The following is a 57,671-nucleotide window of genomic DNA, read 5'->3' as shown; positions in this document are numbered from 1 at the left end:
CAATCCAGACCGGTGATTGGGGTAACGCTGGACAGTGAGGAAGCCGGTGGCTACGCCGATTTCCCCTGGTATGCCCTGCGTCAAAACTACCTGAAAAGTCTGGCAGAGCTGGGCGCAGTGCCGCTGGCTTTGCCGCATCACGCGGAACTGGCGGATGAGTATCTGTCGATGTGCGACGGTATTGTCGTGACCGGCGGCGCGTTTGATGTTCCGCCTGAACTCTTTAATGAGCAACAGACCAGCGATCAGGTGCGTCTGAAACCGGCTCGAACTGAATTTGAAAAAGCCATCGTCAAAGGTGCCATGCAGCGCAATATGCCGCTGCTGGGGATTTGCGGCGGTCAGCAGCTACTTGCCGTGTTAACCGGCGGCACACTCCATCAGCATATCCCCGATGCCCTGCCCGATGCCCTTGAACACAGCACGACCGTCGATACCGAAAACGCAGGCGGCAAAAAGCGCGCACGTCATCCTGTAGAAATTGTTGAAGGTTCGCTGCTCAGCCGCTGCGTCGATCGCGATCATTATGAGGTCAACAGCTCGCATCATCAGGCGGTGAAATCAGTCGGTCCCGGCTGCATTGTGAATGCTTATGCGCCTGACGGGGTGATTGAAGGCATTGAGTGCGAAGAATATGATTTTTGTCTCGGCGTGCAATGGCACCCTGAATATCAGCAACATCAGCAGGATACGCAACTGCTGAAAGCCTTTGTCACCGCTGCGTCGCGCTACCAGCATTCAATGCGCACGGCAGGTAAAGCCATGTCGGAAGCAATGAACGACGCGATTTCCCGCCAGGGGAATGAGCAGGCGTGAACCAGGCTGCGCTGAAAATCAGAACCGATCTGATGTTGCATGATCTGGGCATCGACCCGCAGGTTATTGCACACCGTACGCTGCCCTACTTTGAAGAAGTAAGTGAGCACTTACTGGAGGATACGGAAACCGACGCGGAGACCGGCAAAGTTTACCGGCTGATCTCCCCCGCCGCCGCCGCCTGGCATCAGATGAAACAACAGGCGGCCACCGACGGTGTGGGCATTTATCTGGTTTCCGCTTACCGCAGCCTGGATTATCAGGCCGGATTAATCCGTATCAAACAGCAAGCAGGCATCCCACCGGAAGCGTTCTTCACCTCGCTGGCACCGCCCGGTTGCAGCGAACATCACACCGGTCGTGCGGTGGATATCAATACACCCGGCTGTGACGAAGTGACCGGCGTTTTTGGCGAAACCGATGCTTTTCAGTGGCTGAAAACTCACGCCGCCCGCTTCGGTTTCGTGATGTCCTTTCCGCTGAATAATCCCTGGGGCTTTATTTATGAGCCGTGGCACTGGTGCTGGCATCCGCAACCGAAGTAAGTGATCAGCCTCTCAGTTTCCATAACTAAAATTGTCGTCGAAACATTTATCTGTTAGGCGAATTTTCTGTTTCATTTTTAGCACAAATAAAACACACTATGCCCTCAACAGGAGTCTGCCAGACAGATGCCTGATCCCAACATTTTCTTATAAGTCATAAATTTCAATGCAATCAGATACCGTTTCGCGCAGGACAGCATGGCTCCGCGTTGTGATGATGGCTATTGCCGCGTTCATCTTCAACACCACTGAATTCGTGCCTGTCGGATTACTTTCCGACATCGCCGCCAGTTTCAACATGAAGACGGCTCAGGTCGGGCTGATGCTGACCATCTACGCCTGGGTTGTGGCGCTGATGTCACTGCCGCTGATGCTGCTGACCCGCAATGTTGAGCGAAAACGATTACTGATCGTCATCTTTGTGATATTCATCGCCAGCCATATTCTTTCGGTTGTGGCCTGGGATTTCTGGAGTCTGGTCGCCTCGCGCGTCGGCATCGCCCTGGCCCACGCGATTTTCTGGTCGATTACCGCGTCGCTGGCGATCCGCGTTGCTCCTGCCGGTAAAAAAACGCAGGCACTCAGTATGTTAGCTACCGGCACCGCGCTGGCGATGGTACTGGGCTTACCGCTGGGGCGTCTGATCGGACAATATCTCGGCTGGCGCACCACCTTTATGAGCATCGGCATCGTTGCGCTGCTGACGCTGATTTGCCTGATCAAACTGTTGCCGCCGTTACCCAGCGAACATACCGGTTCACTTAAAAGTGTACCGATGCTGTTCCGTCGTCCGGCGCTGGTCGGCATGTACCTTCTGACTGCGCTGATAGTGACTGCTCACTACACGGCGTACAGCTACATCGAGCCATTTATCCAGACCGTCGCGAATATGGGTGAAAACTTCACCACCTTCCTGCTGCTGATTTTTGGCGGCGCAGGCATCCTCGGCAGCATCGCCTTCAGCGTGCTCGGCAATCGCTTCCCGGCGGCTATGCTCAGCGGCCCGATCTTGCTGGTCACTCTAAGCATGTTGCTGTTATTTGTGGCGGTGATGAATCCTGTCGCCATTTCAGTGCTTTGTGTGATCTGGGGGCTGGCAATGATGATTATCGGCCTGGCGATGCAGGTCCGCGTACTGGCGCTGGCGACCGATGCCACGGACGTTTCGATGGCGCTGCTTTCCGGCATCTATAACATCGGTATTGGTGCGGGCGCGCTGATCGGTAATCAGGTGAGTCTGCATCTGGAAATGAGCAACGTCGGCTACGCCGGCGGGCTGATCGGCTGCATCGCGTTCGTCTGGTGCCTGACAATTTTCAAACGCTATCCGCAACTGAAAGCGACGAACTGATACCGAGACCTGAAAAGAAAAACCGGCACATCTGCCGGTTTTTTTATGTCTGAATATTCAAATAATTAACGCAATAACTTCAGATTCCCTGTCAGGGACTTAATCCATTTTTCCGGCCCGACCAGACCCACGCCATCCAGCACTTCATCGTACAAATCCCGCAGCGGAAATGTCATTTCGTATTGCTCGAACTGATGCATCGTGCGCGCAAATGCCGGGAACGGCACCACGCTGCGCTCACCTGCGGCATCGAGTGCTTTAAACATTAATGCCTTAATATGGTCCGGCGTTGCCTGCAATATGGGCAGCGGAGTCCTGGAGATGGAATCGGTCTTGACGCCCTTCGCATCGGTCAGCGAACTGCCCGCCAGCATCGGAAATTTTGCTGCTAATCCGATGCCAATTACGCCTGCCGTGTTCGCCAGTAATCCCGGTGGAAGTTCGGGATTGAGGATAATTGCCACCCGCAGGTTATCTGCCATTTTGTCCGCCCTTTTCATCATTATTGATGGCAAAAAGGATAGCGTTGAGACACTGAAAGGTGCTTTCTTTTTGCGCGGTAAAATGCCCTAATCTGGTTATCCCTTTCTAATAATCACATTTAAAAGGCAGATTATGTCCGTATCTGAAATGTCACCGGCAGACCTTCGCATTCTTAAACAACTACAGAGTTCAGGCAGAATGACCAATCAGGAGCTGGCGGAAAAAGTGGGCATGGCTGCCTCTCCCTGCTGGCGGCGCATGAAACAGCTGGAGGACAGCGGTGTAATAACCGGTTATCAGGCGAACATCGACCGGAAAAAGATTGGTCTTGGATTGCTGGCTTTTATCCGGGTGAAAATCGACAGCCACAGCGAGGAAGATGCCCGGCGCTTTGAGCAGGAAGTTGGCGCATTGCCTGCGGTTATCGCCTGCTACGCGATTGCCGGTGATACCGATTTTCTGTTGCAGGTGGTGGCGAAAGATCTCGACAGTTTCTCCAGCTTCGCAATGGAAGTGGTGCGGCGATTACCGGGGATTAAAGAGATGCAAACCTCGTTTGTCCTGCGGGAAGTGAAACCGCTGAATATGTTGCCGCTTGAGGGGATGTGAGGACATTCGTGGGTATGGCCAAATGCTGAACGAGATTGAATAAAGCATCTCTTAACCAACATGACAATGTAGATAGTTATGCGATAAAATTTACATAAATATGCAAAATCCCTTTTACCTGACCCCGGTTTTGCGTTATCAATATAGGCATTGAAACCTTTAGCAGACAGACCTAATTAATACAGGATTTAATCGATGACAACTATTCTCAAGCACCTTCCTATTAATCAGCGTGTGGGTATCGCTTTCTCCGGCGGTCTGGACACCAGCGCAGCGCTGCTGTGGATGCAGAAAAAAGGGGCCATCCCTTATGCGTACACGGCCAACCTGGGTCAGCCTGATGAAGAAGATTACGATGCCATTCCGCGTAAAGCGATGGAATACGGTGCAGAGAAAGCCCGCCTGATTGATTGCCGTAAACAACTGGTAGCCGAAGGCATTGCCGCCATTCAATGTGGCGCATTCCACAACACTACCGCAGGTGTAACTTATTTCAACACCACCCCGCTGGGTCGTGCTGTGACCGGCACCATGCTGGTTGCTGCGATGAAAGAAGACGGCGTGAATATCTGGGGTGACGGCAGCACGTACAAAGGTAACGATATCGAGCGTTTCTATCGGTACGGCCTGCTGACCAATGCTGAACTGAAGATTTATAAACCGTGGCTGGATACCGACTTTATCGATGAACTCGGCGGCCGTCATGAGATGTCCGAATTCATGATTCAGTCCGGTTTCGATTACAAAATGTCGACCGAGAAAGCCTACTCCACCGACTCCAACATGCTGGGCGCGACGCACGAAGCCAAAGATCTGGAATTCCTCGATTCCGGCGTCAAAATCGTTAATCCGATTATGGGCGTGAAATTCTGGGATGAGAACGTGGTCGTGAAAGCGGAAGAAGTGGTTGTCCGTTTTGAACGCGGTTATCCGGTTGCACTGAACGGCGTGACTTTTGACGACAGCGTTGAGCTGATGATGGAGGCCAACCGCATCGGTGGCCGTCATGGTTTGGGTATGAGCGACCAGATTGAAAACCGTATTATCGAAGCCAAAAGCCGTGGCATCTACGAAGCTCCGGGAATGGCGCTGCTACACATCGCTTACGAGCGTCTGCTGACCGGTATTCATAACGAAGACACCATCGAGCAATACCATGCGAATGGCCGCGTGCTGGGTCGTCTGCTGTATCAGGGCCGTTGGTTCGATCCACAAGCTCTGATGCTGCGTGACTCGGCTCAGCGTTGGGTCGCCAGCGAAATCACCGGTGAAGTGACGCTGGAACTGCGTCGCGGCAACGACTACACCATCATGAACACGGTGTCTGAGAACCTGACTTACAAACCAGAGCGTCTGACCATGGAAAAAGGCGATTCTGTGTTCTCACCAGATGACCGTATTGGTCAGCTGACCATGCGTAACCTGGATATCACCGATACCCGCGAGAAACTGCAAAACTACGTTGAGACAGGCTTACTCACCTCTTCTGCTTCTACCGGTTTACCGCAGGTGGATAACAACAATCTGCCGCGCGGATTGCAGGTGAAGAATAAGTAATTGCTGTTGGTTTAAACGAGCGGGCGGGATGACCATCATTACTGATGCCCGCCCGCTCAATAATTTGCACCTAATGATTTCGTGTACGGCGTTCAATTAACTGATGTGTTTTCGGGTCGTAATAACGGCTCGGCCAGATCACCGCAGGATGCACGCCAATAGCCTGACCAATCAGTATTTCCCCTTTCGGCCACGGACGTGAAAGCGCGTTCGATAGCGTCGAAGAACTTAGCCCTGCCGCACGTGATACCGCCGCCAATGTCGTGCCCTTCTTGCGTAACGCCGCAATAATATCTGCCTGATGCCAGTCTTGATTATTCATGAGTTTGTGCTCCTGTGGTCAGGATCACAGGGGAATGGGGGAAAGGTAAATAGATTGCGAACTGATGTAGATTCATTGAGAACTCCATTCTGAACTGATAGTTGCGCACAATAAAACTGTGCTGTTTTCCAGTAGATTTCGAGTTCTCACGCCCGGCTGCGGATTTTGCCGCAGCGACGCGACTATAGCGTAAAGCGCGTGACTAAACCAAGTGGCTAAGAACGAAATTGAGGTGATGATTCCAGATAAATTTAATGGTTTGCAAGGAGTTGCAGGGATTGCAGGTGTGCTCCTCCCCCTGCGAAGGGAGGCCGGGAGGGGGTTTAGCAAACCCTAAAACAGTGGATGTTTCCGCATTGCGATCTGACCTTAATACCCCACCCCAACCCTCCCCTTAGCAGGGTATGCAGCTGATTTGCATCGTTTTTAAACTTTTGAGTTCAAAATTTAGACATGCAGAAACGACGTACAGGAAATACGAATAATCGGGATTGGGTAGTGAATTTTTTGGGGTATTGAACAGATTTGAGGAAGAAGCTTTTGGAGCGGGTGAAGGGAATCGAACCCTCGTATGCAGCTTGGGAAGCTGCCGTTCTACCATTGAACTACACCCGCATCGGTGTGCGACTGGCATTATAACCGGTTACGACGGCGGAGCAAGGCGTGATTGCGGATAAGCGCTGGAGTTTTAAGCAGTTAGCATATGACGTGATCTGCAACATGAAAAAGGGCGCCGGAGCGCCCTTTTGTTGTTTCTGAGAAACTTATTTCTGTGTCTGCGGACGCATTGCCGGGAACAGGATCACGTCGCGGATGGTGTGGCTGTTGGTGAACAGCATAACCATACGGTCGATACCAATGCCCAGACCGGCAGTCGGTGGCAGGCCGTGTTCCAGCGCTGTCACGTAGTCTTCGTCGTAGAACATCGCTTCGTCGTCGCCAGCATCTTTCGCAGAAACCTGGTCAGCAAAGCGCTGTGCCTGATCTTCTGCATCGTTCAGCTCAGAGAAGCCGTTACCGATTTCACGGCCGCCGATGAAGAATTCGAAACGGTCAGTGATTTCCGGGTTCTCGTCATTACGGCGCGCCAGCGGAGAAACTTCTGCCGGGTACTCGGTAATGAAGGTTGGCTGGATCAGCTGTGCTTCAGCGGTTTCTTCGAAGATTTCGGTCACGATACGGCCCAGACCCCAACTCTTCTCGATTTTGATGCCGATAGATTCTGCGATAGCGGTCGCTTTAGCCAGATCGTCGAGATCAGCAACGTTGGTTTCAGGACGGTATTTGCAGATCGCTTCACGCATAGTCAGCTTGGCGAACGGCTTGCCGAAATCGAAAGTCTGGTCGCCGTACTGCACAACGCTGCTGCCCAGCACGGATTCAGTCAGCGTGCGGAACAGGGTTTCAGTCAGAACGATCAGGTCTTTGTAATCCGCGTACGCCATGTAGAGTTCCATCATGGTGAACTCTGGGTTGTGACGCGGAGAAACGCCTTCGTTACGGAAATTACGGTTGATTTCGAATACGCGATCGAAACCACCGACAACCAGACGCTTCAGATACAGTTCCGGCGCGATACGCAGGTACATGTCGATGTCGAGGGCATTGTGGTGGGTGATGAACGGACGTGCCGCTGCGCCACCAGGGATCACCTGCATCATCGGGGTTTCGACTTCAATGAAGCCGTTTTCCACCATGAAGCTGCGGATGCCAGACATGATCTGAGAACGGATTTTGAAGGTCTTACGGGAATCTTCGTTAGCGATCAGGTCGAGATAACGCTGACGGTAACGCGCTTCCTGATCCTGCAAGCCATGGAATTTATCCGGCAACGGACGCAGTGCTTTGGTCAGCAGACGCAGTTCAGAACAATGGATCGACAGTTCGCCGGTCTTGGTTTTGAACAGTTTACCGGTCGCGCCCAGAATATCGCCCAGATCCCATTTCTTGAATTGCTCGTTGTAGATGCCTTCAGCGAGGTCATCACGCGCAACGTAAAGCTGGATACGGCCACCGACATCTTGCAGGGTCACGAAAGAGGCCTTGCCCATGATACGGCGGGTCATCATACGGCCACCGACGGTGACTTCGATGTTTAATGCTTCCAGTTCTTCGTTGGTCTTTTCGCCATATTTCGCATGCAATTCATCAGAGATGCTGTCACGACGGAAATCGTTAGGGAAAGCGATACCGGATTCGCGCAGTAAAGCCAGCTTCTCACGACGAGATTTCAGCTCGTTGTTAAGATCTGGTACGTTTTCTGCGCTTTGCGCTGCTGGTTGTTGCTCAGACATTTTGGTTCCTCATAACCCGGCTTTCAAACTTGCCTCAATGAATTTATCCAGGTCGCCATCCAGTACGGCCTGCGTATTTCGCGTTTCGACGCCCGTGCGTAAATCTTTGATACGGGAATCGTCCAGCACGTAAGAACGAATCTGGCTGCCCCAGCCGATGTCAGACTTGTTGTCTTCCAGCTGCTGTTTGTCCGCATTTTTCTTTTGCATCTCATACTCATAAAGCTTCGCACGCATCTGCTTCATGGCCTGATCTTTGTTTTTATGCTGGGAGCGGTCGTTCTGACACTGAGTCACAATGTTGGTCGGAAGGTGGGTAATACGTACCGCAGATTCCGTTTTGTTGACGTGCTGACCACCTGCACCGGACGCGCGGTATACGTCGATACGCAGGTCGGCAGGGTTAATTTCGATTTCGATATCGTCATCCACTTCCGGATACACAAACGCGGAACTGAAAGACGTATGACGACGGCCACCGGAGTCGAACGGGCTCTTACGCACCAGGCGATGAACGCCGGTTTCTGTACGCAGCCAGCCGAACGCGTAATCACCGATGATCTTGATGGTCGCGGATTTAAGCCCTGCCACTTCACCGTCAGATTCTTCGATAACTTCAGTTTTGAAACCTTTGGCTTCTGCCCAGCGCAAATACATACGCAGCAGCATACTCGCCCAGTCCTGCGCTTCCGTACCACCGGAACCCGCCTGGATATCGAGGTAGCAGCTGGCATTGTCGTATTCGCCGGAGAACATGCGGCGGAATTCCAGCTGTTCCAGTTTGGCGGTCAGTACATCGAGTTCGGCGACTGTTTCGTTGAACGTGTCTTCATCGTCGGCTTCAACAGCCAGTTCCAGCAGGCCGGTCACATCTTCCGCGCCCTGCAATAACTCATCGATGGTTTCAACAATAGCTTCCAGAGAGGAACGTTCTTTGCCCAGCGCCTGTGCGCGTTCTGGCTCGTTCCAGACGTCCGGCTGTTCAAGCTCGGCGTTTACTTCTTCGAGGCGTTCTTTCTTGGCATCATAGTCAAAGATACCCCCGAAGAACGACTGTCCGCTCGGACAGGTCCTGAATGCGGTTCTTAACCGGATTAATTTCAAACATGATTTTTCGCGTCTTACGTTAGATTCGGAGTTGGCCCAATGCCATTCGAACCGCCGATTCTAACGGAATTAGCGGTCTTTTTATAGCAAGGAGCCGTTTTTTTGCAGGGTTTATTGCGGGTGAAAATCGCTTATTTCGGCCATAAATGTTCGATGATCAACTGAACGCTACGATTTCCCCGAAATTCATTGATATCCAGCCGGTACGCCAGCTGCACTTCGCGGATACTGCTGTCCGGCCAGAAGGTCGGATCGATATTAAAGGCGATACCGTCGAGCAGAGGACCTCCGCCAATGGGCTCAATCATCAGTTTGAGATGACGTTCTTTCAGCAGTTTCTGTTGCAGAATGCGGAACGTACCGTCAAACGTCGGTTCCGGGAACGCCTGCCCCCACGGGCCGCCATCACGCAGCATTTCAGCCGTATCAATCGTCAGTTCACGGGCCGACAGCTCACCATCCGACCACACCACACCTTCCAGATGCGAAGGATCCAGCCATTCGCCGACGAGTTCGGCGAACTTGTCGCGGAACTCGTCGAACTTGCTTTTTTCCAGCGACAAACCGGCAGCCATCGCATGTCCGCCAAATTTCATCATCAGACCGGGATTAAGCGTATCGAGACGTTCCAGCGCATCGCGCATATGCAAACCGGCAATCGAACGACCCGAACCTTTAAGAATGCCTTCACCCGCCGGTGCGAATGCAATCACCGGGCGATTAAACCGCTCTTTCAGACGGGATGCCAGAATACCGACCACACCCTGATGCCATTCCGGATGGTACATCGCCAGTCCGAAAGGCAGCGCGTCGGTGCTGCGTTCAAGTTTGTCACAAAGCGCCAGCGCTTCAACCTGCATGCCCTGCTCTATTTCACGTCGGGTCTGGTTCAGCGCATCCAGATCACTGGCCAGCGCGCGTGCCTGACCGATGTCCTCACTGAGTAAAAGAGCAACGCCAACCGACATATCATCAAGACGGCCGGCGGCATTGAGCCGTGGTCCGAGCGCAAAACCTAAATCACTGGCGCACAATGTGCGGGCTTCGCGCCCCGCCACTTCGAGCAGCGCGCGGATACCTGCGCGGCATTTTCCGGCACGGATACGGTTAAGCCCCTGATACACCATGATGCGGTTGTTGGCATCAAGCGGCACGACGTCCGCCACTGTACCAAGCGCCACCAGATCCAGATGTTCCGCCAGATTTGGAATAGCTAAACCATTTTGCTCGAACCAGCCACCGTCACGTAAAGCACTGCGCAGCGCCAGCATCAGATAGAACGCCACGCCGACGCCTGCCAGCGATTTAGACGGAAACTCGCAGCCGACCAGATTCGGGTTTATGATCGCTTCGGCATCCGGCAAGGTTTCGCCCGGCAAGTGGTGGTCAGTGACCAGCACCTGAATGCCTTTTTCATGGGCAAGCGCTACACCTGCATGAGAGGAAATTCCGTTATCAACAGTCAGGATCAGCTCTGCGCCGCGGGCGGCGGCCTGTTCGACGACTTCCGGGCTTAAGCCGTAACCGTCTTCAAAACGGTTCGGTACAAGATAATCCAGATTCCCGCAGCCCATGCTGCGCAAAGAGAGCAAAGTGAGCGCGGTGCTGGTTGCGCCATCGGCATCAAAATCACCGACGATAATAATACGCAGACGTTCAGCCAGTGCTTTTTGCAACAGAGCGACCGCAGTATCAATGCCGTCGAGTTGCTGATAAGGCAGCATACCGCGCACGCTGCGCTCAAGTTCCTGACTTTCTTTCACGCCCCGGGCGAGATATAACCGGCGCAACAAAGGAGAAAGATCGGCGGGAAGTTCCACGCCAGTCGCCGCCTCACGGCGGCGAAGTTGGGTCTGCAAGGTCACGAAAAATCAACCACCTGTTTTATGTGAAGGATCCTGCTGATTGAGCATGGCGGCCATTTCTTTTGGCGGCTGATAGCCAGGGATCAAGGTACCGTCTTCCAGCACCACAGCAGGAGTGCCGGTGACGCCAAACTGCACGCCCAGCTCAAAGTGTTTCGCTATATCGCTGGTTTTGCAGGTCGCTGAAGTGATGTCATCACCCCGCATTGCCGCATCAAAACTGGTTTTGCGGTTGCCTGTACACCAGATCGACTGCATGTCTTTCTCGGTTTTGGAGTTCAGCCCCTGACGCGGGAAGGCCAGATAACGCACGGTAATACCGAGATCGTTATATTCTTGCATCTGCTGATGCAGTTTGTGGCAATAGCCGCAGGTGATGTCGGTAAACACCGTAATCACATGTTTTTCGTTTTTGGCTTTGTAGATGATCATCTCGTTTTGCAGCGCATCCAGCTTTTTCACCAGCGCTTTGTTGGTCACGTTGACCGGATGAGTGCCGCTGACGTCATACATCGGCCCCTGCAAAACATGCTTACCATCTTCGGTGATATAAATCGTCCCGCTGTCGGTGGAAACAGCGCTCAGCCCTTTCACCGGCGTAGACTGAATCTCGGCATTACTCATACCCAGTTTGCCAAGCGTGGCTTTGATTGCTGCATCGTCAGCATGGACCGCGGAGCTCATACACGCAGTCAGGAATGTCAGCAGCAGTAAACCTTTTTTCATCATGTCGTCCTTTCTCTCCGGCGGGTTACGCGCGGGGATGATGTTGTTGATGTAGCTGTTTGAGTCGTTCAGTCGCTACATGGGTATAAATTTGAGTGGTTGATAAGTCACTGTGACCTAACAACATTTGCACCACGCGCAGATCCGCACCGTGGTTAAGTAAGTGGGTGGCGAAAGCGTGGCGCAGAACGTGGGGTGACAAACGTTCCGCATCAATGCCCGCAAGGATCGCATAGTGTTTGATACGATGCCAGAATGTCTGACGCGTCATTTGTTGCGCGCGGGTACTAGGGAAGACGACATCCAGCGACTGACCGTTAAGCAGCCACGGCCTGCCGTGCTCGAAATAATTCTCGATCCAGTACACCGCTTCCTCGCCCATCGGCACCAGACGTTCTTTATTCCCTTTACCGATAACCCGCACCACGCCCTGTCGCAAGCTCAGGTCACTGAGCGTCAGCCCGACCAGCTCGGAAACACGCAAACCGGTGGCATACAACAGCTCCAGCATTGCTTTGTCGCGCAATTCCAGGGGGACATCCACGCTTGGCGAAGCCAGCAACGCATCGACCTGCGCTTCACTGAGATCTTTCGGCAGCCGCTGCGGTAATTTTGGCGAAGACAGCAAGGCCGTCGGATCATCCTGACGTACAGATTCGCGGTTCATATACTGGAACAAACGGCGCATCGCACTGAGCAACCGTGCTGAACTGGTGGCTTTGTAACCACCTTCAATGCGTTCGGAAAGGAAAGACTGCAAATCTTCCGCACTGACATGCAGCAAATCGGTCTTATTGTGATGCAGCCAGCCCAGCAGGGATTTCAGATCCTGCCGGTAAGACGAGAGCGTATTTTCAGCGAGATTTCGCTCAATCCACAGCATATCCAGAAACTGTTCTGTCAGGCTTAGATCCGCCTGATTCAATGCTTGCAGAGCCTGCTCAGAGGTCACATCCTGAGTGTTCTCATTATCTTGTTTTGGCATTCCGACTCCTGTTTCCTGAGCACATACTGCGCCAGCCATTATGCCTTTCATGCATCCAAATCTGCTACACTCCCTGCCATTCGTATTCTTATGACGTTATGGCAACAAGCATGAAAATCGGACTTTTTTACGGTTCCAGCACCTGTTACACCGAAATGGCGGCGGAAAAAATTCGCGACATTCTGGGCGAAGAACTGGTTGATTTGCATAATATTAAAGATGTTGATCCTGATGTGATGGAAGACTACAGCATCCTGATCCTCGGCATCCCGACATGGGATTTTGGCGAAATTCAGGAAGACTGGGAAGCCGTCTGGAATCAACTTCCTACGCTTAAATTACGCGGCAAAATTGTTGCCATGTACGGTATGGGTGACCAGCTAGGCTACGGCGAATGGTTCCTCGACGCATTAGGGATGCTTTACCATCAACTGGTGCCGCTGGGTGTTCGCTTTATCGGTTTCTGGCCGACTGAAGGCTTTGAATTTACCAGCCCGAAACCGCTGACTGCCGATGGCAAACATTTCGTCGGACTGGCACTCGACGATGTGAATCAGTTTGATCTCACCGAAGAGCGCCTGCAACAGTGGTGCGAGCAAATCCTGCTGGAAATGGACGCCCTGCTGTAACGCTTCGCCATCCGCAATGCCTGCGCCGCAACATCAACCCGATTTCAGCCCGGTTCTGCCGGGCTCCGCGGATGAGTATTCAGCAATATCTGGCGCAAATGCCGCCACTCTTCCTGACTCATGCTGTCAGAGGCCAGCCACAAACGTTGTCTTGAGCTGCGCATTGCCTGCGCCAGACCGCCTTTGAGCTTCTCCCGACGCAATGAAAGCAACGCACCGTGGCTTATCATCCACACCGGGTGTTTAATCTGCCATTCATGACCGCGCCACAACAGACGGTAATCATCAGTCAGAACAATTTCACCAGTACGTGCCGTGATACGCCGCTGACTGCGAATGCACTCAAACAGCACCAGCAACAGCAGCGTCATCCAGACAGGCCAGTAACCCGCAGGCCAGGGTGCCAGCAAAATCAGCAGCATCACCGCACCGTAACATCCCAGTGAGAAAAGCTGACTGCGCCAGGACACCCTCAGGTCACATCGCCACAGGGCCACGGGCTTTGTTTCGCGTCTGAATAAGGGCGACCATGCGTTGTAATTCGGTATCGTCCGGCTCGCCGTGATTCATCAGCCAGTTGAACAGATCGGGGTCATCGCAGGTCAGCAGGCGGACAAACACCTCTTTATCGGCCTCACTCAGCGAATCATATTCATGCTCGAAAAACGGCATGATAGAAATATCCAGCTCGCGCATACCGCGGCGGCAGGCCCAGTGAACTCGGGAACGGTTATTAATATCCAGTTGATTTTTGCTTTCCATAACAAGGCTCTTTGTTGGGATACAGAACGTGAGTTTCTTTATGTCTGCGATGATTCTACCAGCGGCACGTCATGCAACGTAACTTTTCAGTGCCCTGTTTTGTCAATCTACGTGATGTGCCGTAAAACCTGCTGTAAACCTGTCGTATGTTTTACATTCTCTGGAAGGCTTCCCGTAAAAGGCACCAATAACTGTTTTCAAAGCGGGTGGGCTCTTTTACCATGAGGCATCAGTCACATTTCATTGACCGGGATTAGAAAATGGCTAACGAATTTCCCTTTCCACCGCAAAAACCTTCAGCGTCCTCTCATCTGCCGCTGACGTTGATCTCTCTGGAAGACTGGGCGCTGGTGAGCATGACCGGCGCAGATACCATGAAGTACCTGCAAGGTCAGGTCACTGTGGATGTCGATGCGCTGGCAGCCGACAGCCACGTTCTTTGCGCGCATTGTGACGCGAAAGGAAAAATGTGGAGCAACCTTCGTCTGTTCAAACGTGGCGACGGTATGTCGTTTATTGAGCGTCGCAATTTGCGCGACACTCAGTTAACCGAAATGAAGAAATACGCGGTGTTCTCAAAAGTGACGTTCACGGCTGACGACGACGTTGTATTGCTCGGCGTGGCAGGTTTTCAGGCCAGCGCCGCGCTGACAGGTCTCTTTTCAACATTACCAACGGCAGATCAACAGGTCGTGCAACAGGATGAAACCACCCTGCTGCATTTCTCCCTGCCGGCAGAGCGTTATCTGATTGTGACCAGCCCGGAAAAAGCCCGTCAGGTGGTCGAAGAATTAGGCGAACAGGCGCAGCGCAACGACAGCCAGCAATGGCTGGCGCTCGATATCGAAGCCGGTTTCCCGGTGATTGATACGCCAAATGCCGTGCAGTTTATTCCGCAGGCGACCAACATTCAGGCGCTCGACGGCATCAGCTTTACCAAGGGCTGCTACGCCGGTCAGGAGATGGTGGCGCGGGCGAAATACCGTGGCGCCAATAAACGCGCACTTTACTGGTTGTCCGGCAAAGCGAGCAAAGTACCCGCTCCGTCAGATGACCTTGAATTGCAACTCGGCGAGAACTGGCGTCGTACCGGTACCATCCTGGCGGCAGTTCAGCTCAGCGACGGCACACTTTGGGTTCAGGCTGTACTGAACAACGATCTGGAAGCTGAGGCTAATCTGCGGGTGCGTGAAGACGCCACCAGCCAGCTGAACATTCAGCCTTTGCCGTATTCGCTGGAAGAAACAAAGTAACGTTGCCATATTGCCGCCTTCTTGCCTGCTTCGTTAACCGGCAGGCGGCAATATGATTTCAATCCTGATGGTGTTTGCCTTTGGCATTGAGCAAATCGACATAAGCCTGATCGACCAGTTCCTGCCGCTCGACACCTAACTTTTCCAGTAAATCCTCAGCAATCGCAATGCCCTGTTCCGGTGTTTCTTCCTCATCCAGCACCACTTCAAACTCGAGATAATCCCCCAGATGTTTTACCCGATCGAGATGCAAACGAGTCTGGCCGGTCATGAATAACGTCCGCTGTTTAATGACCCGCCCGGAAACGCCGTAAGCAAGCGTGAGAGTTTCACGCAGGCTGTCCGGATCCTGAGTTTCAGTTAGCTGGTAAAAACTGGTTTTCGGGCCTGCCTGATCCGGACGCTGATAGAAAATCAGCTCGCCCCGGTCGGGCGCAAAAGTGCGCAATTTCAGACGTCCGTGCGGGCAGATAAAAAAGGTATCGTCCTGATCAATGATGTCCGGCAGTCCGTCGGCAAGCAGCGCAAGTTTTTCATACATCGCTGAAAAATCATCAATTCTGGCTTTAATTTCAATGTTTCTGGCCATCCGTCACTCCTTTAATGGTTCGCGCTTTTTATCTGATTTAATCAATATCCCATGACCTTACAATGACATTCTGCGAAGCAGGCGCAAATTCTTTGTCACTCCTTCACGTATTTCCTGTCATTAGCAGATAAACTCCCCACATCGGGTGTTGCATGCACCTTTCACATCTCGCCAGAAAAGGCCGGAGGCCAGAGTCCAGAATGATATGGATTATGCTTGCTGCAATTGTTGTGGTTTTTATTGTGGGTTATTGGTTTATGACGGCAGACACCCGTAAAGCTAACGCGTCTCTCGCCAGTTTGTTGAAAATTAAGCCGGTTTATATCGATTCTATGTTGCTTGAAATGGGCAAACGTCAGAGCCAGATGTTTATCCGCTCAATCAGCGGTGGCTATGCCGAAGAAATCCGCAAAGCAGCCTACGTTGTGTTTATTTATCAGACCTTTATTAAAGATGCTTCAGAAGAAAATATTGTCCGCTGGCGTAATATTCTGGTGCGCGCGCATTTGCCGCCACAGTTAAGCAGCGAACATGCAGAGCTGGCGCTGTTCTATTTTGCCGAACTGGATATCGAACCCTTCGAACTGGCGCAGTTCCGCCGCGACTACAATCAGACTTATAACCAGATCCATCTGGTATAGACGCAAAAAAGCCGCTGATTCAGCGGCTTTTTCTTATCAGCGCGACCTGACCGGTTATCTGAATACGTTATCCAGATAGCTCGCCAATATCTGACGCGAACTGAAACCGTGGCAAATTCCATAATAGGTTTCGTTATCGCTGGAAACATCCAGCGGAAAATTCTTGTACGCATCGCTGCTGCGAAAAGATGCCGTCGGTTCTGCAAATCGTTCACTGCGCTCTTTCAGCGCCGGGTGTATTACCAGGGCAGTCCGGCCAAACCGCGCTTCCCGGTTTACATACACATAATGCTCGCCCCGGCGGTAACCGTAAGCTTTATCATCAACAAAATCGCGTTCAAACCCTGATGTTTCTAAAACGCGTGCCACTTCATCTGGCCGTAAATACATGGTTGCTCCTCGCTTCTTTAACCGCAAGGCGACCTTACCGCAATAACTCTGCCAGACAATGCGTTTATCCCAAATTTTGGCGCATTTAGGATTTATCTAAACGCAACAACCTTACCGCTATAATGGTTATTCAGCCTGAGTCTGGCGCGAGTTTTGCAGCCATATTTTGAGGGTCAGTAACCAGGCGATGACGACCATAAAAGCAGCCGCCAGATAAATAGAGGGCGTGCCCAGATGCGAAATAATCAGTCCGGCAACCGGTCCGGTGATGCCCAACCCCAGATCCAGAAATGCGGAATACAGCCCCAGTGCCGTGCCCTGATTTTGCGGGGGCACCTGTTTTACCGCCTCCACACCCAGCGCTGGGAAAATCAGCGAGAAGCCGGAACCGGTCAGGAATGCGCCTGCCTGCACAGAAAGCGGATCATGCCCCAGCCAGATCATCAGCAGCCCCGCCACTTCAAACACAAACGAAACCAGTGAAACCCGCAGGCCGCCAAAGCGGTTGATCATATTGCCGAAAATCAGACGCGCGCCCACAAATCCCAGGCTGAATAAAGTGAGCGTGAACGCCGCCCCGCTCCAGCCTTTATCGGCGTAGTAAAGGGTAATAAAGGTGGCGATAACACCAAAGCCGATGGTGCCAAAACCCAGGCCCAGTCCGTAAAGCCAGATGCGCCCGACCACCGCTTTGAAGGCGATACGCTTGCCGGCGGTGACAGAAATCGCCGCTTTCATGCAGGCCATAATGGCCGCAAATGCTGCAGCGACAATAATCAGCACTGCTACCCCCATCAGCCCGTAAGCGTGGTTGAGCAACACGCCGAGCGGCGCGCCGACCGCCATCGCGCCATAAGTGGCCACGCCGTTCCACGAAATCACCCGCGCTGTATGTTTCGCACCCACCGCGCCAATTCCCCACAAGGTCGTTCCGGTGCTCCCGAAGCTTTCGCCTACCCCTAAGAAAACACGCCCCAGACAAAGCAATAGCAGGCTCGCCAATGGATAAGCGGCAAACCAGAAAGCAATCGCGTAAAATACGCCACTCATCCCGCAGCAAATCAGACCAAAAATCACCACCCGTTTCGGCCCAAGCATATCCGCGTAACGGCCTGCATGCGGACGGCTGATCAGCGTCGAAAAATACTGAACGCTGATCACCAGTCCGGCCAGCACCGAATTGTATCCCAGCGTGTTATGCACAAAGCCCGGCAAGACGGCGAGCGGTAAGCCGATGGTCAGATAGACAACGAAGGTAAACAGCATGAACGACAAGATGCGTTTATTGAGCAGAGCGTTAGAACGAAGCGTACTTAAAGACATGGGCGGACCCGAAAATGAGATCACTGAGAGTGGAATCAACAGTATAAACAGGTTTTAGCCTCTGAACGGGGTAAAAATGTTATTGGCTGTAACGTGAATTTTGTTTTGCAGAGAAATCCGAGCCGCGTCACGCCATCCCGCGCCACGCCTGACTTGTTACCACAGCGTCATGGTCTGAAAAGGCCGATAATCACAGTCCTTTGTCCTTAAAGAACCATCCGGTACAACATTATGGTCTATGCTTAATTCAACAGTCACACAAGGAGAGACGGAATGTTTAAGAAAACAGACAAAGTAGAAAAAAATATCAATCAGGACGTAACCCTGCTGGCGGACACGCTGGATGAAGTGCTTCAGTCTGCAGGCGATAAATCCAAGGATGAATTGGATAAACTGCGCAGCAAAGCACAGGGCGTTCTGCGTGATACACGCGCACGTTTTAACACTGATAAAATCAGCCAGCAGGCACGTGATGCTGCGGCTACAGCCAACGATTATGTGAAAGATAATCCGTGGTATGGCGTCGGTGCCGGTGCGGCAATCGGTATTGTTATCGGTGTCCTGCTGGGGCGTCGCTGACAAAAAAGGCAATTTGTGATGTTTCACTCCTGTGTCGGGAATATGCCTTAAAAAGCTGAAACATCCGCGTGGCTCCCTCATTGCCGCGCAATTGCTAAAAAGACGACGGAGCCTTCGGGCTCCGTTTTCTATTTCTGCAGGGTTAGTTTAAAAACAAATGCGGAACGATTTCGACTGACAGGGTTTAAATTCGCCCATTTGCCCGCAACTATTTTCGGTGTTCACCGCTATTTCATCCATTCTGACTTCCTGCCATCCCTGGACCCGTGCATTCACCTGCAGGCTGTCTTGCAGACTTTGTGTTTCCGACGGGTTATAAACCCGCACAATCAGCGCCTCTTCATCTTCGGCTTTTTTCAGTACACTCAGCACCGAACCCGAAATACATTTCTGCATCAGACTGAAGCGAGATGGCGTTTTATTATTGGTCAGGTTCAGCTTCATCGCGTCATACGGTATTTTGTTGTAGGTACGCACCGGCGTCAGATAATCACGCGCATGTTGCATCACGCTGGCCTGAATATGATCGCCGCTGAAACCGAACAGCGCAAAACGATACACCTGTTGGCCGGGCATTTGGGAATCAGGTGTCGGCATTTTAATACCGGAAGGACGCCCCGGGCGCAGCAGGAGATTCTCTTTACCGAGTACACCCACGGCGCGGAACAGCGTCAGGGCGAAGGTATCGCGCTGCTCACCCACCACTTCAAACTCGCGTAACCCTTCGGTAAACAGCGCCAGCCCCTGATGGCCGTCCTGCAATGCCGCAAAATTCATCAGTTGCCACACCGGCACCGGCGCTTCTTTCCAGCCTTCTGCTTCCCAGTTTTTCATTGACGCGTCGTCCACAGGACGGGTGATGCAACCGAACTGATTGTCTGCAACCACCGTCTGGCTGGCAAAGGGAGTGGGGATCAGCACCCGCAGGCGGTGGTCTTCTGCGTGGTTTTCCAGCGCCATTTCGATCTCTATCCGGCGGCTGTTCTTCGCCAGCGTCACGTTGACAGTCACGGGGATTTCACTGTTGAGAACGCGCATTGCACGATCTTCCAGCGTGCGCGGCAGCGGCATTTTCAACGAAATGGTCGCCGTACTTTGCCACGGCTGATGCTGATAACTCACGTCTGCCTTTAGCGCGCCAGAGGTCAGCCGCCACTCATCACGCGCCGGAGAATAATCATATTCATCGCCATCGTCAGAACCGTTTTCCAGTTCCAGAACCTGCTGATAGCGGCGGAACGTCTGCTTATCGAGAATATCCAGCGTGCCGTTCGGGTTGACCGTCACACGGTAATAATCGTTTTCCAGCGCGTCTTCTCCCTGCGGCGCAGGCAGCAAAATCCCCGGCTGGTGCGGCGTGACGTTTAACGTCACGTAACCCATCGCCGGCAGCGTGGCGCAAAGCTGGATGTCGTACTCCATAAACGGATCGTAATTGCCGTAATGCACAATTTGCCTGTCCACCAGCCCTGGGTCGATCTCCCGCGCTTCACGGATGAAATACGGTACAACATGACCCTGATCATCGGTCAGGCTGAAAGATGAGGCACGGATCCTTAAAGTGGTATTGATGGTTTCCTGACGCGGATGCAGCGAGAAATTAAACAGCGCCAGCCGGTCAGCGGTGTGCCCGTCGGGTTGCAGGTTGTCGATGATTTTACGCAGCGTGAACTGAATGAGGTTTTCGGCCATGTCGTCGGCAAGAATAAAGCGCGACATAATTTCCTGATGAACCTTGTCACTGCAACAGCAACCGATGCTGTCGTGCGCGTGGTTCTTCATGATTTCCTTCCACATTTTTTCGATCAGGCCGTGGTGATAATCAAAACCTAAGCGCCAGGCAATGGAACACAACGGCTCAAGCACATTGACAATTTTATTCTCAGTCGCTGCATTGGCCTGTTTGATGTCCATGCGGGTCGAGGAAATGGTGCGGTGAACGCGCATGTATTTGCCGTCATTAAATTCTCCGCGCAGCAGCGCCAGCTGCGGTTTGATGGCGTCGATACGTCGAAAAATGTCTTCAAAACGGCTGAGCTGAAAACTGCGCTGCGGGTAAATCCTGCGCAGTATCTCCATGATGGTAAAGATATTTTGCTGGAGCGGCATCTGGTCATGGCCGTTGGGCAGCAGGATATCGCCGGTCAGCGATGCGGCTTCCAGCACCGGCAGGTATTTATCCAGTCGTTCGCGCAACGCCTCTTCATCTTCCGGTAAGTATTTGCCAATGGCGTAACCCAGCGGCAGCACCTGCGCGGTGACCTCACTGCCGTCATTACTTTGCCAGCGGAATTCGGTTTTATCCGTCCCGTGACGTTCCGAGCATCCGCGCCAGAACATGGCATGTTGCAGGCCAAAACCATTAAAGATGTGCGGAAGTTGCGAAGACATGCTGAATGAATCCGGCAGATAGCCGATTTTCATAGGCTCCCCAAACTCACGGCAATCACGCATGCCGTACAGCAAATTACGCAGGATGGACTCGCCGCTGACCACCATCGTGTCGGTCTGCGTATACCACGGGCCGATGATCAGCTTTCCGGCTTCGACCAGCGCCTTCACGCGCGCGCGATTTTCCGGGCAAACCGCAAAATAATCTTCGAGGATCGCCGTCTGTCCGTCCATCACGTAAAACGGATAGTCGGGATCATTCTCCAGACGCTCGAGGATCTCCGCCATGTTGTTAACCAGCAGGATCCGCGAGGCTTCGGTGGTGAAATACCATTCGCGATCCCAGTGCATATGCGGCGTCAGATGAACGCGGGAAATTGTCATAGAATCTTTCCTTTCATGCCCTGCAAGGCAGGGCGCAATGTGAATAAATGGGGGTGTTTAAGAAGAAGGCGTGTCACCGGAGAACTGCCCGCGGCGTACGGCGTAGCCCCGCCAGCTCAGCAAAACCGCCGTGGAAATCACCGTGCCCGCCAGCGCCGCGCCCAGCCAGACAGCCGCCGCCTGCCAGCCGCCTAAACCGCCGTCGTGCAGCAGAAACATGGAGAAAATGCCCGCACCCGGCGTGGAAAGGCCGATCCCTGCCGCACCGACGATCGCACCAGTGACGACCGATCCGGTCAGGAAGGAGCCGATAACGCGCAGCGGATCTTCAATCGCCATCGGGATCGCCCCTTCGGTGATCCCTGCCAGACCGAGCAGCCAGGTAGATTTTCCGGTTTCGACTTCAAAGGATTTGAACAGGTGAGGCGCGAGCAGGGTTGACGCGGTCACGGTGAAAGCCGAAACCATTTTGGTGGCACCGAATATGGCGTACGGACCGTAAACGCCGTTTGCCATCGCACCAAGACAAAAAGCGTAGGCCGCTTTGTTGATCGGCCCGCCCAGATCAAAGGAGCACATGAAGGCAATCAGCGCACCAAGCACAATCGCGTTACTGCCGGATAATCCGTTCAGCCATGCGGTCAGGCTGCTGTTGAGCCATGCGACGGGTTCACCAATCACAAAAAGCATGATGCTGCCGGTAACCAGCGTGCCGAGTACGGGATAAAGATAAAACATCAGGAAGCCGTTGAAACTGGCACTCAGTCGGACGTGTTTTTTCACCCAGCGCATGACGTAACCGGCAATCAGTCCGCCCGCCACACCACCCAGAAACCCTGCACCGATCATGTTGGCGCACAGCCCGGCAGCAAAGCCCGGCGTCAGCGCCGGTTTATCCGCCAGCGAATACGCCGTGTAAGCCGACAATACCGGCACCATCAGAATGCCCAACATCCCGCCGCCAAGCTGGCGGTACATCCACAGCCACGACTCTTTTTGCGCGTAAAGTTCCTGCCAGCCAAACAGTTGCGCGATCAGCACAGTCACCGCCAGCACCGAGCCCCCGGCCACGATCAGCGGTACGGCAAAGGAAATCCCGCTCAGCAACGCCTGCTTTAAATCTGCCTTCACGCTGTTTTTCGGCGGCTTAACCAGCGCAGAATCCAGGGTTTCGCCGGGTTTACGCTGCATCGCCAGTGCCTGTTGCAGTACTGCTTCAGCATGGCGGATCGGTTCTGCCACCGGTACCTGAATGCACGGGATGCCGTTGAAACGCTGACTGTCTTTGACTGCCACTTCGGCGGCGAACACACAGGCCACGGCGCGATCACACTGAGCTGCAGTGATCGGATCCTCAATGCCGTTGGCGCCCTGCTTTTCAACATGTACCCGAATACCCAATTTTTTAGCCGCCTTTTCCAGATATTCAGCCGCCATATAAGTGTGGGCGATGCCTGCCGGACAGGCGGTCACGCAGACCACCAGCGGGGTATCTTCAGGCAAAGCCTGTGGCTCCTGAGTTTCCGGCGCAGACTCTTCCCGCAGCAATGCCAGAACCTCCTGCGCATCGCGCGACGCCAGCAACGCAGCACGGGTTTCATCATCCACCAGCCGTGTAGTCAGCTCCGTCAGTAACTGCATATGAGTCGATCCCGCTTCGGCTTCAGGGATCGCCAGCAGGAAGATCATATTCACCGGCTCATCGCCATCCACACCCTGCCAGAGCAGCGGTTGCCCGAGTGTCGCCAGCGCAAAAGCGGCGCGCTTCACACTGGCAGATTTACCGTGCGGAACGGCCAGCCCTTCGCCCAGCGCTGTCGGGCCTTCAGCTTCGCGTTCAGAAACTGCATGCAGGAAATCCTGCGCATGATTAAGGATCCCCTGCTGATCAAGCCGCTGAACAAGAAAAGCGATCGCCTGTTCGCGGCTGGAAAAAGTGGTGTTGAGATGTATCAGTTCGGGTGAGGTCAGTAATGTCAGATCCATAAAGTTGTCCTGTCTGAATCGATGAAAAATCAATATTTGTATTATTGTTGTATTGTATTTGTATTTGTATTAAACAACAAAGAGACATGGACTGAATGTGATCCAGATAGAAGATTTTTCGTTCAGTTGTATTGTTTTTGCCGGGACGGACGAACTGCTACACTCTTCCCAAACTGCTCTAAAGGAACCTGAAACGTGAGTAATCAGCCACTTTACCGCCAGATCGCTGCGCAGATCCGCGATCAAATCCAGCGCGGAGAAATCAAATCAGGCGACGCCCTGCCAACGGAATTGCGACTGCGTGAGCAGTTTGGCGTCAGCCGGGTGACGGTACGGCAAGCGATTAAGCTGCTGGTTGAACAGGATGTGCTGGAAAGCATTCAGGGCAGTGGAACTTACGTGAAGGAAGCAAAGGTCAATTACGATATTTATCAGCTGACCAGCTTTGATGAGAAGTTACAGCCTCTGGATATGCCGTCCCACAGCGAAGTGCTGGCATTCTCCGTGGTGAAGCCGCCGATCGGTATCGCCGAAGCGCTGGCATTATCTGAACAGGCTCGGGTGTATTACATCAAACGGTTACGCTTTATTGTCAGCAAGCCCGTCACACTGGAAGAAACCTGGATGCCGCTGGATCTGTTTCCTGATCTGACCTACGAAGTGATGCAAGGGTCGAAATATGCCTGGATGGAGAACGTCAAACATCTGGTGATTGACCGCAGCGAGCAGGAAATTATTCCATTGATGCCGACCAAAGAGATGGTGTCGCTGCTGGGTGTAGCGGCGGATCAGCCGATTTTGCAGAAGATCTCGAAAGGATTTCTGGCGGACGGCACGGTATTTGAATTCAGCCGCAATACCTTCCGCACAGATGATTATAAATTCACGCTCGTCGCCAGACGGATGCCGCATTGATCAGCAGCTACCCGCCATCACCTGCGCCAGCCGCTGAACAAGTGCGTCCGCCTGCTCCTGTGAGCTGATATTAGGAAACCCCATCAGCAAACCGTTCGGGCGTAACGCTTCGCCACGCTCACGCCGCTCAACCTGCCAGTCGGACAGCGCCTGCACCGCCAGCCCCTGTTCACGGGCATTTTTGGCGATCAGCGCATCATCCAGACGGGTATTCAGGCTGGCGGATAACTGGATCCCGCCGACCTGCTGATTCACGCGTAACACCCCGGCCGGAAACTGCGCCGTCAGCGCCTGTTCGAGATAACCACGGCGTTCGGCATAAAGCTGGCGCATCCGTTTCAGATGCCGGTAGAAATGCCCCTGTTCGATGAATTCCGCAATGCTGCTTTGCACCAAAGGCGGCGTGCCGCAAATTCGCAGCGGGCAATACGCCTCGATTTTTTCAACCAGACTTTCAGGCACCACCACGTAGCCGCAGCGTAGCGCCGGAAACATCACTTTGCTGAATGTTCCGGCGTAAATCACCCTTCCCTGTGTATCCAGGCTTTTCAGAGAAGGCAGCGGCTGCCCGTGATAACGGAACTCGCTGTCGTAATCATCTTCGATAATCCATGCCTGCTGTTTCGCCGCCCAGCCGAGCAGCGCCATGCGCCGCGCTAAACTCATGGTCACGCCAGTCGGGCTTTGGTGGGCGGGCGTCACCACGGCAAAACGAGCATGAGGAAAATGCGCCACTGCCTGCGGCACATTCATGCCCTCATCATCAACGTTCACTGCCATAGCAACCGCCCCTGCCGCGCGGAAAAACGCCTGCGTGACCGGATAACCCGGGTCTTCCAGCCAGACGCCGTCGCCCGGTTGCAGCAGACTGCCGATGATCAAATCCAGCACCGGCGCATAGCCTCCGCAGATAAATATCTGTTCCGGGCGGCAGGTAAATCCGCGGGAAAGTTGCAGATAGCGGGCAATGGCGTGGCGTAAAGCATCCGTACCCGCCAGCGGCGGATGGCCTAAATCATTCATGCTGGTGTGACGGATTTGCCTTGAGACAATGCGCGACCAGATAGCACGCGGGAACGCATCCAGCGCCGGAAGCCCGAGCTGAAAAGGAAGGGAAGAAACAGAAGGCAGCATCGGGTTGATGGGCTTACGTACGGCGTCTTTTCTGACCGGTGTTGGCGAGGGTGCGGATAAACTCTCCGGTGCGCTAACCACGGTTCCGGCCTGTCCGCGACTTTGCAGAAATCCTTCCGCCATCAGCAGGCCATAGGCATTTTCCACCGTGGCACGTGCGACGCCAAGTTCACTGGCCAGCGCCCGCACCGAAGGCACCCGGCTGTCGCGTTTAAGCTGCCCTGCCATGATCGCCTGTTTAATCCGCTGATATATCTGGCGGTAAAGCGGTGCTTTGTGCCGGGGATCGAGCTGAAAGGAAAGACTGAAGCCGCGCATCATGACCTGTTTAAATATGTATTTTATGGCCCTGTAGTATAGACCATGCGAGGCGTAAAGTAGCGGTCATTGAGACGCACGGTGCGTCACTGTTTACTCCCATAAATCCCAGAGGAAATCATCATGACTGCACTTCGCCTGCCTTACTATTCCCTGTCTTCTTCGGTGATGGAACCGATGAAAGCGGCGCTCAGCGCGCTGGAAAACGGTCCGCTGGATAACGTGATTATCGAGCTGGCATTCCTGCGTGTTTCGCAAATTAACGGCTGCGCCTATTGCCTGGATATGCACTCTAAAGCGTTGCGCAAAATGGATGTCGCACAGACCAAACTGGATCAGCTGGCGGGCTGGCAGGTCAGTCATGCGTATTCAGAGCGTGAACGCGCGGCGCTGGCCTGGGCTGAATCACTCACTCTGATTGCCGCCACCGGCGCACCGGATGACGCCTTTGAACCGCTGAAAGCGCAATTCAGCGATGTGGAAATCTCGGAACTGACCTTCGCTATCGGTCTGATGAATGCGTTTAACCGTCTCGCCGTGGGTATGCGCCAGTAATCTGACCGCTTAAAAATTGAACTAAAAAAGTTTTTCCTCTCCAGCCCGCTTCCTGCGGGCTTTGCCGATTTAGCAATAAGCAAATATAGAAAATCTACATATTGTGTGGTTGAAAATTTAAATCACCACATCTAGTATTCATTCCATCGGAACGCCAAGATGGCACCGACTCTCGCGCCTTTCCCCCGGCTGAAACAGCCGCACAGCGGGCAGGCAAAAATTGTCTCTGATTTCTTACCAGATGGAAATACGAATCATGAGCATTATTATTTACAGTAAACCAGACTGTGTCCAGTGCAACGCGACTTACCGTGCATTCGATAAACAAGGCATCGCTTACGAAGTTGTGGATTTGACTCAGGATGAGCAGGCTCTCGGGCAGGTTCGTGCGATGGGTTATCAGCAGGTTCCGGTGATTGTGGCCGGTGACGACCACTGGTCTGGTTTCCGTCCGGACAAAATCAGCGCCCTGCGCCAGCTTCAGAACGCATACTGAGGGCCTGCGGATGAATCCGTTGGTCTATTTTTCCAGCAGTTCAGAAAACACCCATCGCTTCGTCGGCAGAACGGGATTGCCGGCGATCCGCATCCCGACAGATCGTCAGCCTGAAAAATTGCGCGTGGACTTACCGTACATTTTGGTGGTGCCGAGCTACGGCGGCGGATCGGCCAAAGGCGCGGTGCCGACCCAGGTGATCCGTTTTCTGAACGATGAACATAACCGTTCGCTCATCCGCGGCGTTATCGCGGCCGGCAACACCAACTTCGGCGCAGCGTATTGCATTGCCGGCGATATTATTTCCCAGAAGTGTCAGGTTCCTTACCTGTACCGCTTTGAGTTGCTGGGAACGCCGGAAGACGTTGCAAAGGTCAGACAGGGAGTAACAGAATTTTGGCAGCGACAGAACTAGCAATCACCGACCCCGGTACCAGCAGCCCGGACTATCACGCGCTTAACGCGATGCTGAATCTGTTCGATGCTAACGGCCAGATCCAGTTTGATAAAGACCGGCTGGCCGCGCGCCAATACTTCCTGCAACACGTCAATCAGAACACGGTATTTTTCCATAATCTGGCGGAGAAACTGCGTTATCTGGTGGAAGAAGGCTATTACGAAGCCGACGTGCTGGATCAGTACGCTTTTGACGATATTAAAGGGTTATTCAAACGGGCATACGCCAAAAAATTCCGCTTCCAGACTTTCCTGGGTGCATTCAAGTATTACACCAGTTACACGCTGAAAACTTTCGACGGCAAACGCTACCTTGAGCGTTATGAAGATCGCGTGTGCATGGTGGCGATGACACTTGCACGCGGCGATATTCAGCTCGCCCGCCATTTTGTCGATGAGATTATTTCCGGCCGCTTCCAGCCGGCTACGCCGACATTCCTCAACTGCGGAAAAAAACAGCGCGGCGAACTGGTATCGTGCTTCCTGTTGCGCATTGAAGACAACATGGAATCCATCGGACGTTCGGTGAATTCGGCGTTACAGCTCTCCAAACGTGGCGGCGGCGTGGCGTTTATGCTGACCAATATCCGCGAAGTAGGCGCGCCGATTAAGCGCATCGAAAACCAGTCTTCCGGCGTCATTCCAATCATGAAGATGCTGGAAGATGCCTTCTCTTACGCCAATCAGCTCGGTGCGCGTCAGGGTGCGGGCGCGGTATATCTGAACGCCCATCACCCGGATATTCTGCGTTTCCTCGACACCAAACGCGAAAACGCCGACGAAAAAATCCGTATTAAAACGCTGTCGCTCGGTGTGGTCATTCCGGACATCACCTTCGAACTGGCGAAGAACAACGAAGATATGTACCTGTTCTCGCCGTATCACGTCGAGAAGGTGTACGGCGTGCCGATGTCTGAAATCAGCATCAGCGAGAAGTACCGCGAGATGGTGAATGACAAACGCATCCACAAAAGCAAAATCAACGCCCGTGAATTCTTCCAGGTGCTGGCAGAGATTCAGTTCGAATCCGGCTATCCGTACATGATGTTTGAAGATACGGTCAACCGCGCCAACCCGATCAAAGGGCGCATCAATATGAGCAACCTGTGTTCGGAGATTTTGCAGGTGAATTCGCCGACGATCTACGGCGAAGACCTCTCGTATCAGGAAATTGGCAAAGACATTTCCTGTAACCTCGGCTCCCTGAATATCGCCTCGGCGATGGATTCACCGGATTTCGGCAATACCGTGGAAATGGCGGTTCGCGCGCTCACGGCCGTCTCTGACATGAGCCACATCCGTTCGGTGCCGTCTATCGATCAGGGGAATCAGGATTCGCACGCCATCGGTCTCGGCCAGATGAATCTGCACGGTTATCTGTGCCGCGAACGTATTTACTACGGCTCGGCAGAAGGTCTGGACTTCACCAACATCTATTTCTGCACCGTGGCTTACCATGCGATCCGCGCATCGAATCAGATCGCCATCGAGCGCCAGCAGTCGTTTAAAGGTTTCAAAGATTCCACCTACGCCAGCGGCGCGTATTTTGACAAATATGTCGATGACGCACTGGCGGCGAAATGGCAGCCGAAAACCGACCGTGTGCGGGAACTGTTTGCTGACGCCGGGATTGCTATTCCGACCACCGCAAACTGGGCCGCGCTGAAAGATTCCGTAATGCAACATGGTCTGTATAACCAGAATTTGCAGGCAGTGCCGCCGACCGGTTCTATTTCTTACATTAATAATTCGACGTCGAGTATTCACCCGATTGTGTCCCGCGTGGAAATCCGCAAAGAGGGCAAGATTGGTCGTGTCTATTATCCGGCGGCGTTTATGACCAATGACAATCTGGATTACTACCAGGATGCCTACGAAATCGGTCCGGAAAAAATCATTGATACCTATGCCGAAGCCACGCAGCACGTCGATCAGGGGTTGTCTTTAACGTTGTTCTTCCGCGATACCGCCTCCACGCGCGACATTAACAAAGCGCAGATTTACGCCTGGCGCAAAGGCATCAAAACCATTTATTACATCCGTCTGCGCCAGATGGCGCTGGAAGGCACCGAAGTTCAGGGCTGCGTTTCCTGCACGCTGTAACCGATTGAAAGGACTTAAAAGATGAGCGCAGTAAAACAATTGTTAGTACCGCAACCGGTCAGCAAAGCCATCAACTGGAACAAAATCCAGGACGATAAAGATCTGGAAGTGTGGAACCGTCTGACGTCGAATTTCTGGCTGCCTGAAAAGGTGCCGTTGTCGAACGATATTCCGTCGTGGGCGACGCTGAGTGCGCAGGAGAAACAGCTGACGATCCGCGTGTTTACCGGCCTGACGCTGCTCGACACCGTGCAAAACGTGGTCGGCGCGCCGACGCTGATGAAAGACGCGGTGACGCCACACGAAGAAGCGGTTTACTCGAATATCTGCTTTATGGAAGCGGTGCATGCGCGTTCTTACAGCTCGATTTTCTCGACGCTGTGTGCCACCGTTGATGTCGACGAAGCCTACCGCTGGAGCGAGGAAAACGTCGCGCTGCAAAATAAAGCGGCGATCATTTTGTCGTATTACGACGGCGAAGATCCGCTGATGAAGAAAGTCGCCAGCGTGTTCCTCGAATCGTTCCTGTTCTATTCCGGCTTCTATCTGCCGATGTACTGGTCGAGCCGCGCCAAGCTGACCAACACTGCTGATCTGATCCGCCTGATCATTCGCGATGAGGCGGTTCACGGTTACTACATCGGCTATAAATTCCAGAAAGCACTGGCACTGGAAAGCGAAGAGCGCCAGCGTCAGATCAAGGAGCAGGCGTTTGATCTGATTCAGGACTTATACGACAACGAGATCCGCTACACCGAAGAACTGTACGACGGCGTAGGCTGGAGCGAAGACGTGAAGAAATTCCTGCATTACAACGCCAACAAAGCGCTGATGAATCTCGGCTACGAAGCCCTGTTCCCGGCCAGCATGGCCGATGTGAATCCGGCGATCCTTTCCGCATTATCGCCAAACGCCGACGAAAACCACGACTTCTTCTCAGGATCCGGATCGTCGTATGTGATCGGTAAAGCCGTCAACACCGAAGACGAGGACTGGGATTTCTGATGTTGCCGTTATTTCTTCAAGGGTTACAATAAAAACAGTGTTTCAAAAATAACCCTACTTCCTCTAAATAGTTCGAGTTGCAGGCAGGCGGCAAGCTTGCTCATGCTGGGAGCATAGATAACTATGTGACCAGAGTGAGTAAGCGCAGCCAACGCACCTGCAGCTTGAAATATGACGAGGAAACAAAGAAGGAAACATCATGCCTTACACGGCCTTACCCTCCCGCTATGAAACCATGCAATTCCGCCGCTGCGGTCAGAGCGGTTTAAAACTCCCTGCTCTGTCTCTTGGCCTCTGGCACAGCTTCGGCCATGTCAGCCAGCTGGAATCTCAGCGCGCATTACTGCATAAAGCTTTTGATTTAGGCATCACTCATTTTGATCTGGCGAATAACTACGGCCCGCCTCCGGGTTCAGCCGAAGAGAATTTTGGCAGATTGCTGAAGCAGGATTTCGCCCCGTACCGCGATGAGCTGATCATCTCGACCAAAGCCGGTTATGACATGTGGCCAGGCCCGTACGGCTCCGGCGGTTCACGCAAATATCTGCTGGCAAGCCTTGATCAAAGCCTGCAACGTATGGGGCTGGATTACATTGATATCTTCTATTCTCATCGCGTGGATGAGGAAACGCCGATGGAAGAAACTGCAGCAGCGCTGGCTTACGCCGTGCAAAGTGGCAAAGCGTTGTATGTCGGGATTTCGTCTTATTCGCCGGAACGTACGCAGAAAATGGCTGCACTGTTGCGCGAGCTGAAAGTGCCGCTGCTTATCCATCAGCCTTCTTACAATCTGCTGAACCGCTGGGTCGATAAGAGCGGTTTGCTGGATACGCTGGAACAAAACGGCGCGGGCTGCATTGCCTTTACACCGCTGGCACAGGGGCTGCTGACCGGCAAATACCTCAACGGTATTCCGGAGGGTTCGCGGATGCAGGTGGAAGGGAATAAAGTGCGCGGGCTGAATGCCAAAATGCTGTCAGAGGAAAACTTGAACAGCCTGCGGTTGCTCAATGAAATGGCGCAACAGCGCGGGCAGACGATGGCGCAGATGGCGCTGAGCTGGCTGCTGAAAGACAACCGCGTGACGTCAGTGCTGATTGGCGCCAGCCGTCCTGAACAACTGGATGAAAACGTCAGGGCGCTGGACAATCTGCGTTTCACCGCAGAAGAACTTGCAGCGATTGATAAACATGTGGCAGATGGCGAATTAAATCTGTGGCAGGCTTCGTCAGATAAGTAGCACCCTAAAGATCAGAGTCTGAATTAATGCTAAGAAATTAAAACGTTAATTCAGACTCTGAGGAAAGGGTAAAGAACACAGAGACTGCAAAAACAACGGAATTATTTTTTGGCTTCCGGTTTTTTAGCCGCTGGCTGTGCTGGCACTTTCGTTGTTAATGTTGGCATTTCACCAAAAGTCACTTTTTCAGTTTTCAACTGAGCCGCCAGATCAGCACTAATATCTAAATCTTTCGAATAACTCACTGTGGTTTGGGCAGGGAGAATCGCGCCAATTTTATGTGCAATACGGTATTGTTCCGCAGTCTTTTTAACCTGATCGGCAACAACCTGACGTGCCGCTTGCATCTGCACCTGCCATTGAGCATTCAGCGCCTTAGTATCAGCCTGACGAACCTGTGCAGCTTTTTCTGGCGTCATTGTTTTATAGAGTTCTTCCGCTTGTTTAGCCGTGCCCTGAAGGCTCTTGTAGACCGCTTCGAGATGCGTTTTTTGTTTGGCGGCAAGACCTGACTCATTGACGACTTGTTCAATATTTACGAATTTCACTTCTTTTTCCCCAACAGTTTTTGAATCACACCCGGAGAGTAACCCCCCCGCTAAAATAACTAACGCGAGCGTCCTGGTAATACGGCGATGAATGACAGATTGCATAAAAATCTTAATCCTGGAATATTGTATTAAACAAAAAATGAAAAGCGATTATATACAACACTAAAACATGCTTCTAATTAATAGATTATAAAGCATTAATTAATCGTGAATTTAATCCTGAAAATTCATAACATTAAAAAGAGAATTATTTATTAAAGCTTGTGCTGATCAGCTGATTAATACCAGACGGCGCGCTGTTTCGTAATGATCGACCCAGTACTGATTATCCAGTGATGAAATCGTAACGCCTTCAATTTTCGAGGCATGAATAAACTGATGATCCCCGACATACACACCGACATGACGATCGCCAGGCGACGTTTTGAAAAAGACTAAATCCCCCGGTTTCAGGTTATTTTTACTCACTTTTCTGCCGTTCCTGATTTGCTGAAACGTGGTTCTCGGCAGACTTTTTTGCAGGGAATCCCGGAAAAGATGTTGCATCAGCGCCGAACAATCGACGCCTTTGTGCGTGGATCCGCCCCAGCGGTAATGCGTCCCTTTCCAGCGCGGATATTCAGCCAGCAGGGCGTTTTTGATATTTTCTGAGTTGCCCCTGTTTACCGCAGTCACGGCGGAACCTTGTCCATCAAAACGGCCGCTGTGGAAAAATGTATAAGTATCCACAGACTCAAATTCTTTGGGCAAATCAAAAGCAAAGGAGTGGATGCTGAATAAACCGGTGACAAGAATCAGTAAGGCAGAAATAAGTGATTTAATACGGAACATGCGTGGATTCTTTCGTTAAAAAATAGTGCTCTTCCTTACGTGGTAACCGGCTCTCGGGGCGGGTGACTCGTCGCTGAGTGCGCAAATAATAACCAGGTAAAGTGAAATAATCCGGCTATTTTTCGTCCACTTTTGGACTGCGGATTTTTCTCAGTGAAACCAGCCCCTTCGGAGAAAGGGGCTGTTACGGGGATTATGAAAAGAATTTCGCCAGCACAAATAATCCGACTGATACGTTGATTGCACCACCGATGCGGGTAGCGATTTGCGCGAAAGGCATCAGCGTCATACGGTTACCGGAAGTCAGAATCGCCACGTCACCGGTACCGCCCTGTCCGCTCTGGCAGCAGGAAACAATCGCCACATCAATCGGATGCATACCGATTTTCTTGCCAACGTAGAAACCGGTGCCGACCAGCGCCAGCACGGTAGTCACGATCACCAGCAGGTTTTGTACGGTAAAGGCGTTGATCAGTTCCTGCCACGGCGTAATCGCCACGCCCACCGCGAACAGCACCGGATAGGTCACTGCGGTGCGGAAGAATTTATATACCGTCATCGAGCCGTGCTGAATGGTCGGTGAAATGCCATTCGCCAGTTTTACCAGTACTGCCGCGAATAACATGCCGACCGGTGCAGGCAGGCCGATCCATTTCTGGCCGAGCATCCCGACCATGTAAAGCAGGATCGCCAGCAGCGCGCCACAGGCCAGCGCATTCACGCCCGGATTCCCTTCGAACTCGTCAGTCCCGCTGCCCAGTTCACCTTTTTTCGACGGCATCAGCTGACCTTCGCCGGTCAGGTGCGGGTAGCGTTTCCCCAGCTGATTTAGCACACCCGCCAGCACAATCGCCGTCAGACCGCCCAGCATCACGATCGGCAGAATCCGTCCCAGTGCCACCCCCTGCTCCATATGCAGAATGGTCGCATACCCCATCGACAGCGGGATCGCGCCCTCCCCCACGCCACCGGCCATGATCGGCAGGATGAGGAAGAAGAAAGTTTGCATCGGCGGTAAACCTAAGACGGTGCCCATCGCCATACCGGCGATCATCCCGACCACTTCGCCACACAGCATCGGCACGAAAATGCGCATAAAGCCCTGGATCAGCACCTGACGGTTCATGCTCATGATGCTGCCGACGATAATGCAGCAAATGTAGAGATACAGAATATTGGTAGATTTATAGAATTTGACCGTGGAATCCACCACGACATCCGGCAGCAAACCGTAATGCACCATCGCCGAAGGAATAAAGGTGGCGCAAATCGCCGCCGCACCGAGTTTGCCGACGACGGGTAAGCGTTTGCCGAATTCGCCACAGGCAAAACCAAAGAAGGCCAGTGTGGCAACCATCACCACAATGTCGCTGGGTAATTTACCGTTCAGACAGTCGAGCAGGATCAGCACACCGGCAAGCAGGAAGAAAGGCAGCGGGATAATGCCTATCTTGTAGTTATCAAGAATGTGCCACCATTTTTGCCTGGCTGAAAGCCCGGAGGTTTTCTTTTCTTTGACTGCGATGTAGGAATCGTCGGTTGTGCTCATGACATTGCCTCTTTCTTATAAATACTTTTCTTATTGATGTTCTGAGCATAAGAAAACAGCATGTCAGCCGGATGTGAGTTTGTTCAAATTAAAACCGCAGGGATTAAGGTTGTTATGGTGTTTATGGAGTTAATGCTATTTGATTTATAAGGATTATCAGATTAGTAGTAAAAAACCCTATTACCCTTGTAATCACTGAGTGAATTTACCGGTATTTATATTGCCTGTTCACAACTCTGTCTTTGCCCGATTACCGCCCCTGCTGACCCGTGGTACGCTTATTCAATGTATGTCTTTACATTAATCTTACTGCAGGCCGTATGAAACTCCGAATGCCTTTTCAGGTAAAACTCTTTTTATCTCTGGTGGTATTTTCCTGCCTATTGCTGGCACTGCTGGGCGCTATTTTATTTCATATCATCGATCGTCAGTTGCATCACGACCTCGGCCAGCGCGCACGCGTTCAGGCCAGTGAAATCGCGCTGATGCCTGGACTGGCGCAGAAGGTTCAGGCGCGGGATATCGCCGGGATCGCCCGACTTATCCAGCCTTTAAGCGATAAAAGCGATGCCAGTTATATCGTCATCGGCGATACCCGTGAGCTGCATCTTTATCATTCACAATCGCCGGAGCGGATCGACCTGCCGATGATTGGCGGAGATAACGCCGGGGTGCTGGCGGGTAAAACCATTATTTCTGTGCGGCAAGGCGGCATCGGTGTGTCATTGCGCAGTAAAGCGCCAATCCTGGATGAGGATAATCGGGTTATCGGTATTGTCTCCGTCGGCTACCTCACCTCTTATATTGATAATATTAATGGCCATCGTCTGGCCCAGGCTGCTTTATACGGTTTGCTTCTTTTATTACTGCTGTTTATTTTTTCGTGGATGTTTACCCGCAACGTCAAAAAACAGATGTTCTGGCTGGAACCCAAAGATATCGCGCTGCTGGTTCGCCAGCAAAAAGCGTTACTGGAAGCCATGTACGAAGGCGTATTCGCGGTCAATGCCCAAAAGCAGCTGATTTCCATCAACCGTGCCGCACGCGAGTTGCTTGATATCCATCAGCCAGAAAATGAACTGCTGGGTAAACCGCTGGCGGAAGTGCTTGAGACGCCGCCCACTTTCTTCACACAAAGCGGTATCAGTGAAAATAATAGCCAGCACGATCAGATTACGGTACTGAATCAGAGACAGGTGATCGTCAACCGCGTCCCGATAGAACTGGAACCGGGCAAAGAAAGCGGCTGGGTGTTCAGTTTCCGCGATAAAAATGACATTAATACACTGAGCAGCCAGCTGAGTCAGGTAAAACGCTACGCGGACAATCTGCGGATCATGCGCCACGAACAGCTGAACTGGACCGCGACACTGGCCGGTTTGCTGCAAATGCAGCGTTACGACGATGCGATGCACTATATTCAGGCGCAGTCGGAAGGCGCGCAGGCAGTGCTGGATTTCGTTTCGGCGCGATTTACCTCGCCGGCACTTTGCGGCTTGCTGTTAGGGAAATATGTCAGTGCACGCGAAAAAGGCGTTGAACTCAGTTTCGATCCCGCCTGCCAGCTCACCCGCATTCCGGCGGCTATCACTGAAACCGAGCTGATGTCGGTGGTCGGTAATCTGCTGGATAACGCTGTGGATGCCACGCTCAAAGCGCTGATGCCTTCTGCGCCAGTCGAACTGTATATTTCAGACAGGAATCAGGAGCTGCTGATTGAAGTCGCCGATCAGGGCAGCGGCGTGGATGATGACCTGAAACCTCGTCTGTTTGAACAGGGCGTGACGAGCAAGCCCTCAGGCGACCATGACGCGACCGGCGCAGAACATGGTATCGGACTTTATCTGGTGGCCGGATATGTCCGTCAGGCCGGCGGCAGCATCGAAATCTCAGACAACACGCCGCAAGGTACGATATTTTCAGTCTTTATCCCGTATCCGGCTGACGCTTTAACAGGACAGAACCATGAATAACAGTAGCGCACTCGACGTCGTGATTGTGGAAGACGAGCCGCATCTGGCCGGTCTGCACCGCGATTTTATCGAGCAAAATTTCAATCTGCGTGTTGTGGGCATCGCCGCCACGCTGGAACAGGCGCGCTCATTGCTGCGCCTGCATGAACCACGGCTGATTCTGCTCGATAACTATTTGCCGGACGGTCAGGGTGTGGATTTAATCAACAGTCCGCTACTGAAAAGCTTCGATTGCTCGGTGATTTTCATTACCGCGGCCAGCGATATGCAAACCTGTAGTCAGGCGATGCGCAGCGGCGCGTTCGATTACATTATCAAACCGGTGTCTTTCCACCGGCTGCAAAGTTCACTGGAACGTTTTATGCAACTGGTGCAAACGCTGCGTAATGTGAAAGTGGTCGATCAGCGGGCCCTGGATAAGTTGTTCAATCTGCCCGCCAGCGATACACCGGCAGCCCCTTCAGCCAAAGGGATCGAGCCCAATACACTCGAACTGGTTCAGCGCGTGTTTACCGCGAAACCGGACGTCAGCTGGTCGGTTGAAGAGGTCGTTGAGGAAGTCGGGATCAGCAAAACGACAGGCCGTCGTTATCTGGAATATTGCGTAGAAATTGGCTTTATCGGTGTCGAGATGCAGTACGGAAATATCGGCCATCCCCGCCGCCTCTACCGGAAAATAGCCGTCACGAAAAATTCTGAGGCCTGAGGCTGAATTCTCTCTGTTTTGTGTGACGAATTTCGCAACCATCGCCGGTGCCCGCACCGGCAAATTACCCTCCTTCCCGCTGAATCATGCCGTTATATCAACTCAATCTCCTCTTTCAGACAACCGGTAAATTCACCGTTCATCCCCCGCGCCGAAATCACTATTTACACCTGTAAAATACACTGCAGAAATTCACATTATCCGGTTAAATTCCCTGCAATTATTAATGATAAAAACCCGACAAAATCAAAACAATAAAAAATCATTAAAATCAGTCTGATAACTATATATTCAGAGTCATTCGTTTAATTTAAACGCTCCGAAAAACCGCCCAATATGAAGCAATTGGAATTGTCATAAAATGTCAGTGGATCCAGACAAAATTAGACAAGCCAGATACACATAAATACGTATCCCGAAACACAAACACGAATATTCTCCAGAAACATTGAGACTTGTCTCAGAATTTCGATGTGTTAGGGTATAAAGCGTTCACTATTTTGTTACAGGCAAAATCTTATACGGTCCAACACAAAAACTAGACATCGAGCCGATACGGCTATTTATATCCAAGGAATGCACATTGCATGGCAATTAAAATCGAAGTAAAGAATCTTTATAAGGTATTTGGCGAAAACCCGGATCGCGCTTTCAAGATGATCGATGCAGGCAAGGGTAAAGAAGAAATTTTTGAGAAAACCGGTCTTTCACTTGGCGTTAAGAATGCCAGTCTGGCCATTGAAGAAGGCGAGATTTTCGTCATCATGGGGTTATCCGGTTCCGGTAAATCCACCATGGTACGCCTTCTCAATCGTCTGATAGAGCCCACCCGTGGCGAAGTCCTGATCGACGGCGAAGATATCGCCAAAATCTCAGAAGCAAAATTGCGCCAGGTGCGCCGCAGTAAAATCAGTATGGTCTTTCAGTCCTTTGCGCTGATGCCACACCTGACCGTGTTGAATAACACCGCGTTTGGTATGGAACTGGCCGGTGTGCCGGTGGAAGAACGCAATGCCAAAGCGATTGACGCCCTGCGTCAGGTCGGGCTGGAAAACTATGCCAACTCTTATCCTGATGAATTGTCGGGCGGTATGCGCCAGCGTGTCGGCTTAGCCCGCGCCATGGCCAACAACCCTGACATTCTGCTGATGGATGAAGCCTTCTCGGCACTCGATCCGTTAATTCGTACTGAAATGCAGGATGAGCTGGTGAAGCTACAGGCTCAGCATCAGCGCACCATCGTGTTTATTTCCCATGATCTGGACGAAGCCATGCGCATCGGCGACCGTATCGCCATTATGCAGGGCGGCGAAGTGGTGCAGGTCGGCACGCCGGAAGACATTCTGAATAATCCGGCCAACGACTATGTGCGCACCTTCTTCCGTGGCGTTGATATCAGCCAGGTCTTCAGTGCCAAAGACATTGCCCGCCGTCGCGGCGCGCTTATTCGTAAAACCCCCGGTTTTGGTCCCCGTGCCGCCCTCAAGCTGCTCGAAGACGAAGACCGCGAATATGGTTATGTGCTTGAACGTGGACAGAAATTCATCGGCGTGGTGTCGATTGAATCCCTGAAAACCGCGCTGAAAGCCAATCAGTCGCTGGAAAGCGCCCTGCTGGATTCTCCGGCAGCCGTGCAGGCAGACATGCCGCTCAGCGAACTGATTTCTCATGTCGCCGCCGCGCCTTGCGCCGTACCGGTGATCAATGAGGACAATAACTATATCGGCATTATTTCCAAAGCCATGCTGCTTCAGGCTCTGGACAAAGAAGGGGGTAACGAATGAGCACTTCAACCGTAACGAACACAATGACTCAGCACGCACAGGCCGCTCAGGCACAGGCTCTGGATCCGTCCGTCGATCCGTGGAGTGCCGACAACGCCAGTGGCGGTGTTGCACCACAAGCTGATGCCGCAACCAGTGCCGCGCCAGCCGATGCGGGCAGCAGTGATCCGTGGGGGGGTGGCAGCGATGCCGCGACCAGTACACCGGATGCCACGCATCACGCCGCCGCACAGACCAATGACTGGCTGAGCGTCGCACCTGAACAGCATCAGCATTTTAATATTCTCGATCCGTTTCACAGCACGTTGATCCCGCTTGACCGCTGGGTCACCGAAGGGATCGACTGGCTGGTCGGTAACTTCCGCCCTGTCTTCCAGGGGATCCGCGTCCCGGTCGATTTCGTCCTGAGCGGTTTCCAGCACGGTCTTGAATCTTTGCCAGCACCGATTGCGATTCTGGTCTTTGCCCTGCTTGCATGGCAGATGGCCGGTTTCGGTATGGGTGCTGCCACGCTGGTTTCGCTGGTGCTGATCGGCGCGATCGGTGCCTGGTCACAGGCGATGGTGACGCTGGCGCTGGTTCTGACCTCGCTGTTCTTCTGTATTCTGATAGGTTTACCGCTCGGGATATGGCTGGCACGCAGTCAGAAAGCGGCCAAAATTATCAGGCCGTTACTGGATGCCATGCAGACCACACCGGCGTTCGTTTATCTGGTGCCGATCGTCATGCTGTTTGGTATCGGTAACGTACCGGGCGTGGTGGTGACGATTATCTTCGCCTTGCCGCCAGTGGTTCGTCTGACCATTCTGGGTATCAATCAGGTGCCGGAAGATTTGATCGAAGCGGCGAAATCATTTGGTTCCAGTCCGCGTCAGCTGCTGTTTAAAGTTCAGCTGCCGCTGGCGATGCCGACCATTATGGCCGGGATTAACCAGACGCTGATGCTGGCACTGTCGATGGTGGTTATCGCCTCGATGATCGCCGTGGGTGGTCTGGGTCAGATGGTTCTGCGCGGTATCGGTCGTCTGGACATGGGTCTGGCATCGGTCGGTGGTGCGGGTATCGTAATCCTCGCCATCATCCTCGACCGTCTGACCCAGTCGATGGGTCGCGACAGCCGCAGTAAAGGCGGTCACCGCTGGTTCACCCGCGGTCCTGTCGGTCTGGTGATGAAGCCTTTCACCAAAAAAGCCTGATCCACACACTGCATTTTTCCCGGCGGTTCGCTGCCGGGAACTCTCAAAAGCTAAAACAACGCAGTCCACTCTTACGTATTCATAAGCCACAAACTTAAAAAGAATAAGGGTTCACCATGCGCACAACTCAGAATAAGACACACATCAAAACACTCATCCTCGCATTATCCATTGCGACACCTGCCGCTTTCGCTGCCGATTTACCGGGCAAAGGCGTGGTCGTCAAACCTTTGCAAAGCACCATCGCAGAAGAAACTTTTCAGACCGAACTGGTTAACCGTGCACTGGAAAAACTGGGCTACGACGTTCAGCAAACCGGTGAAGTGGATTACAACGTGGCGTATACCGCCATCGCCAGCGGTGATTCCACTTACATGGCCGTGAACTGGGAACCGCTGCAAAAAGACATGTATAACGCAGCCGGTGGCGACCAGAAATTCTACCGTCAGGGCACTTATATCACCGGCGCGGCACAGGGTTATCTGATCGACAAGAAAACCGCCGACAAATACCACATTCATGATTTATCCCAACTGAAAGACCCGAAAATCGCCAAACTGTTTGATGCTGACGGTGACGGTAAAGCCGATATGGCAGGCTGTAATCCGGGCTGGGTTTGCGGCCAGGTGATCAATACCCAAATCAAGGCTTACGGCCTGAGCGATACCGTGACGCAAAACGAGGGGAACTATTCGGCGATTATCGCTGACACCCTCACCCGGTTTAAATCCGGTAAACCGGTGTTGTACTTCACCTGGACACCGTACTGGGTCAGCAACGAGATGAAACCGGGCAAAGACGTGGTCTGGCTGACGGTGCCGTTCTCGGCAAATCCGGGTTCGCAGAAAGATATGGATACCACCCTGCCGAACGGCAAGAACTACGGCTTCCCGGTCAATAACGAACACATTGTGGCGAACAAAGCCTGGGCAGAGAAAAACCCGGCGGCCGCGAAACTGTTCGCCATCATGAAATTACCCCTGGCCGACGTGAATGCGCAGAACCTGCGAATGCATGAAGGTGAATCCTCATCAGAAGATATCCAGCAGCACGTTGATGGCTGGATCAAGGCGCATCAGGCGACCTTCGATGGCTGGATTAAAGAAGCTGCCGCCGCAGCAAAATAACGCATTATAAAAATCGAGGAATTTATGAAAAAGACAGGAATCTGGGCGGTTGCCGCCCTCACCACATTTGCAACAGCCACCACCTTCGCCGCCGATCTGCCGGGTAAAGGCATCAGCGTGACACCCGTCCAGAGCACCATCAGTGAGGAGTCTTTTCAGACCGAACTGGTAAGCAAAGCGCTGGAGAAACTGGGCTATGACGTTCAGCCAACCCGTGAAGTCGATTACAACGTGGGCTACACCACCCTTGCCGCCGGTGATGCGACTTTCACCGCCGTTAACTGGTCGCCGCTACATGATGAAATGTACAAAGCCGCCGGTGGCGACAAAGTCTTTTACCGTGAAGGCACCTACGTGACCGGCGCAGCTCAAGGCTGGCTGATCGATAAGAAAACCGCTGAGAAATATCACATTACCAATATCGAGCAGCTGAAGGATCCGAAACTGGCCAAACTGTTTGATACCAACGGTGACGGCAAAGCCGATCTGACCGGTTGTACGCCGGGCTGGGGCTGTGAAGCCGCGCTGAATGATCAGCTGAAAGCCTATGGTCTGGAAAATACCGTGACCCATAATCAGGGTAACTATTCCGCGATGATCGCCGACACCATTACCCGTTACAAAGAAGGGAAACCGATCTTCTACTACACCTGGACGCCGTACTGGGTCAGCAATGTGCTGATTCCGGGCAAAGACGTGCTGTGGATGCAGGTACCGTTCTCTGTGGTTCCGGGTGATAAAAATGCCGATACCACACTGCCAAACGGCAAAAACTACGGTTTCCCGGTGAGCACCATGCACATCGTGGCGAACAAAGCCTGGGCTGAGAAAAACCCGGCGGCGGCAAAACTGTTTGCCATCATGAAACTGCCACTGAAAGACATCAATGCGCAGAACGCCGCCATGCACGCGGGTAAAAATTCAGATGCTGATATCGCCGCGCAGACCGACGGCTGGATCAAGGCCCACCAGGAACAGTTCGACGGCTGGGTAAAAGAAGCGGCTGCCGCAGCGAAATAACGCAGTCACAGACTCAGTAAGGCCAGCGGGCGGGGAGAAATCTCCGCCCGTTTTTTTTGCAGGAGCGTATTTAAAATAAGCGCTATTGAAAAACCAAATAGTTGCCATGAAAACTATTCATTGGTTTAATATTTCCATCAAAACGATAATCGTTTTTCGCATTCCCCTGCTTCTTCAATAAGATCTGTTATCCCCATTATGAAAAAAACGACCAAACATTCCCCACTCAGCCCGGCGCTGATTATTCTGATGGCTGTCGCCACCGGGCTCGCCGTCGCCAGTAACTATTACCCGCAGCCGCTGCTGGAAACGATCGCCCGCGCGTTTGATCTTTCAGTCAATCAGGCCGGATTTATCGTCACCGTGGCACAGCTTGGTTATGCCTGCGGGCTGATGTTCATCGTGCCGCTCGGCGATATGTTCGAACGTCGCGGGTTAATCGTGCTGATGACACTGCTTTCCGCCGCAGGATTGCTGCTCACCGCGATGGCACCTACGCTGACCATCATGCTGGTCGGGACGGCGCTGACCGGGCTGTTCTCAGTGGTGGCGCAGATTCTGGTGCCGCTGGCGGCTACGCTGGCCGAACCAGAACGTCGCGGTAAAGTGGTCGGGCTTATTATGTCTGGTCTGCTGCTGGGCATTCTACTGGCGCGTACTGTCGCCGGTGCTCTGGCGTCGCTGGGCGGCTGGCGGACGGTGTACTGGGTCGCCAGTGCGCTGATGATCGTGATGGCGCTGGTCTTGTGGCGCAAGCTGCCAAAACATCAGCAGAAAACGGATCTGAATTATCCGCAACTGCTGAAATCCATCTTCACGCTGTTCATCCACACGCCGGTGTTACGCACCCGTGCGCTGATCGGCATGTTCTGTTTCGCGAACTTCAGTATTCTGTGGACGTCAATGGCATTCCTGCTGGCGGGCCCCGCGTATCACTATTCCGAAGCGGTGATCGGGCTGTTCGGGCTGGTAGGCGCGGCTGGCGCGCTGGCGGCCACCCGTGCGGGACATCTGGCGGATAAAGGTAAAGCGCATCTGACCACCACGGCGGGTCTGATTCTGCTTCTGCTTTCCTGGGCGGCGATTGCCTGGGGCCAGCATTCCGTGATTTCGCTGATTATCGGCATCATCGTTTTGGACCTTTCGGTTCAGGGTGTCCACATCACCAACCAAAGTGTTATCTATAAAACCATGCCGGAAGCGCGTAACCGCCTGACCGCGGGTTATATGACGACTTACTTCATTGGTGGTGCGGTCGGATCGCTGATTTCTGCATCAGCCTATCAGGCCGCAGGCTGGTATGGGGTGTCGGCAGCAGGCACCGTCATGTGTGTGCTGAATTTACTGGTCTGGCTGAAGGGATATAAATACAAGCTGGCGTAATAACGTACGAAATTACATCAGGAGGGAACCATCACCCCTCCTGATTAGCTTGCGAATAATCATATTAGAAATTTATTTGAACCAAAGGGTGTTAACAATACTTACAGTCTGGTAATGTTTGCACCATGAATTATTTGCCGGACCTCATCCGGTTTCACAATGTTTTAAACACCCATGCAAAGCAACCCAGATCTCGAAGCACCTGACCCCGTCCGTGTTTCCACTTTCACACAAGGTATTACCGATAGCCTGCCCATTGTTATTGGCTATCTCCCCATCGCTTTTGCATTTGGCCTCAGCGCCGTAAAACTGGGATTCACCCCAGCTGAAAGTCTGCTTTTTTCCATTCTTATCTACGCTGGCGCCAGCCAGTTTGTGATCACTGCGCTGCTCAGCGCCGGAATGTCCCTGTGGATTTCAGCCCTCACCGTGATGGCAATGGATGTACGGCATGTGCTGTACGGGCCGTCGTTGCGTAACCGTCTGGTGGGCAAACTCAATGGCAAAAAAACCGCGCTCTGGGCATTTGGCCTGACGGACGAAGTGTTCGCTGCCGCCACCGCCAGACTGATCCGCGATAAACGCAGCTGGAGCGAAAACTGGATGTGCGGCATCGCTCTGTTCTCCTGGCTTTCATGGGTATTTGGCACGGCTGTGGGTGCGCTGTTTGGCAACGGGCCGCTGGATAATTTCCCCGCTATCGAAGCCGCGCTGGGCTTTATGTTACCGGCGCTGTTTCTGAGTTTTCTGCTCGCCGCGTTTAAGCGCCAGCAGAGCATGGTGTTTGTCGCGTCGCTGGCTGGCGCGCTGAGCGGACTGATGTTCTGGTCAATTCCCGCCGCTATCGGCTGCGGTCTGGCCGCCGGATGCGTTGCCGCCCTGCTGCAACGCCCTCAATCCCCTTCTGCCACGGAGATAACCTCAGATGAGCACTAATGTCATTCTGGTTTGTCTGCTGGTCGGCACAGTGAATTACCTGTTCCGGTATTTGCCTCTGCGCATGGGCGCAAGGCAGAAACCCGGGCCGAAAAGTGGCCCTCTGTCCCGCGTACTCGACAGCATCGGTATCGCGTCTATCTGCGCATTACTGGTCGTTTCGAGCACGCCGGAAATTTTGCGTGATCAACAAAAACTGCTGCCTTCGCTGGCAGGTTTTGTGCTTCTCGCGCTGATTTTCTGGCGAACCAAAAGCATCATTATTGCCACACTGACCGGTGCCCTGGCGTACGGGCTGGTGTTTAAGGTGATGCTGATGGCCGCAGGCTGAAGACCATTTTTTACCGCAGAGTGACAGCAGGGCAAACTCTGCGGAATACATTAAACATCGAATAATTCACCGGAGTTATGAATCACACTAATTGCTAAAGAATTGGTGATTCATGACATTGATATTATTAATTACCATCGTTACTATGTCATCTGTAACTAATGAGGCTTCTCATATGGACAGTTCGTTCGCGCCAATTGAAAACATGTTAAATTTCCGGGCCAAAAAGCAAAAAGATTTCCCTTATCAGGAAATTCTGCTGACCCGCCTGTGTATGCACATGCAAAGTAAATTGCTGGAAAACCGCAATAAGATGCTGAAAGCACAAGGGATTAATGAAACGCTGTTTATGGCGTTACTCACCCTTGATGCGCAGGAAAGTCACAGCATTCAGCCTTCTGAGCTCAGCTCTGCGCTGGGTTCTTCCCGTACTAATGCCACCCGTATTGCGGATGAGCTGGAAAAACGTGGATGGATTGAACGCCGTGAAAGCGATAACGACCGCCGGTGCCTGCATTTGCACCTGACGGCTGACGGAGAAGCCTTTATCCAGAAGTTACTGCCGCCTCAACACAAGAGTCTGCATTTTCTCTGGTCAACTTTAGACGCAGATGAGCAGAAGCAGTTAGAAACCCTGACCCGCAAACTGTTAACTCGCCTTGATCAGATGGATGCAACAGCACTACAACAATTCTAAATTTCTGTTCAGGTAAACTACACATGTCACTCCAAGCTCGCTGGAGGCTTACGCCGCTGTTTGCCGTTTTGATTTTGGCCGGCTGCGCCTCCAGTAATAATATTGCTCCTCAGTCGTCGCTGCTCGATACGCAACAGCTTCATCTGCAGCAGGCAAAAGTCAGCTCCCTGACCCTCGGCCCTCAGTGGTGGCGCAGTCTTAATGACCCGCAACTGGATAACCTGATGACCACGACGTTGCAAAACTCGCCGTCATTACGTCAGGCCGCCGCTCGCGTGCGCGAAGCACAAAGCGTCATGGGAGAAGCCGATGCCGCCAATGGTCCGTATCTGGATTTGAATGGTTCTACGCGTCGTGAACGTGTTGCAAAAAACACGATCCCGCCGTTCCTGACCAGCTATCCGGAAGCGCCGATCTACGACAGCAGCAACAGCCTCGGGCTGAATCTGAGCTATGAGTTTGACTGGTGGGGTAAATACCGCAATCAGGTGAATGCCGCGAAAGCACAGGTGGATTCTGCCCGTGCTGAACAGGCTGAAGCCGCTCTGACGCTGACCAGTTCGGTGGCGTCAGCCTATTATCAGTTGCAGGCCAATCTTGCCTTACAGGATGTTCTGCAACACGAAGTGGATAACAATCAGCGGCTGGCGGATTTGCGTAAAGCGCAATATCAGGCAGGCGTATACGGCATTGAAATTCCGCAACAAACCCAGGCTCAGGCCGACAGTGCCAAACAGCAGATCATCAATCTGAAATCGCAAACGGAACAACTGAGACATCAGCTTTCTGCGCTGGCCGGACGTGGGCCGGATGCAATGAACGGTCTCCACGCCGTGGCGTTGCCTTCCCCGGACGCGCTGGCACCGAAAGCTGAGCTGACGCTGGATTTACTCGGAAAACGCCCGGACATTGCCGCACAGCGTGATCTGGTGGAATCCTATTCCCAGCGGGTCAGTGCCGCGAAAAAAGAATTTTATCCAAGCCTTTCCATCAGTGCCTTCGGCGGTCTGACGACCACCAACTACGGCGGCACCAGCCCGAATCTTTTTGAAGCTGCCAGTAAGGCCTGGAACATCGCGCCAGCCATTTCGCTGCCGATTTTCCATGCCGGTGCACTGCGCTCCAAACTGGGCGAAGAGTCCGCGTTATATGACCAGTCTGTTGAGTCATATAACCAGACCATCCTGAACGCCATCCAGCAAACTGCGGATGCCATTACAGTCTCGAAAAGCAGCGCGGATCAATTGCAGCAGGCATCTTCTGCCGCTAAGTCGCTGGAAGAGGTGTATCGCGTTTCGGATGCAAGATACAACGCTGGCGTCATCGGACGGGATGAGCTGTTAAGCAGCCAGTCAGCGCTTCTGCAACAACAACAGGCGCAACTCAACGCCAGCAGTCAGTTGATGCAGGCAAAAATCAGTCTCATCCGTGCGCTTGGGGGTGGCTATCAGGCCCCGGCTGCGGACCAAAAATCATAATAAAAGACTCAGTGTGGAGAAGACCATGAGCGCAAATGCCGAAACTCAGGCAACGCCGCAAGCTCCGAAAAATAAGAAAAAAACGCGCAAAGTCGCGATGCTCTTGTTAACCGGGATTTTCATTATTATCGCCATCGCCTACCTCTTCTACTGGCTGCTGGTGTTACGTCATTTCGAGTCTACCGACGATGCTTATGTGGCCGGTAATCAGGTTCAGATTATGGCGCAGGTGTCGGGTAGCGTGACCGACGTCAATTTCGACAGCACCGACTTTGTGAAAAAAGGCGACGTGCTGGTGACCATCGATCCGACCGATGCAGAGCAGGCTTTCGAACGCTCCAAAACGGCGCTGGCCAACAGCGTGCGTCAGACGCATCAGTTGATCATTAACGGGAAACAATATCAGGCCAATATCGCGCTGCGTCAGACGCAACTGCAACAGGCGCAGACTGACCTCAAGCGCCGGATTGTACTGGGGAATGCCGATGCGATTGGCCGTGAAGAACTGCAACACGCCCGTGACGCCGTCGATACCGCGAAAGCGCAATACGATGTCGCCGTTCAGCAATACAACGCCAATCAGGCGATGATTCTGGACACGCCGGTCGATAAGCAGCCGCAGGTTCTGCAGGCCGCCGCTCAGGTGCGTGATGCCTGGCTTGCCCTGCAACGTACCAAAGTGCGCAGCCCGATTGACGGTTTCGTCTCACGTCGCGCCGTGCAGATTGGTCAGCAAATCAGCCCGACAACCTCCCTGATGGCCGTGGTTCCGGCGCATCACATCTGGGTCGATGCCAACTTTAAAGAAACCCAGCTGGCAAATATGCGTATTGGTCAGGTGGCAACCGTGGTCAGTGACATGTACGGCGATGACGTGAAGTATCACGGCAAAGTTGTCGGTATGGACATGGGTACCGGCGGCGCGTTCTCGCTTTTACCGGCACAGAATGCCACCGGCAACTGGATCAAAGTGGTTCAGCGCCTGCCGGTTCGTATCGAACTTAACGATCAGGAAGTGGCTGAACATCCGCTGCGTATCGGTTTATCAACGCTGGTAACCGTCGATACTCAGAACCGTGATGGTCTGGTGCTGGCTGATAAAGTCCGCAGCGAACCGCTGTATCAGACTTCAGCTCTGACACTGGATCTGGCACCGGTCAACGCCATCATTGCTGACGTTATCCATGCCAATGCAGGCTAAAATCTCCGGAGGCCTTCGTGGCAAATAAACCGCTGGTAGGGGCCCCGCTGGCCTGGATGACGGTGGCTTTGTCTTTGGCTACCTTTATGCAGGTGCTGGACTCGACGATCGCCAACGTGGCGATCCCGACCATCGCCGGGAATCTGGGTGCCTCGAACTCACAGGGCACCTGGGTTATTACGTCGTTCGGGGTGGCAAACGCCATCTCGATCCCGATCACAGGCTGGCTGGCAAAACGCATAGGGGAGGTCAAACTCTTCCTGTGGTCCACGGTGCTGTTTGCGATTGCGTCGTGGCTGTGCGGTATGTCCACCAGTCTGGAAATGCTGATCTTCTTCCGTGTGGTGCAGGGTGTGGTGGCAGGTCCGCTGATCCCGCTTTCACAAAGTCTGTTACTGAATAACTATCCGCCGGCCAAGCGAAGTACCGCGCTCGCGCTCTGGTCGATGACAGTGATCGTCGCCCCGATCTGCGGGCCGATCCTGGGCGGCTATATCAGTGATAACTATCACTGGGGATGGATCTTCTTTATCAACGTGCCGATCGGTATTGCGGTAGTGTTCCTGACGCTGAGAACGCTGAAGGGGCGCGAAACCGAGACACAGATCAGGCCAATCGACAGTGTGGGGTTAGTGCTGCTGGTACTGGGCATTGGCGCATTGCAGGTGATGCTCGACCGGGGTAAAGAACTCGACTGGTTTAACTCCACCGAAATAATCGTACTGGCGGTCGTGGCGGTGGTCGCGCTCTGTTTCCTTGTCGTCTGGGAACTGACCGACGACCATCCGATAGTCGACTTGTCACTGTTTAAATCGCGAAACTTTACCATTGGCGTGCTGTGTATCAGCCTGGCCTACATGCTCTACTTCGGCGCCATTGTTTTGCTGCCGCAGCTATTGCAAGAGGTCTATGGGTATACCGCCACCTGGGCCGGTCTGGCGTCCGCGCCAGTGGGTATTTTGCCGGTACTGATGTCACCGATTATCGGGCGTTTTGCGCACCGGCTGGATATGCGAAAGCTGGTGACATTCAGCTTTATCATGTATGCCTACTGCTTCTTCTGGCGCGCGTATACGTTCGAACCGGGAATGGATTTTGGGGCATCTGCGTGGCCGCAGTTTATTCAGGGCTTTGCGGTTGGCTGCTTCTTCATGCCGCTGACCACCATTATTCTTTCCGGTTTACCGCCTGAACGCATGGCGGCGGCATCCAGTTTGTCGAACTTTATTCGTACGCTGGCAGGTTCGATTGGTACGTCGATCACCACCACCATGTGGTCGAACCGTGAATCGCTGCACCACGCGCAGTTGACGGAAAACATTACGCCGTTTAATCCGGCAGCGACGCAGACCTATCAGCAACTGGAAGGGATAGGCATGAGCCATCAGCAGGCTTCTGGCTGGATAGCGCGGGAAATCACTAATCAGGGACTGATCATCTCTGCCAATGAGATCTTCTGGTTATCCGGTGGCGCATTCCTTGTGCTGCTGATCTTAATCTGGTTCGCCCGTCCGCCGTTCACCAGTGGTGGCGGAGCCGGTGGCGCACACTGATTCAGGCAATTCCTGAATGTCAGAAAGCAAAACGGACGCATTACGCGTCCGTTTTTTTATGGCTGAAACCGGGCAATTACGCCTGGTTCTGACGCCACCACTCCGCCAGCAAAATACCGGATGCCACGGAAACGTTGAGGCTTTCCACTTTGCCGGTACCGCCGATAGACACGCTCAGGTCGCCCTGCTGCCATGCGCTGTCAGACAAACCATCACTTTCTTCACCCAGTACCAGCACCATTTTGGCCGGTAACACAGCTTTGCCCAGCGCCGTACCTTTATGGCTGGACGTGGTCACGATGGTGTATCCTGCTTTGCGGAACGTTTCCAGCACTTCAAGGAAATTATCCGCGCTGATAGCTTTAACGTGTTCCGCGCCGCCTTCAGCGGTACGGACTGCCGCGCCAGATTCCAGCTGAGCGGGATCCTGCACCATCATCCCGTTGATACCAAAATGCGCACAAGAACGCATGATACCGCCGAGGTTATGCGGGTTACCGACGTTTTCCAGCGCCAGTACGCAGTCTTTCGCCGGAGCCGTTTGCAGATACGTTTCTGCATCCAGACCCTGACGTTTTTTGATCAGGAAGCACACGCCGCCGTGGTGTTCGGTGCCGGAAGCTTTCGCCAGCTCGTCATCTTCCACCACATGGTAGGCTTTGCGGTTCGCCGCCATCCAGCGCAGCGCTTCACGGAAACGCGGCGTGACAGACTGAACAAACCAGGCGCGGACGATGGCGTCCGGACGGCTTGCGAACAGCGCCTGACAGGCGTTTTCACCATACACGCGAGTTTCTTCCTGACGCTGACGGCGCAGTTGTTCAGGATCGATAAAGCTTTTGCCGCTGATACCACCATGATCCGGAGCAGATTCATCTGCCGGCGCACGGGAAACTGTTTTCCACGGCGAAGAGTACGGACCGTCGTCATCACGAGCCGGACGGCGCGGGCGATCATCGCCACGACGCGGAGCCGGACCGCGGGAATCACCACGGGAATCGCTGCTACGACGCTCATTGCGGCGGGCATCGTCGGGACGGGAACCCTGGCGAGGTTTATCGCCCGGACGTCCTTTATTGTTGGAAGGACGTTTATCGTTATTGCGGTTATCGCCGTCGTCGTCACTACGGACGTACATCACTTTGACTTTGCCGTTCTTGCCACTGAATGAATCGTTCATTTTTCTCTCCACCTACGCGCAGGGCGCGAAGATTACCTGATGTCTGTGAGCTACGCCACAGGCTTTGGACCAAAAGCTTAAAACTATCGTATTCATTGAATAAACCACGTTGTTTACGCGAGGTGTCGCCCTCATACTTACAACATACAAGTAACATATCAGCCGTTTTATTAACCCTTTAAAGGGTAAAAACGGGTTTGTGGTTGATACCCTTCTCACGTTAAGCAATGTAGAGGCTATTTATGAATACGGTTTGTTCATCATGTCAGGCCACCAACCGCCTGCCTGAGGATCGTATCGACGACGGCGCAAAATGCGGCCGCTGCGGTCATGCACTTTTTGAAGGCGATGTGGTTCACGCGACCGCCGCTACCCTGGACAAATACCTGCAAGATGATTTGCCGGTTGTCATCGATTTCTGGGCACCATGGTGTGGCCCTTGCGTCAACTTCGCGCCAATTTTTGAAGATGTCGCGCAGGAACGCGCCGGTAAAATCCGTTTCATTAAGGTTAATACCGAAGCAGAACCCGAACTGAGCGCGCGGTTCCGTATCCGCAGTATTCCGACCATTATGGTATTTAATGAAGGCAAAATGGTCGATATGCTAAGCGGAGCAATGCCTAAAGCCCCGTTCAACAACTGGCTTAATGAATCATTGTAACGCATATGCCGTTATAAAGCCCTGCCGAAGGCCCGTACTGTACGGGCCTTTTTCTGTTATTCGCAGTTGCCACTTGCCTGTCCTGACCGGGTGATTAGAATAGCCGTTTTTCGTTAACCGGAATGCTTATGTCAGACAATGCCGTTCTTCGCCTGCGTGAGCAGCGCTTAGCCCGTTCGACCCGCCCTTTCCTTGCGCGCGGATCCCGGGCTATCCGCTGTCAGACCTGCCTGTTACCTACCCGTAACTGCATCTGCGCCACACGCGAAATCCATCAGGCCGCCAGCCGTTTCTGTCTGGTGATGTTTGACACTGAACCGATGAAACCCAGCAATACTGGCCGGTTAATCGCGGATGTTCTGCCCGATACACAGGCGTTTCTGTGGTCACGCACGCAAACTGACCCCGCGCTGCTGGAAGCAATTGCCGATCCGGAACGTCAGGCTTACGTGGTGTTTCCGGCCTCTTTCGCCGAACCTCCGCGTCAGGTATTTACAGAAGTCCCGGCAGGCAGCAAACCGCCTTTATTCATCATGCTCGACGGCACCTGGAACGAAGCCCGCAAGATGTTTCGCAAAAGCCCGTACCTGGACAATCTGCCGGTATTCTCACTCGATGTAAGCGCCAGCTCCGGCTATATTCTGCGTGAAGCCTCGCGTCCGGAACTGCATTGCACCGTGGAAGTGGCCGCGGCTTTGCTGGAAAAAGCCGGTGATCTTGAAGCATCCGCAGGCCTGTCGCGCCACTTCACCCATTTCCGTACCCAGTATCTGGCCGGAAAACCCCACCATCCGGTGCATCAGCTCACAGCAAAGAACGAAGAAAGCCTCTAGAATCATTTCAGGATGATTAATTGGAGTTCTGATGAGCCAGCGCGGATTGGAAGCACTTTTACGACCTGAATCTATCGCCGTTATCGGCGCCAGCAATAAGCCTGGCCGCGCCGGATATCTGATGATGCGCAATCTGCTCGACAGCGGATTTAATGGCCCGGTGCTGCCGGTCACGCCCGCTTATCGCGCCGTATGTGGGGTTCTGACCTGGCGGGATGTCGCCAGCCTGCCGATGTCACCGGATCTGGCTATTCTCTGCACGCACGCGGACCGCAATCTCGCCCTTCTCGAGAAACTGGGTGAGCGTGGCTGCAAAACGGTCATTGTGCTTTCCTCACAACCGCAGCAATTCGCGGAACTGAAATCCTGCGCCCAGCGCTTTTCGATGCGTCTGCTCGGGCCAAACAGCCTCGGTATTCTCGCCCCATGGCAAAAACTGAACGCCAGCTTTTCGCCAGTGCCAATCCTGCCCGGTAAACTGGCATTTATTTCGCAATCTGCGGCGGTCGCCAATACCATTCTCGACTGGGCACAACAGCGTGCCGTGGGGTTTTCCTATTTCGTTTCGCTGGGTGACAGCCTGGATATTGATGTCGATGATCTTCTCGATTTCCTTGCCCGCGACAGTAAAACCAGCGCCATTTTGCTGTATCTCGAACACATCAGTGATGCGCGGCGTTTTCTTTCCGCCTCACGCAGTGCCTCACGTAATAAACCGATTCTGGTGATAAAAAGTGGTCGAAGCGGACAGGCACAACAATTACTTAACAGCCCGCTGAGCCTCGATGCCGCCTATGATGCGGCTATCCAGCGTGCCGGTTTGCTGCGTGTTCAGGATACGCATGAGCTGTTTTCTGCCGTCGAAACCCTCAGCCATATGCGTCCGTTGCGCGGTGAGCGCTTACTTATCATCAGCAACGGTGCCGCTCCGGCTGCAATGGCACTTGATCAGTTACTTTCGCGTAACGGTAAACTGGCGAAACTGAGTGATGAAACCTGTAAAGCACTGAGTGCCGTTCTGCCTGACAATATTGCCGTCTCAAATCCGCTGGATTTACACGATGACGCCACGCCGCAGCTGTATCAGGTGGTCATGACCGCACTCCTCGACAGCACAGATTACGATGCCCTGCTGGTGATCCACGCGCCCAGCGCTGCGGCACATGGCACCGTGACCGCCAGCCATGTGATAGAAGCCGTTCGTCAGCATTCACGCGGTAAATACATCACGTTGCTGACCAACTGGTGCGGTGAGTTTTCCTCCCAGGAAGCCCGCAAACTGTTCACAGAAGCCGGCATCCCGACTTACCGGACGCCGGAAGGCACGGTGACGGCATTTATGCATATGGTGGAATATCGCCGTAACCAGAAACAGCTGAAGGAAACGCCGGCACTTCCCGCTGGTCTCGAACAGAACACCGATCAGGCGCATCAGCTGATTGCCCGGACACTGGCTGAGGGCACAACTCAGCTCGATACCCATGAAGTACGCGCAATTCTGCAGGCGTACGGAATGAATGTGTTGCCGACATGGATAGCCAGCGACAGTGCTGAAGCGGTGAATATCGCCAGTCAGGTCGGCTATCCCGTGGCACTAAAACTGCGTTCTCCTGACATCCCGCATAATTCTGAAGTTCAGGGCGTCATGTTATATCTGCGTACTGCAAGCGAAGTGGAACAGGCGGCGAATGCCATATTTGACCGCGCCAGACAGGCATTTCCGCAGGCGAGAATTCAGGGGCTACTGGTGCAAACCATGGCCAACCGGCCTGGCTCGCAGGAACTTCGTGTGGTGGTCGAACAGGATCCGGTCTTCGGCCCGCTGATTATGCTGGCCGAGGGCGGCACCGACTGGCTTCCGGAAAGGCAGGCGGCGATTTCCCTGCCACCACTGAATATGACGCTGGCGCGATATCAGGTGGTACAGGCGCTCAAGAGCGGAAAAATTCGTGGCCGCAATGCGTTGCATCCTCTCGATATTCCGGCGCTGAGTCAGCTGCTGGTGAACGTGTCTAACCTGATTATTGATTGTCCGGAAATCGAAAGGCTCGATATTCACCCTTTGCTGGTTTCCGGCAATGAACTCAGCCTGCTTGATGTCTCAATGCAGCTTTCGGCACAGGAGGCCGGTGCTCCGTCACGACTGGCAATCCGTCCTTACCCGCGTGAACTCGAAGAGCACGTTATACTGAAAGACGGGTCGCAGGCGTTGTTCCGCCCGATATTGCCGGAAGATGAACCGCTGCTTAAAGCGTTTATCCTCAAAGTGACGAAGGAAGATCTCTACTATCGCTATTTCAGTGAGATCAACGAATTCACGCATGAAGATTTGGCGAACATGACGCAAATCGATTATGACCGCGAAATGGCGTTCGTGGCTGTTCATATCGTGAATGAAAAAAGTGAAATTATTGGTGTCACCCGAGCGGTTTCAGATCCCGATAATACGGATGCAGAATTCTCGGTTCTGGTTCGCTCAGACCTGAAAGGTTTAGGGCTTGGAAGACGCCTGCTGGATAAGATGATCAATTACGCCGGAGAGCACGGGCTGCAACGTCTGACCGGAATTACTATGCCCAACAATCGCGGTATGATTACGCTGGCCAGAAAGCTGGGATTTGACGTCGATATCCAGATTCAGGACGGTATCGTTAACCTCTCCCTGACGCTGGAAAACACCCGGATTTCGCAGCAGAAAACCGTGAGCCTGCGCGATGAACAGCCAAAAGATGCGCACATCAGACAGGACTAATGGTATTATCGACCGATTGTGCGGTTACCTATGTCTGTTTGTGCCGCTAAAGCCATTACATTAAGAGAGAAGAAGCGCACTGTGATGTTGTCAAAATTCAAACGTAATAAACATCAACAACACCTTGCTCAGCTACCCAAACTCCCCCAAACGGTTGATGCTGTAAAAACGCTCTACTGTCCGACAGATTTCCGTACGACGCTGCTCGAAGCCATTGCTAACGCCACCCAACGGATTTATCTGGTCGCGCTCTATCTGGAGAACGATGATGGCGGTCGCGATGTGCTTTCGGCGCTGTATGACGCCAAGCAGCGGCGCCCTGAGCTGGAGATTTGCGTGCTGGTTGACTGGCACCGCGCTCAGCGTGGTCGTATCGGCGCTGCAGCGGCAAACACCAATGCTGACTGGTATTGTCGTATGGCGAAAGAGCATCCTGAGCTTTCCGTACCAGTATATGGCGTGCCCGTGAATACCCGCGAAGCACTGGGCGTTTTGCATCTCAAAGGTTTCGTTATCGACGATCAGGTCATTTACAGTGGCGCGAGTCTTAACGATGTCTATCTGCATCGCCATGAGAAATATCGTTATGACCGTTATCAGTTGCTGACGAATACAGCACTGGCAAACACAATGATCGACTTTATGAAGAAGTCGATTCTGACCGCGTCTGCCGTGCAGCGACTGGATCGTGAAGATCGTCCAAAAAGTATTGAGATCAAGAACGAAACACGTCAGTTCCGCCAGACCCTGCGTACCAGTGGCTATCATTTTAAAGATAGCGCCGGTAACGACGAACTGGCCGTCACGCCGATCGTTGGTCTGGGCAAACAAAATGAGCTGAACCGGACGATCCATCATCTTATGGCCAGCACGGATCAAAAGCTGACACTGTGTACGCCTTATTTCAATATGCCTGCCATGCTGGCGCGCAACATTATTCATCTGCTGCGCCGTGGAAAGCAGGTGGAAATTATCGTGGGTGATAAAACCGCGAACGATTTCTATATTCCCCAAGATCAGCCGTTCAAAATCATCGGTGCCTTACCCTATCTGTATGAAATTAACCTTCGCCGTTTCCTGAGCCGTTTGCAACGGTTCGTTGACAGCGGGCAGCTGATTGTTCGCCTGTGGAAAGATGGCGATAACAGCTATCATCTGAAAGGCATGTGGGTAGATGACCGCTGGCAACTGATTACCGGTAATAACCTGAATCCTCGCGCCTGGCGTCTGGATCTTGAGAATGCCATTCTGATCCACGATCCGCATAAGGAAATGGCCACTGAACGTCACAAAGAGCTGGAAGAAATTCGCCAGCATACGCACGTGGTTTCGCACTATATGGAACTGGAAAGCATTCCAAATTATCCGGTTAAAGTTCGTAAGCTTATCCGACGCTTACGGCGGATAAGAATCGACAGACTCATTAGCCGAATTCTGTAATTGGTTATACTGAAAGCCTGATCATCGTGATCGGGCTTTTTTTTATCCGGAATTCCTCCTTATGATTCAGAAACTATCCGTTGTTTGCAGACTCCCTTTCATTGCCCTGATAGCAGGATGCAGTGGATGTACACATTTCGCCAATGACCAATGGACAGGTAAGGATAAGGCCGAGCACTTTGTAGGTTCTGCCGTATTAGCTGCAGCAGGAACTGCCTATGGCGATCATCAGGGATGGAATGAAGCACGCAGCCGTTCATTCGGGCTGATGTTTTCTGTCGGACTTGGCGCAGCAAAAGAGCTTTATGACAGCCGGGAAGGTGGCAGCGGCTGGAGCTGGAAAGATTTTAGCTGGGATATCGCAGGGGCTGCTGTCGGATATAGCGCTTATCATCTGACTCATAACTGACTGACGTTGTGGCTGGCAGCAATAGAGCGACAACCTTTAATACCAGTATAATCATCAAATAAAAAATATATTCCACATAGCAAAAGCCCCTGTACGTCAGTACAGGGGCTTTCCACTTATTTGATGCCTGGCAGTTGATGACCCACTCAGTGGCTCACCCTTCGGGTCGTTGCTGCGCAACGTTCAAAAGGCGGTGCCTTTTGTCCTACTCTCTTCTCGTGCAGCCAACCACCTGATAGCAATAAAGAGAAAAGCCCCGCACTTTCGTAC

At 52.9% G+C, this 57,671-nt stretch carries 53 protein-coding genes and 1 tRNA gene (1 of these 54 running past the window's edge); 34 read left to right on the top strand and 20 right to left on the bottom strand.

All coding sequences use genetic code 11. The features are described 5' to 3' along the window. The 3 genes from J1778_RS01715 to J1778_RS01705 all read left to right on the top strand — a co-directional run. On the top strand, window positions 1-816 hold the 3' portion of the coding sequence (locus tag J1778_RS01715; protein ID WP_217171715.1) for a gamma-glutamyl-gamma-aminobutyrate hydrolase family protein. Its footprint begins 15 nt before the window's first position; the window shows 816 of its 831 coding nt (coding positions 16-831); its start codon lies beyond the left edge, outside the window; the stop codon is at window positions 814-816. Beyond that, a complete protein-coding gene (locus J1778_RS01710) occupies window positions 813-1,361 on the top strand; it encodes a M15 family metallopeptidase (protein ID WP_217171714.1) in 549 nt (182 codons plus the stop codon). Before J1778_RS01715 ends, J1778_RS01710 begins: the two co-directional genes overlap by 4 nt. A 166-nt stretch (window positions 1,362-1,527) precedes the next feature. Continuing rightward, window positions 1,528-2,712 carry a sugar transporter gene (locus J1778_RS01705; RefSeq protein ID WP_217171713.1) on the top strand — a complete coding sequence of 395 codons (1,185 nt, stop codon included), beginning with the start codon at window positions 1,528-1,530 and terminating at the stop codon, window positions 2,710-2,712. Window positions 2,713-2,777: 65 nt separating this feature from the next. Here J1778_RS01705 and J1778_RS01700 read toward each other — a convergent pair whose 3' ends face one another. After that, window positions 2,778-3,194: a DUF2000 domain-containing protein gene (locus J1778_RS01700; protein WP_217171712.1), complete on the bottom strand. Its 417-nt coding sequence runs from the start codon at window positions 3,192-3,194 to the stop codon at window positions 2,778-2,780. Between the two features lie 133 nt (window positions 3,195-3,327). Between J1778_RS01700 and J1778_RS01695 the strand changes: the two genes are divergently transcribed. Then, window positions 3,328-3,804: an Lrp/AsnC family transcriptional regulator gene (locus tag J1778_RS01695; protein ID WP_217171711.1), complete on the top strand. Its 477-nt coding sequence runs from the start codon at window positions 3,328-3,330 to the stop codon at window positions 3,802-3,804. A gap of 195 nt (window positions 3,805-3,999) precedes the next feature. Beyond that, window positions 4,000-5,361, top strand: a complete 1,362-nt coding sequence (gene argG / locus J1778_RS01690) for an argininosuccinate synthase (protein WP_112290320.1) — start codon at window positions 4,000-4,002, stop codon at window positions 5,359-5,361. A gap of 70 nt (window positions 5,362-5,431) precedes the next feature. On the opposite strand, the gene J1778_RS01685 is transcribed toward argG, so the two are convergent. The 7 genes from J1778_RS01685 to xerD all read right to left on the bottom strand — a co-directional run bounded on the left by J1778_RS01685 (window position 5,432) and on the right by xerD (window position 12,660). Further along, window positions 5,432-5,683: a helix-turn-helix domain-containing protein gene (locus tag J1778_RS01685; RefSeq protein WP_129638890.1), complete on the bottom strand. Its 252-nt coding sequence runs from the start codon at window positions 5,681-5,683 to the stop codon at window positions 5,432-5,434. Window positions 5,684-6,224: 541 nt separating this feature from the next. Continuing rightward, window positions 6,225-6,298: transfer RNA gene (locus J1778_RS01680), tRNA-Gly, on the bottom strand. 149 nt (window positions 6,299-6,447) lie between these two features. Then, the gene (gene lysS, locus J1778_RS01675) at window positions 6,448-7,977 is read right to left on the bottom strand and encodes a lysine--tRNA ligase (protein ID WP_217171710.1); all 1,530 of its coding nucleotides are present in this window, start codon (window positions 7,975-7,977) and stop codon (window positions 6,448-6,450) included. 9 nt (window positions 7,978-7,986) lie between these two features. Then, window positions 7,987-9,085 (bottom strand): peptide chain release factor 2 gene (gene prfB / locus J1778_RS01670; protein WP_112291244.1). Its coding sequence is split into 2 segments (ribosomal slippage): window positions 7,987-9,009 and window positions 9,011-9,085, totalling 1,098 coding nucleotides; the frame shifts between segments, so codons are not numbered across the junction. A 130-nt stretch (window positions 9,086-9,215) separates the two neighbouring features. Beyond that, on the bottom strand, window positions 9,216-10,949 hold the full coding sequence (recJ, locus tag J1778_RS01665) for a single-stranded-DNA-specific exonuclease RecJ (protein WP_217171709.1): 1,734 nt from the start codon (window positions 10,947-10,949) through the stop codon (window positions 9,216-9,218). Window positions 10,950-10,955: 6 nt separating this feature from the next. Beyond that, complete coding sequence (gene dsbC / locus J1778_RS01660) at window positions 10,956-11,675, bottom strand: bifunctional protein-disulfide isomerase/oxidoreductase DsbC (RefSeq protein ID WP_217171708.1); 720 nt, start codon at window positions 11,673-11,675, stop codon at window positions 10,956-10,958. 25 nt (window positions 11,676-11,700) lie between these two features. Then, the gene (gene xerD / locus J1778_RS01655; protein WP_217171707.1) at window positions 11,701-12,660 is read right to left on the bottom strand and encodes a site-specific tyrosine recombinase XerD; all 960 of its coding nucleotides are present in this window, start codon (window positions 12,658-12,660) and stop codon (window positions 11,701-11,703) included. Window positions 12,661-12,770: 110 nt separating this feature from the next. Here xerD and fldB point away from each other — a divergent pair, with 110 nt between their 5' ends. After that, a complete protein-coding gene (gene fldB / locus J1778_RS01650; protein ID WP_217171706.1) occupies window positions 12,771-13,289 on the top strand; it encodes a flavodoxin FldB in 519 nt (172 codons plus the stop codon). Between the two features lie 44 nt (window positions 13,290-13,333). Here fldB and J1778_RS01645 read toward each other — a convergent pair whose 3' ends face one another. Both J1778_RS01645 and sdhE read right to left on the bottom strand, forming a co-directional pair. Continuing rightward, window positions 13,334-13,786: a protein YgfX gene (locus J1778_RS01645; protein WP_217171705.1), complete on the bottom strand. Its 453-nt coding sequence runs from the start codon at window positions 13,784-13,786 to the stop codon at window positions 13,334-13,336. Continuing rightward, complete coding sequence (sdhE, locus tag J1778_RS01640) at window positions 13,767-14,033, bottom strand: FAD assembly factor SdhE (RefSeq protein WP_217171728.1); 267 nt, start codon at window positions 14,031-14,033, stop codon at window positions 13,767-13,769. The genes J1778_RS01645 and sdhE overlap by 20 nt, the downstream gene beginning before the upstream one ends. Window positions 14,034-14,311: 278 nt before the next feature. Here sdhE and ygfZ point away from each other — a divergent pair, with 278 nt between their 5' ends. After that, the gene (gene ygfZ, locus J1778_RS01635) at window positions 14,312-15,304 is read left to right on the top strand and encodes a tRNA-modifying protein YgfZ (protein WP_217171704.1); all 993 of its coding nucleotides are present in this window, start codon (window positions 14,312-14,314) and stop codon (window positions 15,302-15,304) included. Window positions 15,305-15,362: 58 nt separating this feature from the next. Here ygfZ and J1778_RS01630 read toward each other — a convergent pair whose 3' ends face one another. Continuing rightward, entirely contained in the window at window positions 15,363-15,893 is a 531-nt protein-coding gene (locus J1778_RS01630; RefSeq protein ID WP_217171703.1) for a class IV adenylate cyclase, read from the bottom strand. Window positions 15,894-16,093: 200 nt separating this feature from the next. On the opposite strand from J1778_RS01630, the gene J1778_RS01625 reads away from it, so the two are divergent. Continuing rightward, a complete protein-coding gene (locus J1778_RS01625; protein ID WP_120508960.1) occupies window positions 16,094-16,534 on the top strand; it encodes a DUF1198 domain-containing protein in 441 nt (146 codons plus the stop codon). A gap of 54 nt (window positions 16,535-16,588) precedes the next feature. Here J1778_RS01625 and J1778_RS01620 read toward each other — a convergent pair whose 3' ends face one another. After that, window positions 16,589-16,924 carry a DUF2002 family protein gene (locus J1778_RS01620; protein ID WP_217149125.1) on the bottom strand — a complete coding sequence of 112 codons (336 nt, stop codon included), beginning with the start codon at window positions 16,922-16,924 and terminating at the stop codon, window positions 16,589-16,591. A gap of 126 nt (window positions 16,925-17,050) precedes the next feature. Beyond that, a complete protein-coding gene (locus tag J1778_RS01615) occupies window positions 17,051-18,247 on the bottom strand; it encodes an MFS transporter (protein ID WP_217171702.1) in 1,197 nt (398 codons plus the stop codon). Between the two features lie 273 nt (window positions 18,248-18,520). Here J1778_RS01615 and J1778_RS01610 point away from each other — a divergent pair, with 273 nt between their 5' ends. After that, complete coding sequence (locus J1778_RS01610) at window positions 18,521-18,826, top strand: ElaB/YgaM/YqjD family protein (RefSeq protein ID WP_112289780.1); 306 nt, start codon at window positions 18,521-18,523, stop codon at window positions 18,824-18,826. A gap of 147 nt (window positions 18,827-18,973) precedes the next feature. On the opposite strand, the gene mngB is transcribed toward J1778_RS01610, so the two are convergent. Continuing rightward, complete coding sequence (gene mngB / locus J1778_RS01605) at window positions 18,974-21,601, bottom strand: mannosylglycerate hydrolase (protein ID WP_217171701.1); 2,628 nt, start codon at window positions 21,599-21,601, stop codon at window positions 18,974-18,976. Window positions 21,602-21,658: 57 nt separating this feature from the next. Next, complete coding sequence (mngA, locus tag J1778_RS01600) at window positions 21,659-23,587, bottom strand: PTS 2-O-a-mannosyl-D-glycerate transporter subunit IIABC (RefSeq protein WP_217171700.1); 1,929 nt, start codon at window positions 23,585-23,587, stop codon at window positions 21,659-21,661. A 195-nt stretch (window positions 23,588-23,782) separates the two neighbouring features. Here mngA and J1778_RS01595 point away from each other — a divergent pair, with 195 nt between their 5' ends. After that, complete coding sequence (locus J1778_RS01595) at window positions 23,783-24,502, top strand: GntR family transcriptional regulator (RefSeq protein ID WP_217171699.1); 720 nt, start codon at window positions 23,783-23,785, stop codon at window positions 24,500-24,502. On the opposite strand, the gene pdxR is transcribed toward J1778_RS01595, so the two are convergent. Beyond that, on the bottom strand, window positions 24,503-25,954 hold the full coding sequence (gene pdxR, locus J1778_RS01590; RefSeq protein ID WP_217171698.1) for a MocR-like pyridoxine biosynthesis transcription factor PdxR: 1,452 nt from the start codon (window positions 25,952-25,954) through the stop codon (window positions 24,503-24,505). It lies immediately after the preceding gene. 123 nt (window positions 25,955-26,077) lie between these two features. On the opposite strand from pdxR, the gene J1778_RS01585 reads away from it, so the two are divergent. From J1778_RS01585 to mgrA, 6 genes are all read left to right on the top strand, one after another. After that, window positions 26,078-26,509 carry a carboxymuconolactone decarboxylase family protein gene (locus J1778_RS01585; RefSeq protein ID WP_217171697.1) on the top strand — a complete coding sequence of 144 codons (432 nt, stop codon included), beginning with the start codon at window positions 26,078-26,080 and terminating at the stop codon, window positions 26,507-26,509. 256 nt (window positions 26,510-26,765) lie between these two features. After that, complete coding sequence (gene nrdH / locus J1778_RS01580; RefSeq protein WP_217171696.1) at window positions 26,766-27,005, top strand: glutaredoxin-like protein NrdH; 240 nt, start codon at window positions 26,766-26,768, stop codon at window positions 27,003-27,005. Between the two features lie 10 nt (window positions 27,006-27,015). Further along, window positions 27,016-27,420, top strand: coding sequence for a class Ib ribonucleoside-diphosphate reductase assembly flavoprotein NrdI (gene nrdI / locus J1778_RS01575; RefSeq protein WP_131694190.1), 405 nt, complete (start codon window positions 27,016-27,018; stop codon window positions 27,418-27,420). Further along, complete coding sequence (nrdE, locus tag J1778_RS01570) at window positions 27,402-29,564, top strand: class 1b ribonucleoside-diphosphate reductase subunit alpha (RefSeq protein ID WP_217171695.1); 2,163 nt, start codon at window positions 27,402-27,404, stop codon at window positions 29,562-29,564. Before nrdI ends, nrdE begins: the two co-directional genes overlap by 19 nt. Window positions 29,565-29,585: 21 nt before the next feature. Next, the gene (gene nrdF, locus J1778_RS01565) at window positions 29,586-30,569 is read left to right on the top strand and encodes a class 1b ribonucleoside-diphosphate reductase subunit beta (RefSeq protein ID WP_095923393.1); all 984 of its coding nucleotides are present in this window, start codon (window positions 29,586-29,588) and stop codon (window positions 30,567-30,569) included. Between the two features lie 199 nt (window positions 30,570-30,768). Further along, the gene (gene mgrA, locus J1778_RS01560; protein WP_217171694.1) at window positions 30,769-31,809 is read left to right on the top strand and encodes an L-glyceraldehyde 3-phosphate reductase; all 1,041 of its coding nucleotides are present in this window, start codon (window positions 30,769-30,771) and stop codon (window positions 31,807-31,809) included. A 101-nt stretch (window positions 31,810-31,910) separates the two neighbouring features. Here the strand turns inward: mgrA and J1778_RS01555 are convergent, their stop codons facing one another. The 3 genes from J1778_RS01555 to J1778_RS01545 form a co-directional block, all read right to left on the bottom strand. Next, on the bottom strand, window positions 31,911-32,462 hold the full coding sequence (locus J1778_RS01555) for an OmpH family outer membrane protein (RefSeq protein WP_217171693.1): 552 nt from the start codon (window positions 32,460-32,462) through the stop codon (window positions 31,911-31,913). Window positions 32,463-32,630: 168 nt separating this feature from the next. Then, window positions 32,631-33,191, bottom strand: coding sequence for an NlpC/P60 family protein (locus J1778_RS01550; protein ID WP_217171692.1), 561 nt, complete (start codon window positions 33,189-33,191; stop codon window positions 32,631-32,633). Window positions 33,192-33,384: 193 nt separating this feature from the next. Beyond that, window positions 33,385-34,740, bottom strand: a complete 1,356-nt coding sequence (locus J1778_RS01545; protein ID WP_217171691.1) for a 2-hydroxycarboxylate transporter family protein — start codon at window positions 34,738-34,740, stop codon at window positions 33,385-33,387. A 320-nt stretch (window positions 34,741-35,060) separates the two neighbouring features. Here J1778_RS01545 and J1778_RS01540 point away from each other — a divergent pair, with 320 nt between their 5' ends. From J1778_RS01540 to emrB, 13 genes are all read left to right on the top strand, one after another. Further along, entirely contained in the window at window positions 35,061-36,713 is a 1,653-nt protein-coding gene (locus tag J1778_RS01540) for an ATP-binding protein (protein WP_217171690.1), read from the top strand. Continuing rightward, a complete protein-coding gene (locus tag J1778_RS01535) occupies window positions 36,706-37,419 on the top strand; it encodes a response regulator (protein WP_217171689.1) in 714 nt (237 codons plus the stop codon). Before J1778_RS01540 ends, J1778_RS01535 begins: the two co-directional genes overlap by 8 nt. A gap of 587 nt (window positions 37,420-38,006) precedes the next feature. After that, entirely contained in the window at window positions 38,007-39,203 is a 1,197-nt protein-coding gene (gene proV / locus J1778_RS01530; RefSeq protein ID WP_217171688.1) for a glycine betaine/L-proline ABC transporter ATP-binding protein ProV, read from the top strand. Between the two features lie 23 nt (window positions 39,204-39,226). Next, window positions 39,227-40,399, top strand: coding sequence for a glycine betaine/L-proline ABC transporter permease ProW (gene proW / locus J1778_RS01525; protein WP_217171727.1), 1,173 nt, complete (start codon window positions 39,227-39,229; stop codon window positions 40,397-40,399). Between the two features lie 116 nt (window positions 40,400-40,515). Continuing rightward, window positions 40,516-41,526, top strand: coding sequence for a glycine betaine/L-proline ABC transporter substrate-binding protein ProX (gene proX / locus J1778_RS01520; RefSeq protein WP_238484513.1), 1,011 nt, complete (start codon window positions 40,516-40,518; stop codon window positions 41,524-41,526). 24 nt (window positions 41,527-41,550) lie between these two features. After that, a complete protein-coding gene (gene proX, locus J1778_RS01515; RefSeq protein ID WP_217171687.1) occupies window positions 41,551-42,546 on the top strand; it encodes a glycine betaine/L-proline ABC transporter substrate-binding protein ProX in 996 nt (331 codons plus the stop codon). A 198-nt stretch (window positions 42,547-42,744) separates the two neighbouring features. Beyond that, on the top strand, window positions 42,745-43,929 hold the full coding sequence (locus tag J1778_RS01510) for an MFS transporter (RefSeq protein ID WP_217171686.1): 1,185 nt from the start codon (window positions 42,745-42,747) through the stop codon (window positions 43,927-43,929). A 174-nt stretch (window positions 43,930-44,103) separates the two neighbouring features. Next, window positions 44,104-44,865 (top strand): AzlC family ABC transporter permease, encoded by a 762-nt coding sequence (locus J1778_RS01505; RefSeq protein WP_217171685.1) that lies wholly within the window; start codon window positions 44,104-44,106, stop codon window positions 44,863-44,865. After that, entirely contained in the window at window positions 44,855-45,196 is a 342-nt protein-coding gene (ygaH, locus tag J1778_RS01500; protein WP_217171684.1) for an L-valine transporter subunit YgaH, read from the top strand. The genes J1778_RS01505 and ygaH overlap by 11 nt, the downstream gene beginning before the upstream one ends. 175 nt (window positions 45,197-45,371) lie before the next feature. Continuing rightward, entirely contained in the window at window positions 45,372-45,893 is a 522-nt protein-coding gene (mprA, locus tag J1778_RS01495; protein WP_104924515.1) for a transcriptional repressor MprA, read from the top strand. 23 nt (window positions 45,894-45,916) lie between these two features. Then, a complete protein-coding gene (locus tag J1778_RS01490; RefSeq protein WP_217171683.1) occupies window positions 45,917-47,371 on the top strand; it encodes an efflux transporter outer membrane subunit in 1,455 nt (484 codons plus the stop codon). A gap of 25 nt (window positions 47,372-47,396) precedes the next feature. Then, entirely contained in the window at window positions 47,397-48,572 is a 1,176-nt protein-coding gene (emrA, locus tag J1778_RS01485; RefSeq protein ID WP_217171682.1) for a multidrug efflux MFS transporter periplasmic adaptor subunit EmrA, read from the top strand. A gap of 17 nt (window positions 48,573-48,589) precedes the next feature. Beyond that, complete coding sequence (gene emrB, locus J1778_RS01480; RefSeq protein ID WP_217171681.1) at window positions 48,590-50,125, top strand: multidrug efflux MFS transporter permease subunit EmrB; 1,536 nt, start codon at window positions 48,590-48,592, stop codon at window positions 50,123-50,125. Between the two features lie 76 nt (window positions 50,126-50,201). Here emrB and J1778_RS01475 read toward each other — a convergent pair whose 3' ends face one another. Then, complete coding sequence (locus J1778_RS01475; RefSeq protein ID WP_217171680.1) at window positions 50,202-51,305, bottom strand: tRNA/rRNA methyltransferase; 1,104 nt, start codon at window positions 51,303-51,305, stop codon at window positions 50,202-50,204. 242 nt (window positions 51,306-51,547) lie between these two features. Between J1778_RS01475 and trxC the strand changes: the two genes are divergently transcribed. The 5 genes from trxC (at window position 51,548) to J1778_RS01450 (ending at window position 57,401) form a co-directional block, all read left to right on the top strand. Further along, complete coding sequence (gene trxC, locus J1778_RS01470) at window positions 51,548-51,967, top strand: thioredoxin TrxC (RefSeq protein WP_015695963.1); 420 nt, start codon at window positions 51,548-51,550, stop codon at window positions 51,965-51,967. Between the two features lie 128 nt (window positions 51,968-52,095). Next, window positions 52,096-52,800, top strand: coding sequence for a tRNA-uridine aminocarboxypropyltransferase (locus tag J1778_RS01465; RefSeq protein WP_217171679.1), 705 nt, complete (start codon window positions 52,096-52,098; stop codon window positions 52,798-52,800). A gap of 31 nt (window positions 52,801-52,831) precedes the next feature. Further along, entirely contained in the window at window positions 52,832-55,552 is a 2,721-nt protein-coding gene (locus tag J1778_RS01460) for a bifunctional acetate--CoA ligase family protein/GNAT family N-acetyltransferase (RefSeq protein ID WP_217171678.1), read from the top strand. Between the two features lie 87 nt (window positions 55,553-55,639). Continuing rightward, window positions 55,640-56,992 (top strand): CDP-diacylglycerol--serine O-phosphatidyltransferase, encoded by a 1,353-nt coding sequence (pssA, locus tag J1778_RS01455; RefSeq protein ID WP_420804058.1) that lies wholly within the window; start codon window positions 55,640-55,642, stop codon window positions 56,990-56,992. A gap of 61 nt (window positions 56,993-57,053) precedes the next feature. Beyond that, on the top strand, window positions 57,054-57,401 hold the full coding sequence (locus J1778_RS01450) for a YfiM family lipoprotein (RefSeq protein ID WP_217171677.1): 348 nt from the start codon (window positions 57,054-57,056) through the stop codon (window positions 57,399-57,401). The last annotated feature ends 270 nt before the right edge of the window (window positions 57,402-57,671 follow it).

This window comes from Rahnella bonaserana (genome assembly GCF_019049675.1).
GTDB classification, from domain to species: Bacteria; Pseudomonadota; Gammaproteobacteria; order Enterobacterales; family Enterobacteriaceae; genus Rahnella; species Rahnella bonaserana.
The sequence above is the reverse complement of the archived record's forward strand: the minus strand, read 5'-3'. Positions and strand labels throughout refer to the sequence as shown.

What these genes read in the sequence shown, in the direction of transcription:
- trxC (WP_015695963.1), top strand. Translation starts at nt 51,548, where the DNA reads ATGAATACGGTTTGTTCATCATGTCAGGCCACCAACCGCCTGCCTGAG.
- ygaH (WP_217171684.1), top strand. Translation starts at nt 44,855, where the DNA reads ATGAGCACTAATGTCATTCTGGTTTGTCTGCTGGTCGGCACAGTGAAT.
- proX (WP_238484513.1), top strand. Translation starts at nt 40,516, where the DNA reads ATGCGCACAACTCAGAATAAGACACACATCAAAACACTCATCCTCGCA.
- pdxR (WP_217171698.1), bottom strand. Translation starts at nt 25,954, where the DNA reads ATGCGCGGCTTCAGTCTTTCCTTTCAGCTCGATCCCCGGCACAAAGCA.
- J1778_RS01450 (WP_217171677.1), top strand. Translation starts at nt 57,054, where the DNA reads ATGATTCAGAAACTATCCGTTGTTTGCAGACTCCCTTTCATTGCCCTG.
- J1778_RS01695 (WP_217171711.1), top strand. Translation starts at nt 3,328, where the DNA reads ATGTCCGTATCTGAAATGTCACCGGCAGACCTTCGCATTCTTAAACAA.
- J1778_RS01620 (WP_217149125.1), bottom strand. Translation starts at nt 16,924, where the DNA reads ATGTATTTACGGCCAGATGAAGTGGCACGCGTTTTAGAAACATCAGGG.
- argG (WP_112290320.1), top strand. Translation starts at nt 4,000, where the DNA reads ATGACAACTATTCTCAAGCACCTTCCTATTAATCAGCGTGTGGGTATC.
- J1778_RS01545 (WP_217171691.1), bottom strand. Translation starts at nt 34,740, where the DNA reads ATGAGCACAACCGACGATTCCTACATCGCAGTCAAAGAAAAGAAAACC.
- proW (WP_217171727.1), top strand. Translation starts at nt 39,227, where the DNA reads ATGACTCAGCACGCACAGGCCGCTCAGGCACAGGCTCTGGATCCGTCC.
- emrA (WP_217171682.1), top strand. Translation starts at nt 47,397, where the DNA reads ATGAGCGCAAATGCCGAAACTCAGGCAACGCCGCAAGCTCCGAAAAAT.
- J1778_RS01505 (WP_217171685.1), top strand. Translation starts at nt 44,104, where the DNA reads ATGCAAAGCAACCCAGATCTCGAAGCACCTGACCCCGTCCGTGTTTCC.
- J1778_RS01625 (WP_120508960.1), top strand. Translation starts at nt 16,094, where the DNA reads ATGATATGGATTATGCTTGCTGCAATTGTTGTGGTTTTTATTGTGGGT.
- proX (WP_217171687.1), top strand. Translation starts at nt 41,551, where the DNA reads ATGAAAAAGACAGGAATCTGGGCGGTTGCCGCCCTCACCACATTTGCA.
- dsbC (WP_217171708.1), bottom strand. Translation starts at nt 11,675, where the DNA reads ATGAAAAAAGGTTTACTGCTGCTGACATTCCTGACTGCGTGTATGAGC.
- J1778_RS01460 (WP_217171678.1), top strand. Translation starts at nt 52,832, where the DNA reads ATGAGCCAGCGCGGATTGGAAGCACTTTTACGACCTGAATCTATCGCC.
- J1778_RS01465 (WP_217171679.1), top strand. Translation starts at nt 52,096, where the DNA reads ATGTCAGACAATGCCGTTCTTCGCCTGCGTGAGCAGCGCTTAGCCCGT.
- nrdI (WP_131694190.1), top strand. Translation starts at nt 27,016, where the DNA reads ATGAATCCGTTGGTCTATTTTTCCAGCAGTTCAGAAAACACCCATCGC.
- J1778_RS01475 (WP_217171680.1), bottom strand. Translation starts at nt 51,305, where the DNA reads ATGAACGATTCATTCAGTGGCAAGAACGGCAAAGTCAAAGTGATGTAC.
- J1778_RS01630 (WP_217171703.1), bottom strand. Translation starts at nt 15,893, where the DNA reads ATGGCCAGAAACATTGAAATTAAAGCCAGAATTGATGATTTTTCAGCG.
- J1778_RS01685 (WP_129638890.1), bottom strand. Translation starts at nt 5,683, where the DNA reads ATGAATAATCAAGACTGGCATCAGGCAGATATTATTGCGGCGTTACGC.
- J1778_RS01585 (WP_217171697.1), top strand. Translation starts at nt 26,078, where the DNA reads ATGACTGCACTTCGCCTGCCTTACTATTCCCTGTCTTCTTCGGTGATG.
- J1778_RS01700 (WP_217171712.1), bottom strand. Translation starts at nt 3,194, where the DNA reads ATGGCAGATAACCTGCGGGTGGCAATTATCCTCAATCCCGAACTTCCA.
- nrdF (WP_095923393.1), top strand. Translation starts at nt 29,586, where the DNA reads ATGAGCGCAGTAAAACAATTGTTAGTACCGCAACCGGTCAGCAAAGCC.
- J1778_RS01550 (WP_217171692.1), bottom strand. Translation starts at nt 33,191, where the DNA reads ATGTTCCGTATTAAATCACTTATTTCTGCCTTACTGATTCTTGTCACC.
- J1778_RS01555 (WP_217171693.1), bottom strand. Translation starts at nt 32,462, where the DNA reads ATGCAATCTGTCATTCATCGCCGTATTACCAGGACGCTCGCGTTAGTT.
- lysS (WP_217171710.1), bottom strand. Translation starts at nt 7,977, where the DNA reads ATGTCTGAGCAACAACCAGCAGCGCAAAGCGCAGAAAACGTACCAGAT.
- J1778_RS01540 (WP_217171690.1), top strand. Translation starts at nt 35,061, where the DNA reads ATGAAACTCCGAATGCCTTTTCAGGTAAAACTCTTTTTATCTCTGGTG.
- proV (WP_217171688.1), top strand. Translation starts at nt 38,007, where the DNA reads ATGGCAATTAAAATCGAAGTAAAGAATCTTTATAAGGTATTTGGCGAA.
- mngA (WP_217171700.1), bottom strand. Translation starts at nt 23,587, where the DNA reads ATGGATCTGACATTACTGACCTCACCCGAACTGATACATCTCAACACC.
- J1778_RS01510 (WP_217171686.1), top strand. Translation starts at nt 42,745, where the DNA reads ATGAAAAAAACGACCAAACATTCCCCACTCAGCCCGGCGCTGATTATT.
- J1778_RS01615 (WP_217171702.1), bottom strand. Translation starts at nt 18,247, where the DNA reads ATGTCTTTAAGTACGCTTCGTTCTAACGCTCTGCTCAATAAACGCATC.
- xerD (WP_217171707.1), bottom strand. Translation starts at nt 12,660, where the DNA reads ATGCCAAAACAAGATAATGAGAACACTCAGGATGTGACCTCTGAGCAG.
- mprA (WP_104924515.1), top strand. Translation starts at nt 45,372, where the DNA reads ATGGACAGTTCGTTCGCGCCAATTGAAAACATGTTAAATTTCCGGGCC.
- J1778_RS01535 (WP_217171689.1), top strand. Translation starts at nt 36,706, where the DNA reads ATGAATAACAGTAGCGCACTCGACGTCGTGATTGTGGAAGACGAGCCG.
- fldB (WP_217171706.1), top strand. Translation starts at nt 12,771, where the DNA reads ATGAAAATCGGACTTTTTTACGGTTCCAGCACCTGTTACACCGAAATG.
- ygfZ (WP_217171704.1), top strand. Translation starts at nt 14,312, where the DNA reads ATGGCTAACGAATTTCCCTTTCCACCGCAAAAACCTTCAGCGTCCTCT.
- mgrA (WP_217171694.1), top strand. Translation starts at nt 30,769, where the DNA reads ATGCCTTACACGGCCTTACCCTCCCGCTATGAAACCATGCAATTCCGC.
- mngB (WP_217171701.1), bottom strand. Translation starts at nt 21,601, where the DNA reads ATGACAATTTCCCGCGTTCATCTGACGCCGCATATGCACTGGGATCGC.
- J1778_RS01610 (WP_112289780.1), top strand. Translation starts at nt 18,521, where the DNA reads ATGTTTAAGAAAACAGACAAAGTAGAAAAAAATATCAATCAGGACGTA.
- J1778_RS01705 (WP_217171713.1), top strand. Translation starts at nt 1,528, where the DNA reads ATGCAATCAGATACCGTTTCGCGCAGGACAGCATGGCTCCGCGTTGTG.
- nrdH (WP_217171696.1), top strand. Translation starts at nt 26,766, where the DNA reads ATGAGCATTATTATTTACAGTAAACCAGACTGTGTCCAGTGCAACGCG.
- J1778_RS01490 (WP_217171683.1), top strand. Translation starts at nt 45,917, where the DNA reads ATGTCACTCCAAGCTCGCTGGAGGCTTACGCCGCTGTTTGCCGTTTTG.